Raw genomic sequence first — 57090 nt, 5'->3', positions numbered from 1 at the left:
TGGTGCTTTAGATTTTTCTTCATCATTTAATAAAAGAGCTCTTATTACTCCGTGAGGACAAACATAAGAACATTGGTTGCATTGAATGCACTTATCTATTTGCCACTCAGGTATCATTACAGCTATGCCTCTCTTTTCATAGGCAGTGGTACCTAAGGGGAAGGTTCCGTCCTCCATGCCGTTAAAGGCGCTTACAGGAAGCTCATCTCCCTCATGTCTTGCCATAGGCCTTTGTATGTTTTTTACAAAGTCAGGTTCTTGTTTTTCATGAGACTTATCTTCCTTTGCTTCTTTCCATTCTTCTGGAATGGAAACTTTGTGAAGAGCTTCAATACCTCTATCAATAGCAGTTTTATTCATTTCTACTATTTTTTGACCTTTTCTTCCATAGGTTTTTTCCACGGAATTTTTAAGATATTTCACTGCATTATCCACAGGAATTACATTGGCAAGCTTGAAGAAGGCAGACTGCATAATCATATTTATTCTTCCGCCTAAACCTATTTCCTGAGCTATATCTATGGCATCTATTATATAAAAGTTAATGTTATTTTCTGCTATGTACCTTTTTAAAGAAGCAGGAAGTTTTTCATCTAATTCTTTTTCTGACCAAGGGCAGTTTAGTACGAATGTTCCACCTTTTTTCAGCCCTTTCAGTAAATCGAAGTTATAGATAAAGGATTTGTTATGACAAGCCACATACTCCGAATCATAAACCAGGTATGGAGACTTTATAGGGCTTTTGCCAAAGCGTAGGTGAGAGATGGTACTGCCTCCAGATTTTTTGCTGTCATAGGAGAAATAAGCTTGAACATATAAGTCTGTATTATCTCCAATGATTTTTACTGCGGTTTTATTAGCGCCCACGGTTCCATCCGAACCTAGGCCCCAGAACTTGCATCTAATAGTTCCAGGAGGGTTGGTTTCAATGGCTTCTGTTTCAGGAAGAGAGGTGTGGGTTATATCATCTACTATGCCTATAGTAAATCTATTTTTAGGAGCAGCAGATTTTAAATTGTTAAATACCGCTAGTATTTGAGAAGGTCTGGTATCTTTAGAGCCAAGGCCGTATCTTCCGCCTACTATAAGAGGTTTGCTTTCATAGTTATAAAATAAATTGCACACATCTAAATAAAGGGGTTCGCCTAAAGAACCAGGCTCCTTTGTTCTATCCAAAACTGCTATTCTCTTCACGGTTTTAGGCAGTATATTGAAAAAATACTTAGGAGAAAAAGGTCTATATAAGTGTACTTTAATAACGCCAACCTTTTCGCCTTTATCCATGAGATAGTCAACAGTTTCATAAATGGTATCACAGACTGATCCCATGGCTATTATGATATCTTCAGCTTCTGGAGAGCCATAATAGTCAAAGGGGTGATAGGATCTTCCTGTAATTTTTTCTATATCTCTCATATAAGCTTCCACTATATCTGGAACTATATCATAGAATTTGTTAGAAGCTTCTCTCCCTTGAAAATATATGTCTGGATTTTGAGCAGTACCCTTTAAGGTAGGATGATCAGGGTTTAAAGCTCTGTTTCTAAACTCCTGTAATGCCTTATAATCCATGAGTTTTGCCACATCTTCATAATCTATAACTTCTATTTTTTGATATTCATGAGAGGTTCTAAAACCATCAAAAAAGTGAAGAAAAGGCACTCTTGATTTAATGGCAGAAAGATGAGCTATATTTGCTAAATCCATTACCTCTTGAACATTGGTAGAAGCTAAGAGAGCAAAGCCGGTTTGTCTTGCGGCCATCACATCTTGGTGATCTCCAAAGATGGATAGCGCATGGGTAGCTATAGCCCTAGCGCTTACATGAAATACTGCAGGAAGCAGTTCTCCAGCCATTTTGTACATATTAGGAATCATGAGAAGAAGCCCCTGAGAGGCGGTATAAGTAGTGGTTAAAGCACCAGCTGCTAAAGAACCGTGTACAGCACCGGCAGCACCAGCTTCAGACTGCATCTCTGCTACCTTTACCCTTTGATTAAAAATATTCTTCTTTCCATGAGCTGACCACTCATCCACGCCTTCAGCCATAGGAGTGGAAGGGGTGATAGGATAAATTGCCGCCACTTCCGTAAAAGCATAAGAAGCTTCTGCAGCGGCCTGGTTACCGTCCATGGTTTTTATTACCTTTACCATATAAACGTCCTCCTTTAAAAAATGCAAATTAAGTATTCCAACTTAGTATTTGCATTTATTTAAAGTAAATACCTATTTCCCTAGGATACTTTAATTTCTCCTGCTTTAGTAAGAGCTATCTTGGCAAGCACTGGACCAAATAGTTCATATATAACCGTTGCTGCTAGTATTATAGTTTTTAATTTTAAACCCACATTATTTCCTAAAGCAGTTTCTGCAATCATGGATAAACCAATAGCTACCCCCGCTTGTGGAATCAAAGCAAGTCCCAAATATTTTTGAACATTTCCTGGAGAGTTGGCTATTTTTGCACCAACATAAGCTCCCAATAATTTCCCTATAACTCTAAATACTACATACCCTATGCCTATAATACCTATACTGGTCATAACGGATAGGTTTAAATCTAATCCAGCTATGGTGAAGAAGGCTATAAATAAAGGGGGGGTAAATCTATCAGCTAGGTTAAAAGGCTTCTTATTTGTAGTAATGTTTACTAAAGTAGCTCCTAACATCATACAAGCTATTAAGGAAGAGAGATTGAAGTATTCTGATAATCCTAACACTAGAAATATAGTGCCTATAGTAATAACCAATAGCTGATCTTCCCCTGAGGCCTTTTTAGATAAAAGTGCTAGGACAAATCCCGCGGCTATACCTAATATTGCAGCACCAAAAATTTCTATGGAGGGTGCTAATATGGCTTCTTTAAAAAATGAGCCAGAAGAACCGTTCATGGATTGAGCAATAGCTAAGGATACACTAAAAGCTATAATTGCTACGGCATCATCCATAGCTACTACCTGAAGCAAGGTGTTAACTAAGGGTCCCTTTGCCTTGTATTGTCTTATAACCATAACTGTGGCTGCAGGAGCAGTGGCAGCAGCTATAGCTCCTAAAACTATGCTAAATTGAACGGATTGTTTAAATATAAAAATCATGGCTAAATCCACTAAAATTACGGCAAAAAGGGCTTCTAGTATAGTAATAATTATTACACCAAAGCCCGATTTTTTTACTTGATTAAGGCTAAATTCACTACCTATGCTGAAGGCTATAAAGCCTAAAGCTGACTTTGTTATTATGCTTAAACTGCTTATAGCTGTATGTGGTACAAGCTTTAAAACTGAAGGACCTATTAATATTCCACCTATAAGATATCCTGTAACATAGGGTAGTTTAAACTTGGAAACTATCTTTCCAAAAAATAATCCTGAAAATAATATAATTGCTACATAGTAAAGTAAATTAAATGACATTGTATCCTCCTATAATGTTTATTATCTGTGTATACCTTGTACAAAATCTATGGGGACAGTAAATACTATACCAACATCCGGTTTTGAAAGATCACCTACTACAGATTCAATAGCTTCTACAGCTAAAGTAACCTTACTATCCTCCAATACGGTAAAAATAGTTTTGTTATAGGGTCTGTTCTCATTAATAAGCATAGCAAGAGAACCAAATAAAGGCAGCTTATTTGGGTCTGAATTTGTTAGTACCCTTGCCATACCTTGAGAATCGATGACAGTAGCACCTTTTAAGCCTACTTCACTGAACTTTTCTAAGATGTCTTCTAAGGCATCTATTTTATTAAGAACCATTATTAGCATTTTCATATATTTATCCCTCCTAATATTTTAATCCACATATAATAGTAACATAAAGCATAAAAAATAAAAAATCACCGTAATACTTTTATTAAAGTAATGCGATGATCTTTTTGTTTTGTATACATTTTAAGGGCGAATATGCCACTTTAATACATTTAACCATTTATCTCTATCAGCTACAGTGAATCTGTAGGTCTCTCCCTCTAGGGTAGTGATTTTTATAGCATTAGAAAGAGGAATAGGTCTTAATACATTAAAAGTAGAAGCTTTTTCAAAGGATTTTATATCTCTAAGATTAAAGTTCAGATTATCTCTTTCAAAATCTAAACCTGGCCCAGCAAATATAAGCCTTCTATCGGTTAAAATAAGTTTTCCAGGCTGGTTGCTAAAAAAGCTACAGTTAAAGCATTTACCTTCTTTTATTATTTCTTCTCCCTCTAACAAGATTACATTCACTTAAAACACATCCTCCTATAGAATTAATTTGATGAAACTCCTTCTTAGAATTTAAAGCTTATATTTATATACGCATATATTTTAATCTTTGTTCTTATATAATACCATTATATTATGTAATTTTAACATGAGATTTTGTAAAAGTTATATAAAGGAATATTTTTACTTTATATCTACATACTGCTATAAGGTTTATTAATATTTATTACGGAAAATTAAAGATAAAAGTATCTCCTTACCATTTATTTTATGGTAAAATCAAAAGGAGGTGAATTTAAGATGAAAGAATTTTTAAATAAAAAAGGTTTAAGTTTACTAATGCTTTTGCTAGTATTTTTAATATCAGGGGCGTTATTTTCCGCCTGTTCTAAGTCAGAAACGTCAGTAGAAAGCTTTGAAGCTTATAAGGATAAATGGCAGAAAAAAGATTATGCAGCAATGTATAATATGCTGTCTTCAAAGACTAAGGAAAAGGTTAATGAAAAACAGTTTGTGGATAGATATACAGCTATATATAATGGAATAGAAGCAGCTAATATAAGCATAAATACAGCAGAATTAGATAAGTCTAAAGTGGAAAAAGGGGACACTGCTAAGATACCGTTTTCCATAACCATGGATACTTTAGCAGGTAGTGTAGAAATTAAGGATTATGAAATGATTTTGATTAAGGAAAAGGTTGATAAGAAAAGCCACTGGAGGGTGGAATGGAGCGAAAAGCTTATATTCCCTGAAATGACAGAAGGGGATAAAGTAAGGGCTGAAGCTCATAATGCCAAAAGAGGAGAAATATACGACAGAAATGGCAAACCTTTAGCTGTTAATGCTCCCATAGTATCTTTAGGAGTTCATCCTTCAAAATTTAACAACAATAAAGAAGCTAAGATAGCAGAACTTGCTAAGATATTAGATATAACTCCAAAATTTATAGAAGATAAACTAAAAGCAAATAAGGATCCTGAGATGTTTGTACCTATAGTAAATTTACTTACCAGTGCTCAAGATAAAATCACTGCAGCTATGAAAATTGAAGGGGTTATTCACGCAAAGCCCATAGCTAGGGTTTATCCAGGAGGGGAAGCTTTTGGATCTTTAATTGGAAATGTTGGGTCTATAACCCAGGAAGAATTGGAAAAGCTTAAAGGACAGGGCTATACTTCCACCAGCATCATAGGAAAAAGGGGATTAGAGCAGGTTTTAGATAAGAGGCTTAAGGGAGAAAACGGCGGGACTATCTATATATCTAAGCAAAAAGACGGAAAGGAAATGGAAAAGATAACTATAGCTAAAAAGGATTCTAAAGACGGAGAAAATGTTAAGCTCACCGTAGATTTTGACCTTCAACAAAAAATATACACAGAATTAAACAAAGAACCAGGATCGGCTTCAGCCTTAAACCCTAAAACTGGAGAGGTTTTAGCTTTAGTAAGTTCTCCTTCCTTTGATTCAAATCTATTTACAACTTATATTCCTGAAAGCGTAAAGGCTCAATGGGAAAAAAGTAATAATGCCGAATTTAATAATAGGTTTAAAATGTCCTATGCACCGGGTTCAACTTTTAAAATGATTACTGGAGCAATAGGCTTGGATAAAGGGGCTATAAAATTAGAAGATACCATAAATGTTCAAGGCAAGGAATGGCAGAAGGATTCATCCTGGGGGAAATATAAAGTAACTAGGGTAACAGATCCAGGAAAACCAGTAAACATAAAGGATGCCTTCATATATTCAGATAACATTTATTTTGCTCAAGCAGCTATTAACATAGGCAAGGATGATTTTGCCAAAGAAAGCAGTAAATTTGGATTAAACGAAGAACTTCCTTTTGTTTATCCTATGGCAAAGGCTCAGATATCTAACGATGGTAAAATAAAAAATGATATACAGTTAGCAGACAGCGGCTATGGCCAAGGAGAAGTGCTTATGACTCCTTTACATGTTTCCTTAGCTTACAGTGCTGTGGTTAATGATGGAAACATAATGACACCTATATTAGAAGCAGGAGAAAGCAAGGTGTGGAAAGAAAACGCTATTTCTAAAGATTCTGTTAAGCTTCTTCAAGAATATCTAAAGGCTGTAATTGAAAGCCCTTCAGGTACAGGAAGAGAAGCTCAAATACCAGGCAAAAGCCTGGCGGGAAAAACAGGAACAGCAGAGCTTAAAAAAAGCATGGAAGATACCAATGCAGAAGAAAATGGATGGTTTGTAGTCATGAATACAGACAATCCTAAAATAGTACTCACCATGATGATGGAAAACGTAAAAACCCGTGGTGGAAGCCACTATGTGGTGCCTAGAGCAAAAAGGGTTATGCAGGATTACTTGAAATAAACAAGCTAATGGCATCCATATGAGTTATAACATATTGTAGAATTTAAAATTGAGAATTGAGAATTTAAAATGAAGGAGAAAACTCTTAGCAGAGTTTCTCTAAACGTATAAAGATAAAGCAAAAACCGAGCCCTTAGCTCGGTTTTTTTAATTGTAAGTTTTTCTGATTCTTTTTCAGAAAAACTATCCTTCATTTTAAGTTCTAAATTTTAAATTCTCAATTACTCTAAAACCTCCAGAGGTTTTAGAGCAGGTCCTTCTATTATTTCTCCCCTATAGGAAAATCTTGAGCCGTGGCATGGGCAGTCCCAGGTTCTTTCGCCGCTGTTCCATTGAAGTTCACAGCCTAGGTGAGTGCAGGTGGTATCCACTATGTGGATTTTCCCCTCTTTGTCTTTATAGGCGCCAGCTCTCCTACCTTTATAGGAAATCACTTTTCCTTGGTCTAAATTAACATCATCTATACCTTCTAAAGGGGTTTCTAATTTACCTTTAATTAGGTTTTTAGCTACATCCGCATTTTGCACAAAGACATTTTTTAGGGAAGGATCCGCATTGAAGCGTGATGGGGTAAATAAGTCTACATAAGGGTTTTCTACGCCTATTATCATGTCCCTTAGTATTTTAGCTGCTGCGGTTCCATTGGTAATGCCCCACTTTCTATAACCTGTGGCCACATAGATATTTGGCAAGTCGGAGGCTATACGACCTATATAGGGTATTTTGTCTAAGGTGGTTAAATCTTGAGCAGACCACCTATATACTATGGAATTAATACCGAAGGTTTCCTTAGCAAATTCTCTTAACATCTCATAGTGCATTAGGGTATCTTCTCCTTGCCCTGTTTTATGATTTTCTCCACCTATGAGCAAAAGTTTTTTACCTTTATAAGGGGTAGAACGCAAGGATCTTCCTGGGTCTTCTGCATTAATATACATTCCCCCTGAAAAAATTTTTATGGCTTTTACTCCTAGTACATAGGAGCGCTCGGGGTACATTCTAGCAAAATAAAGACCCCTGCCATCATAGAAAGGAAAGTGAGTACAAATTACCACATTAGAAGCTTTGATTTTATTACCACATTCAGTGATAACTACTGGAATTTCTGAAGATTTAATATCCACTGCCTTAGTATCTTCATATATGTTGCATTGTTTTTCTATTAGGTAATTTATCATAAAATAAATATATTTTAGTGGATGAAATGCCCCTTGATTTTTAATTTTTATAGCGTGTTTTGCATCTACGGGTATAGGTATGGAATCTAAATATTCGCCTTCTATACCTAGTTTTTCATAAGCGATGAGTTCATTAATTAACTTCTTTTCATATTCTTCAGAATTTGTGTAAATATAAGCGTCTTCGGTAACATAGTCACAGGGAATATTATTATCTAGTATCATTTTATTTATAAACTGCAATGCATCATTATTTGCATTATAGTAATACTGAGCTTTTTCTTTTCCTAAATTAGTTATTAGCTCATCATAAATCAAGCTGTGTTGAACGGTTATCTTTGCAGTGGTATGGCCAGTAGTACCATTTAATATTTTACCAGCATCTAAAAGTGTAACCTTTAAACCTTCCTTGCATAGTAGATAAGCAGTGGTTACTCCTGTTATGCCTGCACCTACTACTACCACATCCGTAGAAATGTTTTCTGAAAGCTTTTTAAAGGAAGGGAAGGTAGTAGAATTTATCCAATAAGATTCTGGAAACTCAGGAAGGTTATTATTATTAAAATTATTGCTATTAACATCCGCCATTATATATTTCCTCCTAACCATATTTTAATAATAATTTTCCAATTAGTTATGATTAATATACACTATAATAATTATTCTATATTTATTGTTTTCAAAGCTTCAAAATAAAGTTTATAATATTAATGGTATAGTTATAAGTTAACAAGAAAAATTTGCAGATTTTTATTATTTTGTATTTGCTTTACCTCATACTTTGTGGTGAAATAATAATTAATATGCCTATGGAGGTGGATGTTATGGAAATTGGTAGTATAGATGTGGCTAAAGCTTCTGTGAAGCTGGCCATTTCATCTAGAGAAGAAGAAAAAGAGCTGGAGAAAAAATTTAAGGATATGGGAATACTCACTGTAGCTGTGGATGTAGGAGGTAATATAAACAATTCTATACCAAAAATCATCGAAAGAGCTTTAGTAGCATCTAAAAGATGCGGACTTATAAAGGATTGGCACGTTCATGATGGTGCTGTGGCAGGAGCTGCTAGAGAAGCCATAATGCAGATATCCAATAAAGCTAATGGGTTAAATGTGGGCGGAAAGATAGGTATAGCTAGATGCGGCGAGCACTTAAGCGTTTGTATATTTATGAGTATAGGACTTTTACACCTTAATGAAGTGGTAATAGGCATAGGACATAGATCTATACCAGATGTATACTAATTTTAAACACAGGATGTAATAATACAAGGTTGACAATAAAAATAAAAGAGGTTAAAATACAAATATTATAATTCCCAAGTCACAGGATTATGGGATGGTAGTTTTGCTTTAGAAGCATGGTAGAAAACAGTAGATTAGTAGGAAACAAGATTTTCAAAATTAAAAAAGTAAAATTGTAGAATGGTAGTATGGTAGGAGATAGCGAGATTATAGTGGCTTGAGATAGTTAATTTCAAGTATTATTATAATATTATTTGTGATGCATAGAGCTCTCCTATAGGGGAGTTTTTTTATTTTTAAATATATTAAACGTAGTTAAGGAGTGTGGTAGGAATGAATGTATTTATTAATATTTTGGAGCAGGGACTTATTTTTTCTATAGCGGCTTTGGGGGTGTATATAACCTATAAAATTTTGGACTTCCCGGATCTATCTGTAGATGGCACCTTTCCCTTAGGAGCAGCAGTTACAGCCGCTTGCATAATGAAGGGAATGAATCCTTTTATAGCTTGTATATTAGCTTTAGTAGCAGGAAGTATAGGAGGATTAATTACAGGAATACTTCATGTAAAGTTTAAGATAACCAATTTAATGTCTGGGATATTGGTAATGATAGCTTTATACTCCATAAACCTCAGAATTATGACTAAGGCTAACATACCTTTGTTCGGCAAAGAAACCATATTTTCCAATGCCTTGGAGCCTTTGATAATAATAACAATGTTCTTTGTCATAGTGAAAATTATTTTGGACTTATTCTTAAATACCAAGGTAGGTTTTCTATTAAAAGCTGTAGGTGACAATGAGCAGCTATTAACTTCTTTGGCAGTAAATAAGGACAAGGTTAAGATACTTGGACTTATGATATCCAATGGATTTGTAGCATTAGCAGGTTCTATTATGGCTCAGCAACAGGGCTTTGCAGATGTAGGAATGGGTACAGGTACCGTGGTTATGGGACTAGCAGCCGTGATTATGGGAGAGGCTATACTGGGAAGAGTTAAATTGTTTAAAGCTTCTACCATGGTGGTATTTGGTTCTATAATCTATAAAGCTGTAGTGGCATTAGCCCTTCAATTAGGACTAGCTCCTACGGACTTAAAGCTTATTACTGCAGTAATAGTGGTAATAGCTTTATCAGTAAATAGTAAAAGTATTAAATTTAATGTATTTAAAAAGGCAACATTGTCATAAAAATTTTCATAATAACTTGGAGGATAGTAGAATGGTAGGAAAAAGAATTTTAAGTATTATTTCATTAGTTACAGCAGGAGCTTTATTAACAGCATGTACAGCTTCTGGTTCAGGGAAGAATCTAAAGGATAAGAAGGTTATTAAAATAGGTATATCTCAACTTGTTGAACATCCAGCTTTGGACTCTGCTAGACAAGGATTTATAGATGCCTTAAAGGATAAAGGCTTTGAAGAGGGGAAAAATATTGAAATTAGTGTGCAAAATGCTCAAGGTGACATAGCTACGGCTCAAAGCATTTCTCAGAAATTTATATCCAGTAAACAGGATATGATTTTTGCCATAGCCACTCCCGCAGCTCAAGCAGCATATAACTCTACAAAGAAAATACCTATATTAGTAACTGCAGTTACGGATCCAGTAGGAGCAGGGCTTGCTAAAACTATGGATAAGCCTGATACCAATGTTACAGGAACTTCCGATAATATAACCATAGAAAAGCAATTTGAACTATTAAAAACTTTAATACCTCAGGGGAAAAAGGTAGGTATTTTATATAACACCAGTGAAAATAATTCAGAGGTACAGCTAAAGAAAGCTAAAGAAGCAGCACCTAAGTTTAACCTAGAAATTATAAGCCAAGGTATTACAAGCGTTAATGAAGCTTCTCAAGCTTTAAGTTCCCTTATAGGAAAAGTAGATGTTGTGTATATTCCTACAGATAATATGGTGGCTTCATCACTACCTCTTATTTCTGATATATGCTTTAAAAATAACATTCCTATAATTGGAGCGGAAAAGGCTCATGTGGAACAAGGCGCATTGGCTTCCAATGGTATTGATTATAAGAAGTTGGGATATGAAACAGGATTGAAAGCTATAGAAATAATTAATGGTAAAGCTCCTCAGGATATATCCATATCTGAACTTAAAGAAATGAGCTTGGTCATTAATACAGATGCAGCTAAGAAGCTAAATATAGTTATTCCTGAGGATATGCTCACTAAAGCTGAAAAGGTAACTGGAGGTGTGAAATAATGCTTAAAATAAATAGTCTTTCCAAGACCTTTAATAAAAGCACTGTAAATGAAAAATCCATATTTCACAACTTAAATCTAGAAGTGGGAAAGGGTGAATTTATTACCATAATAGGAAGTAATGGAGCAGGTAAATCTACTTTGCTGAATATTATCGCAGGTGCTTTAGAAAATGATAGAGGAAATATTATATTAGATAATAAAAATATAAATAATCTTCCAGAATATAAAAGAGCTGCGCTTATAGGAAGAGTGCTACAAGATCCTTCTAAGGGGGTAGCACCTTCCATGACCATATTAGAGAATATGTCCATGGCCTATAATAAAGGTAAAAGTTTTAATTTAACTCCCGGAATTTCTAAAAAAAATGTAAGTTTATTTAAAGAAATGCTGGTACCCCTAAACTTAGGGTTAGAAGATAAACTTAATGATAAAGTAGGAGTACTATCAGGGGGGCAAAGACAAGCTCTTTCACTTTTAATGGCTGTAATGAAAAAACCAAAGCTATTACTTTTGGACGAGCATACTGCAGCCTTGGACCCTAAAACCTCTGAAAGATTAAATGCTATAACAGAAAGCATAATAAATGAAAACAGTATAACAGCTCTTATGGTAACTCATAACATGAATCATGCCATATCCATGGGTAACAGACTCATTATGATGCATGAAGGAAAAATAATTTTAGATATAAAAGGGGAAAGCAAAAAACACATGACGGTAAAACGCTTATTAGAACATTTTGACTCCCTAGACATAGAAAACGGCCTTAGCGACAGAGCTCTATTGGCGTAAGCAGACATTGAAAATCTATGATTTGGCATGGTCGTTTACTTCTTCGATGCCCCCAAAGCGTCTTCCTCTTATTTTCAAAAGCTTTAGGGGTGGAGAAGAAGTTTCCTTTATGATAAAATGTCATAGTAAAACTAAAAATGGTTTTGCTATGACATTTTATTATATATTTTCATATGGAGGGGTTTAAAATTTCATTAAGAAGCTTTTTAAAGTTAGTAGAAATACGCACAAAGGTTGCCAGCATTATACCCTTTATACTGGGAACTTTATATGCTGTATACAGGTTTCAAACTTTTAACTTAGTAAATTTTGCTTTAATGCTTATCTCCTTGCTTTGCATAGATATGGCCACCACAGCTATAAATAACTATATGGACTATAAAAAAGCCATTAAGACCCAGGGGTTCAACTACGAAAGTCACAACGCTATAGTTGAGGATAACCTTGCAGAAAGAAAAGTACTTACGATGATTTTTATGTTGTTATCAATGGCTGTAGTCTTTGGATTTATTCTTTTTTTAAATACAAACTTTATAATACTTATTTTAGGGGGACTATCCTTTATAACGGGGGTGCTATATTCCTTTGGACCAGTGCCTATATCTAGAACTCCTTTAGGAGAGATATTTTCAGGATTTTTTATGGGGTTCGTAATATTATTCATCGCAATATATATACATGTGTTTCAAGGCAATATTATTACTCTTAAATATGTTGAAGGAATATTAAGCTTGAAATTAAATCTTAAAGAGATAATATATATAGGGTTAATCTCTATAACTACAGTTAATGGAATAGCTAACATAATGCTAGCTAATAACACCTGTGACATAGAAGATGATATAGAAAATAAGCGTTATACATTGCCTGTTTATATAGGAAGAGACAGGGCGCTTAAATTATTTAAAATTATTTATTACATTATATATCTAGATATAATAGTACTTTTACTGTTAAAAGTAGAACCTTGGATTTGTGCTTTCACTCTTCTTACCTTTATACCAGTAAATAAGAATATAAAGGTTTTTTACGAAAAGCAAACTAAGAAAGATACCTTTGTACTTGCTGTTAAGAACTTTGTGCTTATAAATGCAGTTCATATTATGACCTTGGGTATTGGAGTTTTATTTAGTACATAAAATGAATGATAAAAGTCATAAGAGATATTTTTTATATTTCTTATGACTTTTATTAACATGGTGTATATACCATTTTTATTCATGTGGTGGTAAAATATATTTAAGTATTGAGATTTTACGGGAGGTTAGAGCTATGTATGATGTGGCTGTTATAGGGGCAGGAGTAGTAGGTTGTGCTATTGCTAGAGAACTTTCAAAATATGACTTGAAGATATGTTTACTGGAGAAGGAAGATGATGTTTCTACTGGTGCTTCTAAGGCTAACAGTGGAATTGTCCATGGAGGATATGCTGCGAAACATGGAACTTTGAAAGGGGAGCTTTGTATAAAAGGCAATTCTATGTACAAAAAGCTCAATGAAGAATTGAATTTTGGTTATAGAAAAACCGGTGCACTGGTAATTGGGTTTAATGAAAAGGATGAAGAAGTTATTAAAGAGTTATATGAAAACGGTTTGGTAAATGGCTGCGATGAGCTGGAAATAATATATAAGGATAAAATAAGAGAAATTGAGCCTTATATAAATGAAGAAGTAACCGTAGCTTTATACGATAAAAGCGTAGGGGTTGCTTCCCCCTATGAAATGACCATAGCATTAGCTGAAAATGCCGTTACTAACGGAGTGGAGCTTAAACTTAACAGCGCTGTGACAGCTATAGATAAAAAAGAAAATCATTTTGTTATAAAAACAGAAAATGAAGAGGTACAAGCTAAATATGTTATTAATGCTGCAGGCCTGTACAGTGACCTTATAGCTAATATGATAGGTATTTATGATTTTAAGATTAACCCTAGAAGAGGTCAATACGTGCTTTTTGGAAAAGATCAAAGCTACTTAGTTAATACTGTTATATTCCAGGTTCCTACAGAAAAAGGAAAGGGAATCTTGGTAACCACCACTTATCATGGTAACTTTATGTTAGGGCCTAACGCTGAGGAGTTAGGAGATAGGGATGATGTGGGCACTACCATGGAAAGCTTGGAAGAGGTAATAGAAACCGCAAGGCTTTCTATAAAAGATTTCAATGTGAAAAAAGCTCTTACCACCTTTGCAGGAATTAGGGCTAGCAGTAGTACAGGAGATTTTATCATAGAAGAAAGCAAGGTAAAGGGTTTTATAAATGTAGCAGGTATAGAATCCCCTGGTTTAACTTCTTCTCCAGCCATAGCTGAAAAGGTAGCAGGTATTTTAGAAAATGCAGGGCTAGAACTTGTAAAAAAAGAAGGCTTTAATCCCTATAGAAAAGCAGTGATAGTAAGGAAAGGTGAAAATTTTCAAGGAAAGATAGATGATGAAGATCCTTCCAAGAATATAATCTGCAGATGTGAACAGGTTACTGAGTCAGAAATATTAGATGCTATTCACAGAGGAATACCTGTAACCAGCATAGATGCCGTTAAAAGACGTGTTAGAGCTGGTATGGGAACATGCCAAGGAAACTTCTGCAGACCAAGGGTGAAGGCCTTAATTGCTAGAGAAATGAACATGTCTTTAGAAGAAATTACCCAAAGAGGAAAGCAAGAGGAGTCAGCTCCTAACAGAGTAAGTATAAAGGATATAAGAAAAATAGATAAGTGATGATAAAGGGACTTTAACAGTCCCTTTATTAAATTGCTATTAGAAATGACTATAGAAGCTATCATATCTATTAATAATTCCGTTTGAATTAATGTAAAAGCAGGAGTAAAATAATTATTGTAAGACATCAAGGCCCCTTGGTCAAGCGGTTAAGACGCCACCCTCTCACGGTGGAATCAGGAGTTCGAGTCTCCTAGGGGCCACCAAATACTTGAAAGCACTATGTTTTAAGGATTTAAAGCATGGTGCTTTTTTCTGTTTTCCCACACTTTTCCCACACTAGAAATTTAAAAAAAATAATCTACCCAAATAAATCATTTAATAATGCAACTGATGAAACCTTATCCTCCGGTAACACATGAATATAAGTTTTTCGTGTTATTTCAGAGCTACTATGACCTAGTAGTTTAGAAACAACCTCAACATCTTGACCTTTTGCAAAAAGTTGAGTAGCAAAGGTATGTCTAAGAGCATGAAATTTTCTATGTGGTATTTTATTCTTTGATAATAGATTACTCCATGAGCGAGATACATTAGCTACGTTGAGAAGATTACCACTTGCTGTAGTAAAAACAAAATCATAATCTTGTTTAATATAAGAACTGCCGGCTTTCATTTTTGCTTTTTTCTGTTTTACTTCTACTTCTTTTAATATTGGGATTAGCTTCTCAGGAAATGAGACCTTTCTAATTGAGCTTTTAGTCTTAGGGGTTTGTACTATAGTCTTATAAACCCTAGATCCGTCAGATTCAATTATATGAGTTCTGCTTACTGTTCTTTTTACCGTTATTGTTAGATTTTTATAATTAATATCTGTCCAAGCCAAACCTAATAGCTCTCCTCGTCTCATGCCGGTACCCAGAGCGAGAAGTACAAGCCCTTTCAAACTATGCCCTTCAAGTGCTGCCTTTAGCTTTTCTATTTCTTCTGTTGTAAAATATTCTAGGGAATCTTCTTCATCTTCAAGTTTAACTTCTCCTGGAATAACTATTGATTTTCTTGATTTGCAAGGATTTTTTAGAATATAATTTTCTTCCACTGCATAATTAAAGAATTGACATAATAATTTATTGAGATAGTTAATGCTATATGATGAAGTACCGTTCTTATATAGTTTATTGTAATACCTTTGTATCAATATGGTTTTTAGGCCATTCAGTTTAAGTCCGTATATTTCACTATCTTTAATATATTTCCTGAAAACCCCTTCATACCTAGAAAATGTTGGAGGCTTTATATTTTTATCTACTCTAATGATTTCAAACAACCACATATGCATTAGTGGACCTAAAGCTACATCTTTAAAATCTACGTTAAGACCATTTTTTATACCGTTTAAATAATCATCCCTTTTGCCTTCTGCTTCTGTTTTGCACTTACCTAGAAATTCTTTTCTTATTGGCTTACCATTACCATCTTTACCGACTGTAGCTGTCACCCTAAAATAATCAATACCGTTTTTTGTATAGTTTGTTTTTCTAGCCATATCTTTTCTCCTTTCATATAAACTAGTGGAAACAAAGCTTTGTTTTACAATATTTTCTAATGGAAACAACGGAAACACTAAAAATCGTTCTGTTTCCAGTATTGTTTCCGGCATAAACCTAGTAATAACAAGGCTTATAGTGTTATTGGAAACAACGGAAACACAATTTATATATAAAGTATTATTTATATAATTAGGCATATACGTATATACCTATACATGCCTAAATACGTGTTTATATTATATATAAGAAATTCTGTTTCCGTGTTTCCGGTCAAAATAATTGTTCTAATGGTTTATATGGAATTTTAAAGTATTTAGAAATCTGCTCAAGAGTCATTCCTTCCAGCTCAACTCTATCAAACTTCAAGTTGGATAGTTTCAAAGCAAAATAATTGGCCTGCCTTTCTAGCTTACCTGTGTTTGATAAGGTATAAGGTGCGCTAAGTATATCAGGGTGCAACAATGCATGACCTAATTCATGCTTAAGTATGAACTGTTCTAAATTTGGATCCAGGTTGTTCCGGATAAAGATAACCTCATTCCCTTCTATATCTCTATAGTAATAAGCTTCTTTTTTATTAAGTAAAATATTCTCAGGATCCAGCTTTACTATTTTAATGCCTTCATCATTGCATATTTCATAAATGTTATTTGTACCATATCTATCAATTAATCCTAAAATAATATCATCAATCCATTTATACCCAAGCATAGTAACACCTACTTCTTATACTTAAATCCTAATAACTTCAGCTGTCTTAATAGTTCATTAGCGAACTCCACTATTTCTTCATCACTCATAGTCTTTGGGTCATATCCGCCATAAGCTGCTAAGGAAGGCTGCTTTATAAGAAAGGCCATAGCATCTTCTGGGTCATGGATTTTATCATCAGATCCATAAGTAACTGTGTTTTCTTCTACTCTAAAACCATCTTCAGAATTTAATGATATACCTTCATATATAGGTGGTTGTTGCCTGTAAAGAGCTTCTGCAAGAATAGAAGGCTCCATATTTAAAGTCCTAGCAATTTTTTGAATTTGATTATAGTCACCTTCATCAGGAATAATATCATCTAATTTTTCAAAAAATATCAAGGGTATTTTAGTCTCATCAGAGAGCTTTTCAAAATTCATATCTAACTCTTCTAATCTATCTTCAATTAATGCTTTTGCAGATTTTCTTGTTAAGTAATCTAAAGGTACTTCTAAAGCATCTGCTAATTTGGTTAAAAATTCTAAAGAAGGATTAGTCTTGTTACCCTTTTCAATATCGCTCAAATAACCAACTGATACAGATATTTTATTTGCTAATGCACTTAATGTTAGTTTTCTAGATTGTCGTAGTTTTCTAATGTTTTTTCCTATCATTGATAACACCCCTTAATAAGTTTCTCTATAAGTGAAATTATAATATTAAAAATTTTCTTTGTCAACGAAAATAAGAGAGAAATTAAGGAAAGTTTAGACAAATAAAGCTAAATTTCTCTCTTGGAGAAATATGAATGTTTACTCTGATAGAGAAAATGATATATAATTCTCTTACAGAGAAAAAAGGAGGTAAAAGAATTTGAATAAAATAAAATTCTTTCGACAAAAAAGTGGACTTACACTAAGACAATTGTCAGAAAAAGCCAATATTTCAATAGGGTACATTAGTGACTTAGAAAATAATAAAACTAAGAATCCAACCATGAAAACTTTAGAAAAATTATCAGAAGCTTTAGGAGTTTATTCAGTAACAGATCTTATTTCTGCGTCTGAAAAGGAGGATAAAGAGGATGGAACTAACGATTGATATCATAAAGGCTGCCATCACAGAAGCTATCAGAGAAACTAAGCCAAAAGCAACTTTAACTATAGCAGAATGTGTTGCGTACACCGGTATAGGAAGAGACAAGCTAATGGAATTAGCACATAGTCAGAACTCAGGTTTCCCGGCATTCAGAGTAGGAGCTAAATTTCTAGTTAATAGAGAGCTCCTAGATATGTGGCTAGAAAACATAACTAAAGAGAAAAGAGTTTTATAAAGCAAAAATCCAAATACCTTTCCATTATTCCAGTCTAACCAATTTATAAACGTTTATTCATTTCTTTTAAAATTCTTCTTTACCGCAATGGTAGATCAGTTGTCACAAAAGAGAAATAAAGTTGGATGTAGTTATAAAAACCTAAAGGAGGACGATCAATGACTAATTTAGTAAAGATCAAAAATCAAGATTTACAAGTGAAAGAATTTAATGGCCAAAGGATAATAACTTTCAAAGACATAGATAATCTTCATGAAAGAGTAGATGGGACTTCTAGAAAAAACTTTAGTAATAACAAAAAGCATTTTATCGATGGTTTAGATTACTTTGAAATTAAAAAGAGCGAGGTCGGAGAAGAATTTTCCTCAACCTTCGGATTTGATAAATTTGCACCTATTGGGTTTTTAATAACCGAAAGTGGGTATCTAATGCTAGTTAAGTCTCTTACAGATGATTTAGCTTGGCAGGTTCAAAGAGAACTTGTTAATAACTATTTTAGAGCTAAGGAAGCAAAGCCTTCATGCATAGAAGATCTAATAATAATGCAAGCACAAGCCTTAAAGGACCTAAGAGAACAGTTAAATCAAGCTAATAATAATGCTTTAGATGCTAAAGCAGGAGTTGAAAAAACTAAGCAAGAGATACAAAGCATGAGAGATGTGTACACACTTAATCCTAATTCATGGAGGAGTGATACTACTAAGCTTATTAATGCAATAGCTCAAAAACTAGGAGGCTTTGATCATATCAGAGATGTGAGAGAAGAGAGCTACAAGCTACTTGATGAAAGAGCTGGAGCTAGGTTAGGAATTAGACTCTCAAATATGAAAAAGAATGTATTAGCTGAAACAGGTAGCATTAGTAAAAGCAAAAAAGTAACTAAGCTTGATGTGATAGGTGTTGATAAGAGACTAATTGAAGTCTATTGCTTAATAGTAAAAGAGATGGCCATTAAATATGGTGCAGCATAATGAATAGGCATAAAGATAAAATAATTGACTGTGCTATCGGCCTACTTGGAAGCATGGCTGTATTTGGAACACTGCTTGCCATAGCTCTTACAACTTATTAAGGAGGTGATAGAGATGTTACCAGATAGTATGTATGATTATCGTCCGGAACAACCACAATCGATTGAGGTTGATAGATGTCTACAGTGTGGTAATGGGATTTTTACTGGTGAAGAGTACTACAACTTTAACGGTGAAGTAGTATGTGAAGAATGCCTAGACGAATACATAAGGCATTTTAAGAAAGAAGGTGAATAGCTTGGAGGAGCTTAGAGAAAAGTTGTATAAATTCATAGAGCTTTATGGTCCACTGGATCCAAAGACAGTTCATGTAAGCCAGCAACTAGATGTGTTAATAGTAAAAAGCATAAAAAAAGAGATGGCATAAGCCACCAATAAAAGTTTAATTAAATTACCTAACTCAAGTATAGCAGAAGAAAGCGAGGTTGTATAGTTGGAAGAAAAATATAGGAAGGCTTTAGAAGAAGTTTTAATAAATCTAAGGTCTATAGAAGGACCTAACCCTGGTGATGATTACATTGACGATTCTATCATGATTATCACTAAGGTTTTAAAGGAAGGGAAAAGCAATGATAGTGTCCAGGGTTAAGAGATTAAAAGAAGAAACAGTTAGTTTAGTAGAGCTTAAAGATTTAGAAGATGCAGTGATAACTACAATGGGTGAAGATGTTTGGAATGCCATTCAGTATTTTGCAGAAGAGAAAGCTTTGGAACTTGAAGAAGAAATTAAATATCTCAAAGAAGGTTCTAAATGTGATGATGGTCACCTTTATGCTCTTAGAGGTGGAATAAGAGATGAAATAGATGTTATTGAAAAGCTTATAACCAAAGTTAATGAAGCACAAAGGTTAGACAGAAGGTCACTCACTAAAGAGTTACAAGGTATTGTAAAAAGACTAGAAAACAATGAAGGCTATTTTTAAGGAGGGATAGTTTGAAGGTAGCATTAATAAAGTTTACAGGCTATTCAGAATACATGGAATACTCCTATTTCACCGATATTGAGAATTTGAAAGAAGGAGATCCAGTGGTAGTACCTACAAACAATTCATTTAGTGTAGGGATATTCTCTAGGTACACAGAGAATAAGCAACATGTTAAAAATGCTGAAAAGTGGATTGTGCAGAAGGTAGATGTAGAAGGCTATGAAGCCAAGATGTTTCTAGGAATATAAAGGGGGATATATAAATGCAAATAGCACAAGTCTGTTTTTTAAAAGACTTCAGCACAGAAGTTGAAGATAAAAGATATAGTTACTTCACTGACATTGAAGATTTAGACTGGGAAGACATAGTTGTTGTTGAAACAAGATATGGGGTGAAAACAGCTATATTTATGAATTATATAGAGTCAAATGAACCTGCAGCAAAGAAAGCCAGCGCATGGATAATACAAAGAGTTGATATTTCTGAGCTAGAGAATAAAAAAGCTAAACTAAGAAAGTTGCAAGATATTAAAAGCAAGCTACTAGCTAGGAAGGCAAAAGTTGAAGAAAGACAGATATTTGAGATTATGGCCAAAGCAGATCCTATTATGGCTGACTTGTTAAAAGAGTATGACAGTTTATTACTAGATAAATTAGAGTGGGAGGAAATATAAGTATGAAAATTACAGCAGAATTTAACAGTACCGAGGAGCTACTAAGCTTCATAAAAACTTTTGGAACTAATGGGGCTCAGATAGTTGAACCAAAGCAAGGAGAACCAACACCAGTAGAAACCCCGAAGGAGACCAAGAAAGAAAGTAAGAAGGAAGCAACTAAAGCCCCAAAAACATCTGAAGAACTACCTAAGGAAGAACCAAAGCAGGAAGAGCCTAATGAGCAAGCACCTTCCGCAGAGAAAGAAGAGCCGAAGGTAACCATGGAAATGGTAAGAGCAGTATTTACAAAGCTAATTAAAGCAGGTAAGCAAAAAGAGGCTAAGGATATTACCTCAAAATATGGTGCTAGCAAACTTCCTGACTTAAAAGAAGAACACTATGCTGCAGCACTAAAAGATGCGGAGGAATTATTATAATGGCCAAGCATGCAATACTAAGTGCTAGTGGGGCAAGTAGATGGCTTGCTTGTCCTCCTAGTGCAAGATTAGAGGAACAATTTGAAAACACATCCAGTGAGTTCGCTAGAGAAGGAACACTGGCACATGAGCTAGGAGAATTAGGGCTAAAGATTAATTTAGAACTTATATCTACAAGAAAATATAATTCAGAAGTTAAAAAGATACAAGCTAATGAGCTTTATACTGCAGACATGCCAGACTATGTAGACATTTATGTAGATACTTGTATGGAGAAAGTGGCAGAAGCTAAAGCAAAGACACCTGATGCATTATTCAAGATAGAACAAAGATTAGACTTCAGTGAATGGGTTCCGGAAGGGTTCGGTACCGGTGACTTTGTAATAATTGCAGATGGCACTATGGAGATATGTGACCTTAAGTATGGAAAGGGTGTTCCTGTAAGTGCCATAGGTAATAAACAAATGAGATTATATGCCTTAGGAGCTATAGCAGAGTTCTCATTTCTGTATGACATAGAAAAAGTAAAAATGACGATTATACAGCCAAGATTAGATTCTATATCTACTGATGAAATGTCAGTGGCAGAGTTAATAGGATGGGCAGAAGAAGTCTTAAGGCCTACTGCAGAATTAGCATTTAAAGGTGAAGGGGAATTCTGTGCCGGTGACCACTGTGGTTTCTGTAGAGCCAAAGCAGTATGTAAGGCTAGAGCAGAGAAGAACCTGGAACTAGTTAAATATGAATTCTCAGACCCTAATGTTTTAGATAATGCTGAAATATCTGATATCTTAGGTAAAGCTGACGAATTAGCTAAGTGGGCTAAAGATGTTCAGGAGTATGCTTTGGAACAAGCTCTGCAAGGTGAAGAGTATCCAGGCTGGAAAGTTGTTGAAGGTAGAAGCAATAGAAAATGGGCTGATGAAGATAAAGTAGGAGAGATACTTCTTGGCCAAGGTTTCCTAGAAAGCATTATCTACACTAAAAAACTAGATGGAATAACCAAGATAGAATCAGCAATAGGTAAGAAAGAAGTTACTAGGCTCTTAGGGGACTACATTATTAAGCCATCAGGTAAACCAACATTAGCACCTGAGAGTGATAAAAGAGAAGTTTATAATTCTCCAGAAGCAGATTTTAAATAGGATGTGATAATTTGAAAAATTATTATTGTGCAAAGTGTGGAAGTGTAGATTTATTTATAAAGGCACATGGACCACATACAGGCCTATACTGCGGAGACTGTGGCCAATGGATACAGTGGCTAAATAAAGCAGAAATACAATTAGCAGAGAGATTTATTAATTTAAATAATATAGATAGTGAAAGCGAGGAAAAATTAATTATGATAAAAGCGAAAAGAACAGGAACAAAGGTAACTACAGGAAAGGTTAGATTAAGCTATGCATACTTATTTGAGCCTCATGCGATAGAAGGAAATGAAGCTAAATACTCAGTTAGTGTAATTATACCTAAGACAGATACAGTAACACTCCAAGCTATCAAAGAAGCAGTTGCAGAAGCTAAGGAACAAGGCAAGGCAAAGTTTGGTGGTAAAGTACCTCCTAATTTAAAAACACCTTTAAGAGATGGGGATGAAGAAAGACCAGACGACGAGGCATATGCAAATTGTTACTTCCTTAATGCCAACAGTAAGAATAAGCCTGGGATAGTAGATCAGAATGTACAGCCTGTACTAGATGCTACAGAAGTTTATTCAGGATGCTATGCTAGATTAACTCTTAACTTCTATGCTTACAGTGCTTCAGGAAACAAAGGCATAGCAGCAGGATTAGGTAATGTACAAAAGTTAGAAGATGGAGAGCCACTAGGAGGATTTACTAGAGCTGAAGATGATTTTGATAGTGTAGGATCTGCAGAAGATGACTTCCTAGGTTAAGACATATAAGGGTGAACGAAATATTCACCCTTAATTAAACAATAGATTTGTAATTTGAATTATTGCGAAATAAGTATATGGAGGGAATGAGAATGTCCGAAAGCGTTTATTTTAAAGTTGATGGACAATGGTTTACGGATTTTATTAGAAATTTATACTATGCTGAAAATAAAACATATGAGGAATGTAAGCAAAAACTTTGTAAGAGCTTATGCTTAGCGGATTTATCAGAGGAAGAAAAAGAAGAGTTATCAGAAACAATAATATTTGGTGAAAAGAAGCTAGTTGGTATTAATGATTTTTATTTGGTAGATGATGTAGATTTCGATGTTTATAACTACAGCAGATTTTCAAGACCTAAAAATTTCATAGAGGGAGAAGGTATAATAGGAATTTTGACAAAGGATGGAATTTTTGTTGAATGCCAGTATGGTGGGCATTTTTCAACTATAAACTGGATAGATAATGGTAATCAAGAGTGTGCGGGGGCTTTTGTATTTTCAAGAGGAAATGAAAATAGTAATGAATCATCTTATGTTGAAAGTGATAATATTTTTCCTCCTAATAAACATCAGATTAAATGGTATCTAAACAATAAAAAATATTTAAACGACAGGCAAAGGCATCATTTTGAAAAATATATTAAATAGTACTCAATAAAAAGAAAATATAATTTTAAGAAAGTAGGTGGTATTTATTGATACTTTAAGTATAGACGTTGAAACCTATTGTGATTTAGACATAAGTAAAGTAGGTGCTTATAAGTACTGTGAACATCCTTCTTTTGAAATTATGCTATTTGCTTATGCTTTTGATGATGATCCGGTACAGATAGTAGATTTAGCAAATGGTGAAAAACTACCCAGCAATATATTTTATGCATTAACTGATCCTAATGTTTTAAAAACTGCATTTAATGCTAATTTTGAAAGAAATTCAATAAAGAATCAATACCCAGCCTTATGCCCACCGGAGCAATGGGAATGTACCATGGTAAAAGCTTTAACTATAGGATTGCCTGGCTCTCTTGATATGGTAGGTAAGGCACTTAATTTTGAAGAAGATAAGCAGAAGATGAAAGAAGGTAAAGCATTAATTCAATATTTCTGTAAACCTTGCAAACCTACTAAAACTAATGGTAAGAGAACTAGAAACCTTCCTGAACATGATCCGGAGAAGTGGGAGCTATTCAAAGAGTATTGTAAAAGAGACGTTGAAGTTGAAAGAGAAATTAGAAATAAATTAAGTAGATATGAAACATTAGATAAGGAACAAAGGCTTTGGCAATTAGACCAAAAGATAAATGATTTAGGTATTAACTTAGATATAGATCTAGCTTTAAAAGCTATAGAGTGTGACACAGTATACTCTAAAAGGTTAGAAAATGAAGCTAGAGAGATAACAGGACTAGATAATCCTAACAGTCCAGCACAGCTTAAAAAATGGCTTAGTGAACGTGTAGGATACGAAGTAACTTCTTTAACTAAGGATAGTATACCAGGATTAATTGAAGCCGCTAAAGATGATAGAGTTATACGAGTTTTAGAGTTAAGGCAACTTATGGCCAAGACCTCCATTAAGAAGTATGAGGCTATGAATGCTGCTAGGTGTGAAGATGGAAGGGTAAGAGGATTACTTCAGTTTTATGGAGCTAACAGGACTGGTAGATGGGCAGGAAGATTAGTTCAGGTACAGAATTTACCTCAGAATCATTTACCGGACTTAGATGAGGCTAGGACATTAATAAGGAATGGCAATTTTGATGAAGTAGAGTTTTTATTTGAAAGTATTCCAGATACATTATCACAGCTTATAAGAACAGCTTTTATACCATCAGAAGGCAATAGATTTATAGTAAGTGACTTCTCAGCTATAGAAGCTAGGGTGATAGCTTGGTTTGCAGGAGAACAATGGAGATTAGATGTTTTTAAGAATAATGGAGATATATATTGTGCTTCTGCATCACAAATGTTTAAAGTTCCGGTAGAAAAGCATGGTATTAATGGGCACCTAAGACAAAAAGGAAAGATAGCAGAGCTAGCCCTTGGTTATGGTGGAAGTGTTGGAGCCATAAAATCCATGGATAAGGCAGGAAGCATTCCTGAGGAAGAAATACAACCGCTTGTAAGGGATTGGAGAGCTGCAAGTCCTCATATAACAAAATTTTGGTGGGATGTAGATAAGGCCGCCAAAAAAGCTATTAGAGAAAGAACCACCGTTAACTTGCAATATGGACTTAAGTTTATATATGATCCAGGGGTTTTATTTATACAGCTACCTTCAGGAAGAAAGCTAAGTTATATAAGGCCTAAGATAGAACCACATGAGACATTTAGCGGTGACAAAATAACATATGAAGGTATGGAACAGACTTCAAAGCAATGGACAAGACAAGATACTTATGGGCCTAAACTTGTAGAGAATATTGTTCAGGCTACAGCAAGAGACTGCCTAGCAGAATCAATGATAAGACTTGACGAAGCAAGATATAACATAGTTATGCATGTACATGATGAAGTTGTTTTAGATGTACCTATAGGAGTAGGCTCTTTGGAAGAAGTAGGAGAGATTATGGGGCAACCTATAGAGTGGGCTCCAAGTCTTCCACTGAAGGCAGATGGTTATGAGTGTAATTATTATATGAAAGATTAATATAGCCGAGTCAACTCTTTTATCAGATGAGACTCGGCTAGAAAATACTATGTATAATAAGTACCCTATTATATATAAATATAGTTTTTATGTTACTTAAATAGTTTTTGAAATCATGTTAAAAAACTTAACGTACAGTCCACTTACAAAAACAAATATAAAAAATAATATTGTAATATAAGTTATTACATCCTTTTTAGAAGTATTCTTTGCTGGCACATTAGTTTTTAAAGATTTAATCATAGTCTTAATAGTAGAAGTTAGATATCCTATAAAAACTATGGCCATAGCAGCTAGTCCTAGAACTTGAAAAAGAAAGAATAGAAATTCATAAGGATACTTAAAGAGTATATTACCATACCCGGTTCCTTTTCTTATTAATTCTGCTACAATATCAAGACTGCTTGAATTATACAGTGGGTTATAGATAAAAATTATTCCTATAAATAAGGGAAACCATTTAATAGTTTGTATATATAGTGTCCAATTAGTAATTAGTTTATTTTTAGCTAGTATTAGTATACAAGTTACAGTAGCAGCAAAACTTAATATACCTAAGATAATAATCCAAAAGACAATTGATGAACGATTATCTAAGTAAAATTTACTAAGTATAAATCCTATGACAATAAAAAAGACAATAAAAATACCAAAGTCATTTGAACTACTATTGCTTATTGTACTGGTAGAATCATTGTTTTTATAGATTTTTATATCTTTATAAATATTTATATTTTTATCATGAGAATCATTATTAAAACTGATAGAGCTAGTATTATCAATACCTTTAGGTTTCTTTTTATTTGTTGTTATTTTATATATTTCCAACCCAAACAATATAAGTGAGGCTAACGACGATGCAGAACTAAGGGCCGTATTTAAGTCCATAATGTACCTCCTTTCTTAAATAGTATATAAATAATTCTAGTCTATATATGGAGAAATTACAATAATATTACACTAAGTTGTCGTAATGCAACAATACTTCCGAATATTAAGTTTTTTAAAATGGGGGTGATAAATTGAAAACGGAAATAAATAATGCTTCAATATATAAAATTAAATATGATGGATCCGTGGCACTTGCTACAGGTAAAAGTAGAAATGAAACTCACTGGAAAAATAGAAATATTCTATGGTCAGATTTAGTAGAAAAGCTTAAAAATACAACAAGGACACCTGAAACTTATGCAGAGTATATGAAACTCCCTAAGCCTGAGAGAGATAGAATAAAGGACGTTGGTGGTTTTGTAGGCGGAAGCATAAAGAATGGCCGTAGAAAATCAGAGAACATAGCTAATAGGACTTTAATAACCTTGGACTTAGATTATGTTACAGGAGATATATGGTCCAGTATAGAGCTGTTGTGGGGCTTTTCTATAGCAATGTATTCAACTCACACACATGCACCCGATAACCAAAGGTTAAGATTAGTGATTCCTTTAAGTAGGCCGGTGCTTCCGGATGAATATCAGGCAATATCGAGAATGCTTGCAGATGATTTAGGGATAGACCAGTTCGACGATACCACATATCAACCTCATAGGCTTATGTATTGGCCATCAACTAGTGCAGATGGTGATTATATATTCAAAGTACAAGATGGTACCTGGTTAAACCCTGATGATATTTTAAACAGATACTTAGATTGGAAAGATGTATCTTATTGGCCAGAGAGTAGCAGAGCAAGGGCGCATTTAGATAGTCAGCTTAAGAAGCAAGAAGATCCACTGGAGAAGAAAGGTATTATAGGTGCCTTCTGCAGGACCTATAGTATTTCAGAAGCAATAGCAGAGTTCTTAAGTGATATTTATGTGCCAGGAGCTGATAATACTAGATACACTTATGCATTGGGAAGTACTGCAGGTGGTGTAGTAACCTATGAAGATAAATTCAGCTATAGCCATCATGGTACGGATCCAACTAGCGGAATATTGTGTAATGCATTCGACCTAGTAAGAATACACAGATTTGGGCACCTGGATGAAAAAGCTAAGTTAGACACTCCAGTTAATAGGCTACCTTCTTTTACTAAGATGTCAGAGTTTGCAAGCTCAGACGAAAAGGTAATGCTAACACTAGGTAAAGAACGTATGGAAAGAGCCCAGGAGGATTTTGGAATAGTTGAGGAAGAACTAGACACTGAATGGGTAAAAAAGCTTATGTATACAGAGCAGGGGAAGGTTAAAAGTACAATAAGCAACTTTCTTCTAATAATAGAAAATGACCCAATGCTTAAAGGTAAGATAGCTTACAATGAGTTTTCTAATAGAGCTGTAGTTATTGGACAGCTTCCATGGAGAGCTAAAGATAATAAGTCGGATTGGAATGATACTGATGATAGTGGACTTAGGGAGTTTATTGAAAAGTATTATGGAATTAGCTCCACTGCAAAGTGTGCTGATGCATTAGCACTAGCCTTTGAAAACAACTCTTTTCATCCTATAAAGGATTATCTAGATAACCTTCTATGGGATGGTACTGAGAGAATAGACACTTTATTTATAGATTACCTAGGGGCAGAAGATAGCAGATATATAAGAATAGTAACAAGAAAAATAATAGTAGCTGCAGTAGCAAGAGTACTTAACCCTGGGTGCAAGTTTGATAACATGCCAGTGCTAAGTGGGCCTCAGGGAATAGGTAAAAGTACCATTATTAAAAAGCTTGGTAGGGAGTGGTACTCAGATAGTTTAACCACTGTATCCGGAAAGGAAGCTTATGAACAGCTGCAGGGTGTGTGGATACTAGAGATGGGAGAAATGATGGCCACAAAAAAGGCCGATATTGAAGCCACTAAGCACTTCCTAAGTAAAACGGAAGATATATACAGAGTAGCTTATGGCCGAAGGACAAGCAGATTCCCTAGGCAGTGCATATTCATAGGTACTACTAATGATAGGGAGTTCCTTAGGGATAAAACAGGTAATAGAAGATTCTGGCCAATAGATGTAGGTGTAATCCCACATACTAAAAGCGTATTTAAGGACCTAACAGAATATGAAATAGGACAAATATGGGCAGAAGCAGTAGACCTCTATAAAGCTGGAGAACCATTATATCTAAATTCAGAAGAAGAAAAAGAAGCTCAAAAGCAACAGGAAGACCACTCAGAAGAAAGTGCCAAGGCAGGATTAATAGAAGAGTATCTCAATAAATTATTACCTGTAAATTGGTATGAGCTAGGATTATCTGAAAGAAAAAATTACATTCAGGGAACAGAGTTTGGAGACACCATGGAAGGTACCCTAAAAAGAGATAAAACTTGCGTTATGGAAATATGGGTAGAGCTTTTTAATGGGGATCCTAAGCAACTCAATCCACTTCAAAGTAGAGAAATTAATGATATTCTTAAAGGCTTAAAGGGTTGGGAGAAAAATAACTCGCCTTTAAGTTTTGGAAAAATTTACGGAAAACAGAGGGCCTACACACGCAAATTAATATAGAAAATTTACAGGAAGAGCGGAAACAAAGTTTAAAAATCTGTTTCCGATATTGTTTCCGTTGTTTCCACTAGCAATTTTCAACCGGAAACAATGGAAACATAAAAAGTCGCTCTGTTTCCGGTTGTGTTTCCGGTTAAAACCTAGTAATGCCAATGGTTTAGACAGTGTCGGAAACAATGGAAACACAATTTATATATAAAGTATTATTTATATAATTAGGCATATACACGTATATACATATACACCTATATACGCCTAATATAAGGATTTTATTTTTTAATAGGATTTTTGTTTCCGTTGTTTCCACTTAAAAAAGAAGGTGATATTTTGCAAGAAAGTACAATTGAGAAAAGACTTAAAAAAGAAATTGAGCTGATTGGTGGTAAAGCTTTAAAGTTTGTTAGCCCTGGGATGTCAGGAGTGCCTGATAGGATTGTTCTTTTACCTCATGGAAAGTTAATATTTGTTGAACTTAAAGCACCAGGAGAAAAGCCAAGACCTATACAGAATAAAAGAATAAAAGAATTGAGAGCTTTAGGATTTAGAGTTGAAATAATAGATAGCATAGAAAAAGTATTAGAGTTTATGGAGGAGGTGGTTGTATGAAATTTATCCCCTGGAGTTATCAAGAGTATGCGATAAATCATGTTATAGACAATTCAGCAGCAGGTCTGTTCCTTGATATGGGGATGGGTTGAATATTAGTAAAACAGTTAGTACATTAACAGCTATAGATAATTTTATTTGGCTTGGAGAAATAAAAAAAGTTTTAGTTATAGCACCTTTAAGAGTGGCAGAAGATACATGGTCTACAGAAGTAGAGAAGTGGGACCATTTAAAACATTTAAGAATATCCAAAGTTTTAGGAACACCAAAGCAAAGAGAAAGGGCTATGAGTACAGAAGCTGATATTTATGTTACTAATAGAGAAAATGTAGAATGGCTAGTTAAGCAATACTTTGGTGCCTGGCCCTTTGACATGTGTGTCATAGATGAATTATCAAGCTTTAAATCTTCTAAGGCAATTAGGTTTAGAGCACTAAAGAAAGTAAGACCATACTTTAAAAGAATAGTAGGGCTTACTGGAACACCAGCACCTAATAGCTTAATAGATTTATGGCCGCAGATTTATTTGTTAGATGGCGGGCAAAGGTTAGGTAAAACTATTACTGGATACAGGGAAAGATATTTTAGTCCCGGAAGAAGGAATGGCTATGTAGTTTATAACTGGGAATTAAAAGATGGGGCAGAAAAAGCCATACATGAAAAGATTGGGGATATATGCATCTCCATGATGGCTAAAGATTATTTAGATGTTCCTGAAAGAATAGATAATAGAATAGAGGTACCTTTATCAGATAGCGCAAAGGCAGAGTACAAAAGGCTTGAGAAGGATCTAATTTTAGAATTAAATGGTGAAGATATAACAGCAGCTAATGCAGCAGTATTGACTAATAAATTATTACAGATGGCCAATGGTGCAATATATACAGAATCTAAGCAAGTAATAAATATACATGATGAAAAGATAAATAAACTTGAAGAAATAGTTGATATTTCCAATGGTAAACCAGTGTTAGTGTTTTATAACTTTAAACATGATTTTGATAGAATATCCAAGCTGTTAGATAAGCTTAAAGTTAAATATCAAACGTTGGATAATTCAGAAGATATTAAAGCCTGGAATAATGGAGAAATAGAAGTTGCGTTATTGCATCCAGCTTCAGCAGGACACGGTTTAAATCTTCAGTACGGCGGAAACATCATAGTTTGGTTTGGGCTTACATGGAGTTTAGAATTATATCAACAGGCTAATGCAAGACTTCACAGACAAGGGCAAAAGGAGAATGTTATAATACATCACCTAGTTGCTAAAGGTACCGTGGATGAAGATGTTATGAATGCCTTGGCCAATAAAGAAGTAAATCAAAATATGCTTTTAGAAGCTGTGAAAGCTAGGTTAAAAGGTGGTATAGATGGATAACAAAGAAAATTTTATGAAATACGTAAAACAGAGAATCAAAAAGATAGAGTTTAATAAGAAAAAACGTGAGAATGAAGCTTTCGATTACCACATTAAAAGTGTTCAAAGAGCTAGTAACAGGAGGCGATAAGATGCTTAAGTTTATAATAGGTCTATTCCTGGGAGGTACCCTCGGGTGCTTATTTACGGCATTACTAATAGGAGCCAAACGAGGTGAATAACATATGATAGAGAAAAAAACTTTAGAAGAAACTAAAACAATAAGTTATGAAGAAGCTATTAAAATTGGTATTAGAGAAGGTATAAATTATATAAAGGAGCAAGAGTATTATAAGACTAAAAAGAGATACGATAGAAGATTAAGGAACACTAGGCTATTATTAAAGCATTATAGAGGCTTAAAAGCACATAATAAAATAGCTAATAATATAATAGATAAAATCTATGATGAGAATGCAATAGATGTGTTAGATGATATCGAAGCAGTGAATGACGAGGAACAGTATGTCCAGGCTTTGAGTAGGACAAAGATAAGAACTTTAGTTATAGTTGGACATATTAATAAAGCTATTAAGTACTATGAATCTATATGTGAGAGTGAAGGCAGAGTTAAAGAGAGAAGATACAAGATAATAAAGTATATGTATATAGATCCATCTAAGGATGATATAACACCTACCTATGAGCAAGTGGCAGAGCACTTTGATTTGAGTGTAAAGACGGTAGGAAGGGATGTAAGAGAAGCAGTGGAGGATTTAAGTATTTTATTTTTTGGAATTGATGGAATAAAGCTTTAAAATGTCCTTTTCAAAATGCATACAAACCCAGTAATATAGTCAAAGTATATGAAATTTATGTTTCAAAAGTTGTCCTTTTATATGGGATTGAGATGCATTTTATACTATAGTATAATGGCATTGTGAAAAATTATATACTAAAGCTTTTGTAGGTGTTATTTTAGGTAAATAGCTAACCTATATTGGTTTTTGATTCAGGAGAACCTAGTATTTAGGTTCTCTTTTTATATTTGGTTACGAGTTAGGTGTGTAAAGTTAACCCAAAAAATCAAATATAAGGAGTGTAACAATGGTAAAAACATTAAGTCTATTTAGTGGAAAAGGAGCTTTTGAAAGAGCAGCAAGTAATAAAAAAATTAGATATGAAATTGTAAACTATTGTGAGATAGATAAGTATGCGAGTTATGCATATTCAATTTTACATGATGTAGAAGAAAGTAAAAATTTATGGGATGTATGTAAAGTAAATGGATCTAATTTTAAGAATATAGATTTAGTAACATATGGTTTTCCATGCCAAGATATTAGTTTAGCAGGAGAAAGAAAGGGAATTATTAAGGGAGAAACTAGAAGTGGTTTACTCTTTGAAGCATTACGAATCATTGAAGAAGGTAAGCCTAAAGTGGCTATAGCTGAAAATGTGAAAAACCTAGTAAGCAAAATGTTTATAGGTGATTTTAATAGATTAATAGATGAGCTAGACAAGTTAGGTTATAACTCATATTGGAAAGTTTTAAATGGAATTAACTATGGATCAGCACATTCTAGGGAAAGAGTTTTTGTTGTAAGCATCAGAAAAGATATAGATAACAAAACTTTTAAGTTTAAAGATCCAATACCGGGTTTAATACCTTTAAACAGTATTACTGAAAAAGTTGTAGATGAAAAATATTATTGCAAAGATAATCAGTATATTAAAAAATTCTTAGATAATGTACAAAGAAGAATATGTGATTTTTCAAGTCCTAGCAAACATGGTTTAATCAGAGTTGGGGAAATAGAAAGTCCAACATTGAGAGATATGAATAAAAGAGTTTTTAGTGAATTAGGTGCAAGTCCAACTTTAGTTACTGGATCTGATAGTGTGCCTAAAATAGTGCAATGTAGGGTAAGGCGATTTACACCTCTAGAAACTTGGCGGCTACAAGGTTGGAATGATGAAGATTACTGGAAAGTAAGAAAAGCTTTTGAGAAACGATTTTATAACAATAAAAATATGACAGATACTCAAATGTACAAAATGGCTGGCAATAGTATAGATGTTAAAGTTGCAGAGAGCATATTAGAGAGTTTAAAAGGTATAATTTATTAGATTAAAAAAATCATAAACAAGATATAGTAAGGAGGTGGCATTATGGCCAAGTTAACACCAAAACAGAAGATATTTGTTGATGAATACCTAGTGGACCTTAATGCCACTAGAGCTTATAAAGTTGCTTATCCTAGTTGCAAGAAGGAAGAAACTATTAACGCTGCAGCTAGTAGAATGTTAAGAAATGTTAAGGTTAAAGATTATATTGATAAGCGGATGAAGGATAGGGAAAAAAGGACAGAAATAAAACAAGATGATGTGATTAGAGAGATTGCAAGTATAGCTAATGATGATATTAAAAATTATCTTTCATTCAAAACTGAGAAAGTGTTTGTAGGATATGATGTTAATGGCTTACCAGTGCAAGATTATAGAACTATAGTTAATATGAAAGATAGTGATGAAATTGATACAAAAAACATATCAGAGATAAGCATAGGCAAGGATGGGCAATTTAAGTTTAAATTGTATTGTAGAGATAATGCTCTTATTCAATTAGGTAAACACTTAGGCATGTTTAAAGATAAAGTAGAAGTTACAGGAAATATGAAAGTTAATAATCCATATGAAGGTTTAACTACTGAGCAGTTATTAAGACTGGCCCAATTGAGTGATGATGATGGATAAAAAGCAAATAGCATTAGATGCAAAGATAGAACTTGCAAGACGTGAGTTCTTTTTTTATTGCAATCTAAAAGCACCGGACTTCTATAAGCCTGATAGAAAATATCTAGTTGAGCTTTGTAATGAGTTCCAGGAGTTTCTTTCTTCAGATGAACAGGTAATGATAGTTAATGAACCGCCTAGGCATGGAAAGAGTAGAACAGCTGGATTACTTGTAGAGTGGGTTTTAGGAAGAGACCAAACACAAAAGGTTATGACAGGATCCTACAATGAAACCTTATCTACTATGTTTTCTAAGAATGTTAGGAATAGCATTCAAGAAGAAAAAGCAGATAAGTATAAGCCAGTATTTAGTGATGTATTCCCTGGTGTAGCAATTAAACGTGGTGATGGAGCCATGAACCTATGGTCCTTAGAAGGTGGATATAATAACTACTTGGCTACTTCTCCCACAGGAACAGCAACAGGCTTTGGTTGTAGCCTTATGATTATAGATGACTTAATAAAGAATGCGGAAGAAGCTTATAACGAGAATGTTCTACAAAAGCACTGGGATTGGTTTACTAATACAATGCTTTCACGTTTAGAAGAAGGTGGAAAGATAATTATTATAATGACCAGGTGGGCAACTGGAGATTTGGCTGGTAGAGCTCTAGAGTATTATAAAGAACAAGGAATAAAAGTTAGACATATATCCATGAAGGCTTTAGTTGACAAAGAGAAAAAAGAAATGCTTTGCCCTGAGGTATTAAGCTATAGAAGCTATATGAACAAAGTAAAGGCCATGGGTTCTGATATTGCCAGTGCTAACTACCAACAGGAGCCTATAGACGTTAAAGGAAAGTTATACAGTAGCTTTAAGACTTACACGGACATACCTAGAGATAGCAGGGGTAATCCACTATTTACTAAAATTAAAGCTTATATAGATACTGCAGATGAAGGCGCAGATTACCTATGCGTAATAATCTATGGAATATATAACAATGAAGCTTATATACTAGATGTTTATTACACAAAGGATCCAATGGAGATTACGGAAGAAGAGACAGCAAAACGTCTTTATGAAAATGAAGTTAATATAGCTGATATAGAAAGTAATAATGGTGGACGGGGATTTGCTAGAAGTGTAGAGAGGATATTAAAAGAAAAGTTTGGTAGTAATAAAACTAAAATTAAATGGTTCCATCAAAGTAAAAACAAGATAGCTAGAATACTTTCCAATGCTACCTGGGTTATGGATCATATCTATTATCCAGTGAACTGGAGAGATAAGTGGCCTGAATATTATAATGCTATGGTGAAATATCAAAGAGAAGGTAAGAATGCTCATGATGATGGCCCAGATGCTACGACAGGGGTAGCGGAGAATATAAACAAGTCTAGCGGCATGTCAGTATTAAAGTAAGGAGGGATTAATGTGCCTGGAATAATAAATTCACTGTTAGGGAAGATAGTACCTAGTGCCCCATCAATGGCACAGGAGCAGATCATAGATAACTATATTAAAGATTTTGAAAACAGTCAGAAAAGAAGAGATATGCTCATTGGTGAGAAGTATTATGATAATGAAAATGATATTAAACAAAGGAAAATGTATAAATATATTGATGGTCAAAAGGTAGAAGATACAGAAAGACCAAATAATAAACTATCTCATGGATATTCTAATCTTTTAGTTGATGAAAAGGTAAGCTATTTATTAGGTACAAGTCCCAAAATTACTGCAGATGATGAAGAATTTCAAAAAAAGCTTATAGAGATATTAGATTATAAATTTGATGATAAGCTTCAAGAAATAGGCGTAGAGGCAAGTAACAAGGGGATAGCATGGCTACAACCATATATAAACTCAAAGGGAGAAATAAAGTTTAGGAAACATGAAAGTGAACAAATAATTCCTATATACAAGGATAGCACTAAAGAAGAGCTTGAAGCGCTTATAAGATTTTACTATGTGGAAACCTATGAAGGTATCAAAAAAACAGATGTTAAGAAGGTGGAATATTGGACAAAGGATACAGTATCTTACTATACAAATTATAAGGGAAGTCTTATTCCTGATATAGAAGCACCAGGAGAAGGAGATCCTATAGGACACTTCTTAGTTAATGGTGCATATCAAAGTTGGGGTAAGGTACCATTTATACCTTTTAGAAATAATAGCAGAGAAAAGAATGACTTAACATACTTCAAAGATCTTGTAGATGATTATGATAAAAATACCTCCGATACATCTAATACATTGGATGATATTGCGAGGTTTATTTTTGTACTTAAGAACTATGGTGGTACTGATTTAGCTGAATTTCTTAATGATTTAAAGCTATATAAAGTTGTTAAGGTTGATGATGATGGTGGAGTAGATAAGTTATCGCCGGATGTGAATGTGGATGCGGTGGAAAAGCATTTAGACAGATTAAAGAAAGATATATATACATTTGGTAAAGGTGTTGATAAGGATACAGATAGATTTGGGAACTCTCCTTCAGGAGTTGCTCTCAAGTTTTTGTATGCAGCATTAGATTTAAAATCAGATCAGATGGAGAGAAAATTTAAAAATGCTTTTGATGAATTGTTTTGGTTCATAGCTGAATATTTAAAGATAGTTAATAAGGTCACATATGATTATAAAACAGCTAAAGTAACTTTTGTTAGAAATATGCTAATAAATACATCTGACACAATCAAGAATGTTAATGAATCTCAAGGAATTGTATCAAAGAAGACATTGTTAGAGAATCACCCATTTGTTGAAGATGTAACGGAAGAACTCTTAAGGCTAGAGGAAGAAGAGAAAGTTAATCTACCTTTCAAAGATAAGATACCTACGGAAGATGGTGGGGTAAATGAAGAGTAGTGAGTACTGGGAAAAGAGAATAGCTAATGGCACATGGACCACCTATAATAACTTAGAAGAAAAGAACAGAGCCTTATTAGAAATGTACCAGGAAGCAAGTTTAAATATTTCCGATGAACTATATAGAGTTTCAGAGAAAATGAAAACCTCAACACCAACCTTAAGTGATATGCATAAGTTTGACAGACTTACTAAGTTGCAAAAGAACATTGAAAGTATAATAGGTGAACTTGGAGAAAATGTTGAAAAGTTTTATATAGACAATGCTACACAAGGATTTAAAGAAGTTTATAAAAATGTAAGAGTAGCATTAGGTGAGACAGATTTCAATGAACCACCTAAAAAACTTATGGAGCAGTTCTTAAGGAAGCAATGGGAAGGAAGTAATTTCTCCACTAGACTATGGAAGAATACACAGGTATTAGTTACTAATTTAAATGATGTGGTAACCAATGGACTTATACAAGGTAAAACAGTTACTGAAATGGCAATCCAACTAAATAATAGGATGAATAAGGAATTTAATATATGCCATAGATTAGTAAGAAGTGAAACCATGCATTATTTAAATGAAAGTGCTAAAAGTGCTTATAAAGATGCTGGATGCGAAAAGATACAGTTATGGGCAGCCATTGATGAAAGGACTTGCCCAGTATGTGGAGTAAAGCATGGTAATAAGTATAGTTTGAGAGATGCTCCAGTATTACCATTACACGCTAATTGTAGATGTACTTATATTCCGATTATAGATGATGATGTTGCAAATAATAGTCATGCTATCGCTAAAGAAGATGTTAAGAAAGAATGGCAAAGAAGAAGTATTCCAGATGAACAAATAAAAGATAAAATGAAGAAAAATTATGAAACAGATATGAAACAATACAAAAAATATAAAGAAGTCTTAGGAGAAGAACTACCTAAATCCTTTGATAAGTTCCAGGGATTAAAGTATAATAATAGTGAGGAATGGGGAAAGGTTAAAGATAAATTCTCCGAAGTATTTGTTACAAAAGATTTTGATAGTATACCATCATTTCATGAAAATTGCAGTAATTTATTAACTAGAAAGTGGTATAAATGGCATGATGAAAATATACCAAATTTGATTGATACATCTAAAACAATACAAGAACAAGCAAGACAGGCTCATGAGTTAAGAAATACTTATAGAATACAAGCACGTGACCTCATGAAGGACCAGGAAGAAAGAAAAAATCTAGATACGAAACATCCTAATCCATCATTTGAAGAATTGATAGAACACAAAAAGTTAAAATATGGGCTATCCAACGAGGAAGCTTATGTGGATATAATAAGAAGTAGCCAAACAACAAATAAGAAATATGATAAAATTGCTGGAATAAAGGAGGAGTAACTTGTGAGAATATATAAAACTCAAAATCAAAAAGATAAACTGTTTTTCACTAATTACAAAAGGCTTGATGAAGAGATAGTTTTCAATGAAATAGTAGATATATTAAAAAGTAACCCCTCTGTTAGTATAGGCAATAAAATAGTAGGACCATCAGAGGACATATATAGCTGCAATATATTGAAAGAAGAATTTGAATTAGTACTTGATATAGATTATGGTGGTTACATTCAAAGTAATTCAGAAAAAGCTTTAAATCTTTTAGAGAATATATTAAATTAGTTAGCACTTACTAAATAAAAAATAGTAGGTGCTTTTATTATGTTTAAAATCAAGGAGGGGTGAAGGTGGATATTATATTATCTATACTGATTATAGTGTTTTTATTGACTGGTATATATGTAAACTACACTACTTACAAAAGGAACAAAGAAGATACTAAGCTATTATCTGAAATGAGGGAAGCAGTATCGAAAATCAATGAAAAAGAAAATGCATGTAAAGATGGCATATGTCAAATTAGTAAGAAGGAATAGAATTGGAAAATAAAAAGATAAATATTGCTTAAGTATAAAAAATAGCTGTTCATGAAGTGCCAGTTCAGGAACAGCATGTAATCTTAACTATTGATTCTAAGCAAATTGCTAAAGTTGTTATTGATGAATTAAGAGACAACAAAAGCAATTCAATATAACTCTTAATCCAATCTAAGTACATCCAGTTCATCAAGAATTAACATTGTAACATAAGATGCAATATTAACTGCAATTTGGATTGTAGTATCTGGTTGATTTTCTAAGAGTTTACTATTGGCGTTACAAACTTTTTCTGCGGTTTCAGAGATAAGTTCAGCAAGTTCAGTCTTGGTAATTGATCTAGGCATATGTATACCCCCTTTCAACAAAATTTTACCATATTTGAGAGTAGATATACAAACTATTGTTATTTAAGTCTTAGGAATAAGGCTTTTTTATTTTGCCTTTTTAGCTTTATTACAGGCGTAAAAGAATAAATAAGCAACTATATTTGTGAAGCAAAACACGTATAAAAGCGTAAATATAGGAGGGATAACATGGAGGAATTATTAAAAAAATTAGGTTACACAGATGAACAAATACAGAAGATTATAGGAGGGATGAAAGAAAATAAGATTTTTACTACTACAGAAGAGAAGATAGAAGAGAGATACAACAAACTTAAAGAGCAGAAAGCAGCTCTAGATGAACAAATAAATACAGCTAATGCTACGATCGAGGATCTAAAGAAAAATAATACTGATAATAATACTCTTCAAACTAAAGTAAAAGAGTATGAAGACAAAGTATCAGATTATGAAAAGAAAATATCTGATATGCAGTTTAATTATGCAGTAGATGGGGCCCTTAAAGGGGCAAATGTTAAAAATATAAAAGCAGTAAAGGCTCTTTTAAATATGGAGAATGTAAAGCTTGATGGTGAAAACATAATAGGACTTTCAGATCAGGTAGAAGCACTTAAGAAGAGTGATACATATTTATTTGAGACAACTGTTTCTGGAAATGAACCTAGGGATGGAAAAAATAATCCAACCCCACAAGAAGCTACAGATTTAAGAAGTGCATTAGCACAAAAATATCAATAAAAAAAGGAAAGGTGATATAAATGGCAATTACATTAGCAGAAGCAAAAGTATCAATGGCAGATAAAGTAGACCAGATGGTTATAGATGAATTTAGGAGAAACTCTCTATTACTAGATAAATTAATATTCGATGATGCGGTTTCCCCTGGAACAGGAGGGAGTACCCTTACTTATGGGTATACTAGGTTAAAAACTCCAGCACAAGCAGGGTTTAGAGCAATAAACTCTGAATATACTCCTCAGGAAGCAAAGAGAGAGAAACATTCTGTAGATCTTAAAATATTCGGAGGAGCTTTTGAACTAGACAGAATAGTAGCAAATACTTCAGGCGCAGTAGATGAAGTGGATTTCCAACTTAAAGAAAAGATTAAGGCCGCATCTAATTTATTCCACTACACTGTTATTAATGGAGATAGTGCCGTGGATTCAAAGGCTTTTGATGGATTAGATAAAGCTTTAGCTGGATCAAGTACAGAGATTAACAAAGATAAAATCATTGATCTTTCAACCTCCGGAGCTGTGGATACAAACTATAAAGATTTTATTGATATATTAGATGAGTTTCTATCTGAATTAGATGGAGTTCCTAATATGTTAATGGGAAATGCTAAGCTCATGGCCAAGATAAGAGCTTGTGCAAGAAGAGCTGGGTATTTAACTCAATCAGAGGATGCTTTTGGTAGAAAAGTTGAATCATATGGAGGGATTATACCATTAGTGGATTTAGGATACTATGTAGATGATACTACTGGTACAATACCTACTGTTAAAATTCAAAAAAGAACTATCGCAAGCACCGAAACTGATGGGCTTACAGATTTATTTGCTACAAACATAAGCCTAGGTGGTTTCCACGGTGTTACTGTTAAAGGTGATAAAATTATAAAAACCTATCTACCAGATTTAAACGCACCAGGAGCAGTGAAAAAAGGTGAAGTTGAAATGGTTGCTGCAGTTGCGCTGAAAAACTCTAGATCAGCAGGAGTATTAAGAAATATAAAAATTAAATAGTTAGGAGAGATATTTATGGCTAAATATAAAATACTAGCTCCAAATAAAGAATACACTGGCCTTAGTGCCGGTGTTTCTTTTATTAATGGAGAAGCTGAAACAGAAAATGAATGGCTAGTAGATTGGTTTAGAAATAAAGGATATGAAGTCACTAAAGAGGAGCAAAGAATAGAAGAGTTAACAGTAAAAGAACTTAAGGAGTTAGCAAAGGATAAAGGAATAGAAGGCTACTCTGATATGAAGAAAGATGAGTTGATAAAAGTTCTGGAAGGTGTTGAGGATGTTAAACAAGATTAAAATAGCTCTTCAAATGTCTATAGCAGACACTTCAAAAGATGATTTGTTAAATCTTATGGTAGAAGATGTACAGGAGTTTATTTTAAATTATTGTAATATAAAAGAACTACCAGGAAGGGCTGAAAGCCTAATAAGAAGAATTGTAGTTATTAGATATAATACTTTAGGCTCAGAGGGGTTAAGCTCTGAAAGCTATAGTGGAATATCTCAAAGTTTTATAGATGGTCTTCCTAAAGATATAAAGCAGGAGCTTGGGGCTATAAGGAAGGTGAAGTTTTAATGCCTAGCATTAATAGAGATATGTATCCTATAATATTAGAAACTAAGGTTAAAATCAGAACACCTTCAGGAGCTACTAAAGAAACCTGGGATAAAGCAATTACTATTGCCGTTGCTATATATGATATAGATGATAGAATAAACACACAGAGCGCTAAATTCAACGATTCTAGCCATACTGGGCTCACTAGATATAAAGACATCAAAGAAGGTATAAACAGGATTAGGAAAGGCGATACAGTATATAATATACTATCTGCTAAGACTAAAGGGAGATTAACTCAACTTTATTTAAAAGTAGCTGATACTAATGTCTAGTGAAGATAATAGAAACTTTGTGAAAAGCCTTGAGGAAGCTACTTATAAACAGATTACGGAGGTATTGAAAAATACTGAAAAAGGCTGTATTTTCTTAGAAGGTGAAGCTAAGAAGAATTGTCCAGTTGACCAAGGGCCTCTAAGAGCTGCTATGTTTCATGATGTTAGCTTGACACCAACAGAGATAATTGGAACTGTAGCTAATAGTATGGAAATTGCTCCTTATGTACACCAGGGTACAGGTGTTTATGCAGTTAATGGAGATGGGAGAAAAACACCTTGGAAGTATGAGGCTAAAAGTGGAAAGTATAAAGGGTGGCATACTACAGTAGGGCAAAGACCTAAACCATTTTTAGAGTATTCTAAGATATTTAATAAAGATAAAATAAACAAAATTTTAGGGGGTGATAAGTAGTGGAAATAGATATTAAAAATTATATAGAAGACAGTATAGTTAAGTTAAAAGATAGATTGTTTCCTATATTCACTACTGATATTAAAAAGCCTTCTGTAGTTTATAATTTTACTCCTATAAGTGGGGGACATATTAAAGAATCTCAATTAGAATTAAAGGTTATATGGTCCGACTATGACCAGGTAAAAGAAATAGAAACAGAAATAAATAAAATAATGGATACGGAAGAAGATAAGTCCTTTATTGCTTATGGAAACACTTATTTTAAGAGTTCTGTAGGTGGTGGAGGGCTTTTATTTAGGGATGATTTACAGATGTATGAGAATACATTAATTTTTATAATAAAATGGAGGTGTAAAAATGGCTAATGATGAAATATTATTAGGCGCTGGTGAAGTTTACATGTATGAATTTACTGGGGAGGCTATTCCAGAAAATACAGTAATAGAAAGTGAAACTCATAATGTAGGACATACTTCTGGTGGCGCAAGTGTAGACTACAAGCCGGAAAAATATGACGTTAAAAATAGTTATGGTAAGACAGTAAAATCTTTTATAACTAAAGAGGATATAACCTTTAAGACAGGCCTATTGACCTGGGTAATGGAAAGAATATCACTTCTTTCTACTGCTAAATTCACAACTGATAAAGTTAAAAAGGTTAGAAAGTTAACATTTGGTGGTGGAGGAAGTCTTAAAAATGTACTTGTAAGATTTGTTCACACTAAAGACAACGGCAAAAAAATCAGATTTACCATGATAGGGCAGGGTGGAAATGGTTTTACCATGGAATTTGGAGAAAAGGAAGTAGTTGTAGATTCTGAAATAACTGCTATAGAGTATATTAAAGGATTCCTGGCAGAATTTGAAGAAGAATTGACAGATGAAGAAGTAGCAGCATTAGGAGCATAGAAAATAATATTTTAAGAGCCTTTAGAAATAAAGGCTCTTTTATTTTGGAGGGAAAGCAATGTTAATAGATTTAGATAAATATATAAATAGGACAATAGACTTTAAGATAAACGGAAAAATGGTTAAGGTACAAGAGTTAACCCCATCACTATTTAAAAAGGTATCTGAGTATGAAATGACAGAAGATCCTAAAGAGATATACTCTAAACAAGTTGATTTAGTTGTTGAAATGTTAAACAGAAATACTAGTTCAGTAAGTTTTACAGTTGAAGAAATAGAGAAATTACCTCAATCAGTAGTAAATAAAATTTATATTTCTATAGTGAGTTTTACAAAAGAACCTTTAAATGACCCAAACTAAGAGTTCCCATTCCAGATGAGCCATACGGAAATGCTGTTTTAGATAAGTACTTTCCTATGGAGGAATGGGAACATTTATTTTCGCTTAGTACAAGTGAAGTTAAAAACATTAGCAGTTATTCAGGGTTAAATTTCAATGAAGTTTTAAATTTAGGTATGAGTGAGTATTTGCTCTATAAAAAAGAGGCATGGATATACAATTTAAAACAATCAGAAGAAGGCAGAGAATTTCTTAAGACCTTATGGAGATTACAGCAAACTAAAGCAGATACAAAAGCAATAAGAACATTTGAAGAAAGGAGGAGGTAGTTTGGCAGGTGGAATTCAATTAGCACCACTTTTAACACAAATGAAGGTTGATATTAAAACTTTCAAAAATGATATGGACAAGGTAAAAGTTGAAGCTGTTGGTAGAGCTAAAGAAGTTTCAAAAGAAATGGCAAATGCAGCTAAAGTCGGAGAGAAGATGAGTGAAATTGGCGGAAATCTGACCAAGACTATTACTCTTCCTATAATTGGTGCTGGGACTGCGGCAGCTAAGTTTTCTATGGACTTTGAAGATTCTATAGCTAAGGTGAGTACAATTTCAGAAGAAAGCGAAGTATCTATAGGAGATTTAAGAAAAGGTATTTTAAAGCTTTCTGATGATACTGGAATAGCTTCAGCCGAAATAGCTAACAACGTATATGATGCAATATCAGCAGGACAAAAGACAGGGGATGCCATAAATTTTGTCACTAATTCTACTAAGCTCGCTAAAGCAGGATTTGCTGAAGCTAGTGATTCTCTAGATTTGCTTACTACTATAATGAATGGGTATAAGCTAAAAGCTGAGGATGTAGGAAAAGTATCTGACTTATTAATACAAGTTCAGAATAAAGGTAAGGTAACTGTTGGAGAATTATCTTCCAGTATGGGTAAAATTATAAAAACTGCTGATGTAAGTGGTGTTAAACTTAACCAAGTCGGGGCTGGATACGCTCTAATGACTGCTAATGGTATTAAAGCTGCAGAAACAACAACATATATGAGTTCTATGTTTACCGAATTAAGTAAAAGTGGAACAAAAGCAAGTGATAGTCTAAAAGAAGCAGCAGGTAAAAGTTTTAAAGAACTTATGGATAGTGGTATGAGCCTTGGGGATGTATTAGTAACGCTTGATGATTATGCAAAAAAGAGTGGTTTATCTATGGCAGATATGTTCGGGAGTGCGGAGGCGGGAAAGGCAGCTCTTATATTAGCAGACAATGCTGGAAAAGACTTTAATGAAATGCTTAAAGATATGAACAACAGTACAGGAGCTACAGAGGAAGCATTTAAAAAGGTAAGCGGTACCACTGGAAATGAGTTTAAAAAAGCATTAAATGACATTAAAAACTTAGGTATTGAAATGGGAGACATATTAATGCCGGTTGTTAGAGACGTTATAGCAGGTATAAGGGGTGTTGCAGAAAGATTCAAAAGATTAAGCCCAGAAATGAAGGAAACTATAGTTAAGACTGCTCTATTCGCTGCTACAATGGGACCAGTTTTAAGTGTAACAGGAAACGCAATAACTACATTTACCAAATTAAAACCACTAGTAAGTGGAATAGGTACTGTATTTGGAAGCGGTACTCCTTTAGTTGGTAATTTTCTTGGTAAGTTAGGGTTAACCAAAGCTGTAGGAGCAACTGCAACAACGGCATTAAGTGGTGTTGGAACTGCAGCAGGTACAGCAGCAGGTGCCAGTGGGGTGGCTGGATTAGCAGGGAGCTTAGGTACAGCGGCATTGGCAGCCGCTCCATTTGTAGCAGCAGGAGCTGCGATAGTAGGCACAGGCTACTTAATTCATAAGGAAATGTCAAAGGAAGTTATTCCAACAGTTGATTTATTTGCAGATAAAGTTGGGATAGCTAGCGCAGGAGTAGAAGATTCATACGGAGGAATGGTTCAAACAGTTCAAACGGAAACTGTTAAAATAAGTGATGCAACTGAAAAAGCTGTGGGGGCTTATATGAAGATGGATGATGAAACCACTAAAGCTTTATATGAAATGAGGGTAAAGAATGCAGTTGTAACAGATGCTATAGCAAATGATATGATAAGTAAGTTTAATAATATGGGTGAAACAATTAAAACTGGAAATAGTAAAAACTTTAGTGAGATGAATACCAATTTAACTCAATTTTTTAATGAGAGCAATTTTCTTACATCTCAAAAAGAACAAGAAATATTAAACACTATAACCCAAAAACATAATGAGCGACAAACTATTATAGATGAGAAAATGAAGAGAATATCAGAAATCTATATGAATGCTAAAAACAATAACAGAGCTATAAATGAAGCAGAACAAAATGAAATAAATAGTATTCAGTCTAGTATGAGAGATGTAGCTATTAATACTTTAAGTGAAACTGAACAGGAAGCAGCAGTTATTCGAGAGAGAATGAAAGATTATCAAGGAAGACTAACCGCCGAAATGGCCAGTCAAATGATAACCAAAGCTAATGAAACTAGAGATAAGGAAATTGGTGCAGCTAATGCAAAATATGATGGAATAATTAAACAAGCAGAAAGATTAAAGACTGCTGGAGATATAACTGAAGAGCAATATAATAATATGAAAGAAGCGGCTAGAGTTGCTAAAGAAGAGCAAATAAAGAAAGCTAATGAAGGTTGCGAAGGTATTAAAAATGAGATTAAAAATGCTACTCCAGGAATTGAGAAGGAAGTAGAAATTCAAACAGGAAAAATTAAAACTTGGTACAATAAGGCTTGGGATTCCATTTCAGGATTTTTTAATTGGCTATTTAGTTCAAATGAAAGGGCAAATAAGGAGGCTGAAGGTTTAAATGCTAGTAGTCCAAAATATGATGGTTCAAAATACAATGGACTTTCTTATGTACCTTTTGATGGATATGTAGCTAAATTACACAAAGGAGAAAGAGTTCTTACTGCAGATGAAAATAGGAATTATATCCAAGGGTCTAATAGTGCAAGAGGTGTAAATGTAACTAATAATTTCTATGGCAGAGTTGATTCTCCTTATGAGGTTTCTAAAGCTAGTAAAAAAGCCATGAGAGATTTATCTTTTGCTTAGGAGGCGGTATTTATATTTACAAGAATTGAATTAATTAATAAAGAGAATAAGTTAAGTATTACTATAGAGAGTTTTATTAAGGGTACAGGCGTACTCTTAACCGCTTTTGAAGATGGACAGATACAAGGAGAATTTAGCAAGTTTAAAGGTGTAAACCAACATGGGCAAAGTATAAATTCTACTTCCTTAAGTGAAAGACCTATTGATATTGAGGGAATTATATTAGCTGATACTAGAGAACAAATAGAGGTGCTTAAGAAACAATTAGTGAGAATTTTAAATCCATTACAGGATGTGTTGCTAAAGTACAACGAAGATTATGTAAATAAAGAGATAATTGTAAGAGCTGAAGAAATACCCAAATTCTCTACAGACTATAAGACCAATAATGAAAATGGGTTAGGTTTTAAGTGTTCATTTAATGCTGCATATCCATTCTGGCAAGACCAGGAGGAAAATGTAACTAATATAGAAACATGGGAAGGTGGACTGGAATTTGAATTAGAAATACCTTTCACCGGAATTGAATTCGCTAAAAAAGGCCCTAATGAATTAGTGTTTATAAACTATGGAGATGTAGAAAGTCCACTTGAAATATTTTTCAATGGTTCAGCGCTAAACCCTATAATAACTTTAAATGGTGATAAATTTATTAAGTTAAACAAGCAAATATTAGATACTGAAATTCTTTATATCTCTACAGCCTACGGAAGTAAAAAAGTTGAAATTATAAAAAGTGATGGTATTAGAGAAAATGCTTATAATTATATAGATATTAAGAGTACTTTATCGTTGTTTAATTTAGAGGTTGGAAGCAATACGCTTAGTTACAGTACAGAGGGAGACTTTATTCCTCAATCGGTTATTATTAAATATAAAAATAAATATTTAAGCCTATAGGAGGTGAGGCAATGGCAGAGTTCGGAGGTTTTTTTAATAGTATTAGTGGTGATAGAAAATATAAAGCAGAGGATTTTGCAAACTATTTTAAAACATTTATTACTACTGGAGTTAATCCGGCACCAGGAAGCCTTAAGGTATTAAAAAAATCTAATAACCAAGTGGAGATTAGTGAAGGATCCGGATGCATTAATGGATACTTATATTTAAATACAACTACATTATCTAAGACTGTAGCAGTAGGCACAACTAGGCAAGATAGGATTGTATTAAAGCTAGATTTAATAAATAGAGCATTAAGTATATATGTTAAGCAAGGGGTAACAAGTGGACCCCCTGCACTACAGAGGGATACATCTGTACACGAATTAAGCCTAGCTAAAATAATAGTGAGTGGTTCTGATTTTTCTATTGTAGATGAAAGGCCAGATACTTCTATATGTGGATATATGAGTTTTACAGGTAAGGCAGACACACAGGAAATGTGGAATAAGTTCAATGGAGAGTGGAACAGTCTAAAGACTCTATGGCAGGATTGGTTTACTAATATGCAAGGACAAAGTATTAGAGGAATTTATATCCAAGGAACAACTCCGACAACAGCAAAGGTGGGAGATCTATGGATATAAATACTATTAAAATAATAAATAGTAACTTTGATTTTTTAGGGGATATAGAAGATTATATCTCTTTTTACTTTGTAAGGAATTTCACTAAAGCTAAGGAGTTTCAAATAGTTGCTCCTATAAAATATATAGACATTCTTAAAAATGAAAATATAATTTTTATAACTCCTAAAAAAGTTGGAATTATAGAAGAAGTTGAGGTAGATGAAAGTAAGAAAATAATAACCGCTAAAGGCAGAGATTTAAAATCTATTATAGGCATAAGAATTACAGTGCCACCTGCAGGAAAGGCTTATGATGAAATAAAGGCTACCGCTGAAGAGGTTATTAAACATTATGTAATAGATAACTGCGTTACTCCAGTAGATGTAAAAAGAAAAATTGAGCAATTACAATTAGCTCCTGATAAAAAGAGAGGCCCAATAATAGCATGGCAATCTAGGTTTAAATATTTAGACTTTGAATTAGAACAAATGTGTACTGTTGCAGGAATAGGATGGGAAGTTTATTTAGATTTATATAGCAAAAAATTTATTTTTGATGTAGTTGAGGGAATAGACAGGACTAAGGATTATAATAGCAGGGTTATTTTTAGTGAGGAGTTTGACAATATAACAAATTCCACTCATATAAACAATTCTCTAAGTTATAAAACAATGGGATACGTAGCAGGACAAGGAGAGGGAGAAGATAGATCAGTTCAGGAAGTATTTAAAACTGCAGATATTGGACTATCTAGAAGAGAATTATTTATAGATGCAAGAGATATAGAAAACGAGAATAACTTAGAAGATAGAGCTAAGGCTAAACTAGCAGAATATGATTATATTACTAGCAATGAAAGTACTGCAATTAATTCAAACTTTATATATGAGAAGGATTGGGACTTAGGAGATATAATAATTCTAAAAAATAGTACAGGAGAATCTTATCAAAGAGTTGCAGAAATTACAGAGGTGTATGAAGGACATAGAAAAATAGATATTGTTCTTGGTAGTGTAATTCCTTTGCCTACTGAAAAAATAAATAACCAAATAAATAGCATTCCTAATAGTACTGGTTCGGGTAAAATGTGGCGACCTTTTATAGATAGTAATGGCAATTTAACATGGACGTTAAACTCTTCTTTAGATATACCTGCAGTACAAAACATAAAAGGACCCCAAGGTAATACGGGATCAACTGGACCGCAAGGAGTACAAGGTACACCTGGAATAGGGTTAAACTTTTTATGGAATGGCACCCAATTAGGAGTAAAAAGAGAGGATGAAGTTTCATATAAGTATGTAGAGTTAAAGGGTACCCAAGGCATACAAGGAAAATCACTTGAATTTAGCTGGAACGGTACCAAATTAGGTATAAGAGTGGAAGGCCAAACAACTTATACTTATGTGGATCTTAAAGGAGAAAAAGGAGACCAAGGCATACAAGGCATGCAAGGACCTCAAGGGTTACCTGGCAAAGATGGAAAAGACGGTACACAAATAATTAAATCAGCTACACAACCTACAGGGATTCCTATAGGCACAGTGTGGATATAAGGAGGAGATAAGATGGCACAAACAATAAAAAGACCTTTTAGAAGTTTTAACGGAACTGATTGGGATAAGCATTATTTTGAAACCAGCGAAGATATGCTTGTTAATGCAACACAAAGCCTAGCTGAAATTGGATATAGAAAACTACCAGGGGGACTTATATTACAATGGGGGTGGTATGTGCTACCCGAAACAAATATTAATGGACTTACAGGATATACAGCAACACTGCCCATATCATTTCCAAATAAGCCTTTGAACCTTAGTGCTACAATATCTCACTTCGGGGATACTCATAACATAGCAAAAGAAATTGAAATAGCTGCCAATGCAGTAACTAAATCGCAAATTGGGCTTAGGTGGGTGCAAAATGGTACACCCCCAGCTGGGCAGATATCCATAAATTGGATTGCGATAGGAAACTAATAGGATACTAGGAGGTGTAAATAATATGTATATATTTAACGACAACGGATATGTGGGTTTTAAAGATAAGGAAATAAACACTATACTAGAAACAGATACTGAAATTTCTGATGAACTATATAATAAATATTTTGAGCTACAAGCTCAAGGTAAGCAATTTAAGATAAAAAATATTAATGGTATAACGTTTGAAGAAATATTTGAGGAATATATTCCAGAACCAGTTCCTCAGGAACCTTCTGAGGTTGACAAGCTTAAAGCAGAGAATGAAACTATGAAACAAAGTATAGCAGAGCTTACTGTATTAGTTACCAGCATGATGGGAGGAGGTGTATAGTATGAATTTTACTAAGAATAGCGGACTAGTTAAGGTTTGGGTATCTTTAGTTTTAGGCGGTACCTACAAGCTTGAAGAAGTACCTAGGCTGTTCAACTTAAAAGAAGTAGTAACAGAAGTAGTAAAAGAAACTACAACAATATAATTAAACTAAAAGGCAAGATAGAGCACCTATAGGGTGTTTTTATTTTGCCTTAAATTTTGTTAATTAGGTAGGTGGGTTATGGCAGATGAAAAAGATATAAAAATTGATAATTTAGAAAAGCAGATATTAGAACTAAAGGAATCAAAAAAAGATTTTGAACAGAGATTGTTAATACTGGAGAGGACATCTGCAGTATCTAGTGAACAGATTAAAATGATCTTTAATATCTTAAACGAGATTAAGGAGAGCATAGGGGATATTGCAAGTAAATTAGATCATATTGAAAAAGAACCAAGCAAAGAAGCTAAGCATTATAAAGTAGCCTTAGTATCTTCTACTATTACTGGTATTGTAGGAATTATTTTAGGTTTAATATTTAAAAAATAAGGATGGTGTTAATTATGGAATTAATTAAATTTGTACCCGAACAACTAATGATATTGGTGGCTGCTTTATATGTTGTGGGAATGTTTTTGAAGAATAGTCCTAAAGTACTAGATTGGAGCATACCATGGGTTTTACTTGTAGTTGGTGTTGGAGGATCTATAGCATTGCAACAAGGGGTTACAGCACTAGCAGTATTCCAGGGAATAGTATCAACTGGAGTAGCTGTCTTAACTAATCAGCTTATTAAGCAAACTAAAAATAGGGAGGATGAATAATAATGAAAATAGCATATAGAGCAGGCCATAACCCACAAGCTCCAGGAGCGGTTGGTATACTAAATGAAATAGTGGTTAATAGGGAGGTTCTCCCTCATTTTGGGGCTTATTTAATGTCTTTAGGATATGAAGCTTTAGATGTTACTCCTCCAAAAGGAATGAGTAAGAGTGATGATCTAGCTTATGGAGTTAATAAAGCAAATGCCTGGGGCGCAGATTTATTCATATCACTTCATGTTAACAAGGCTTATGAGAAGTATATAGGGGCAATAGGTTCCGAGGTATGTGCACATAATAGCAATAATTCATATGCTATAAATGTAGCTAAAGCACTATATGATTTAGGCTTTACTGATGATGAAGGAAAACAGAGAAGGAAGTCAACAAATGGATTGAACATAAACCCTTCACTATATGAATTAAAGCATACTAAAATGCCAGCTATGATAGTAGAGATGTTCTTTTTAGAAGCAACTAAAGATGTGGAACTATATAAAAAAATAGGGCCACAAATAATAGCAAAAGTCATAGCAGAGGGCATAGAAGGTAAAAAGGTTCAAAGTGCTCCTGCTCCAGATCCAGCACCAAAACCTTCTGTAATTTATGAGGCACACGTGCAAGATATAGGGTGGCAAGGCAAGAGAAAAAATGGGGAAACTGCAGGGACAACCGGGCAAAGCAAAAGACTTGAGGCTTTAACAATAAAACTAGAAAATACAAGTGCCAAATTAGAAATGCAAGGACATATAGAAGGTAAGGGATGGACATCTATAAGAACAGACGGAGAAGTGGTAGGAACAATGGGAGAATCTCTAAGATTAGAAGCTATAGCAATTAAAGGAATTGGTGTTACTGTAACCTATAGAGTGCATGTGCAAGATATAGGATGGACAAATTGGGTAAGAGATAGAGAAGTAGCTGGAACCACTGGACAAGGTAGAAGAATAGAAGCTATAGAAATTAAATTAGTATAATATTTATTAAGGTAGTCCTCGGGGCTACCCTTTATTTTTTTTGCATAAAAAAGCCCCCATACTAGGGAGCTAAGCCAAAGGAGATTCTATAAATAGAACAAACCATAAACATTTTAAATTCTTGCCATTTTTACACATCTTATACATGTAACATTATATATAGTTTTGTCGAAAAACTTGAACAAATAAATGTGTAGTTTACAATTATAATTGTAAATATACATACAGGGGGTAAGTATTATGAAAAAGATTTTATCAGTAATGCTAGTAATAAGTTTAATCTTGGTATTAGTAGCTTGTGGGAATAAAAATAACCAAGCGCCGGCGAATAATCCACCAACCAAAGAAACTAAAGGAGAAGCTCCTAATGAAACAAAAAAAGATACTTCTAATAAAACGGAGAAGCAAGCAACCACAATAGATTTTGGTACAGCAGGAAAAAGTGGGGAATGGGAATTCAAAATATTAGAAGCTAAAGATGTAGAAACTATTACAGCATTGAGAGAGAATTTTAAAAGTGAAGGGAATAAATTCATACAGATAAAGGTATCTGCTAAGAATTTAGGGAAAGCACCCAAAGAAGTAGGAACAAAGTTCGCGCTATATGACTTTAATAGCAAGAGTGGATATGACGTACATTCTGATAGCATGATACCTTTAAATATAGAAAATGAAAAGAACGGATTTGTAGGAGTATATGACAATATAAACCCTAATTTAACTAAGAATATATATGTAACGTTTGAAGTACCTAATGATCTTTCACTAGATAATGTAATTCTAATTAATCCTAGTGATTCATCCGTAGGGTATTATTTAAAATAAAAATAACCCTGGATTATTCCAGGGCTTTTTTTATAAATCATACCTCGCATTCTTCCCACATTTTTCCCACATAAGTTTCAGATGGTGCTAGTTTGTAATAGAATGTTATAGGGAATGAATGGCTTAATCTCAATAGTTGAGGGCAGTTTTAGTTTTTTACAGTTAGAATTGATTGGAATCAGGAGTTCGAGTCTCCTAGGGGTCACCAAATACATTATAAAGTGCAATATCAACGAATTGAAATAAAGTTTTTTATATAAAACCGCTTTTATAAACAAATTTTATACTATAATTTTATATTATATTTAGAATATCTGCAGCTCTAAATAATGAGTAAAATATCCAGTTGTTTTATACAACTGGATTAAATAATTTACAGATCATTAAATTAGGTTCAAAGTATATGATGTATTGTTCAAGCATACAGTAAACACCATACTGCTTTTTATAATCTTCTATACACTCTTTAAGATATTGCTCTGTAACACCTAAAAATTCAGCAATTTCATAAGATGTTTGTGCCTTATATTCAAATGCACTAATCAATCCAAACAAACTAACCGCCCTTTTATAGCCATACCTTCGAGCCACAAGTTCTTGTTTTCGATTTTCTATTTTAGTTTGATCAGTAATATCTCCTACAGTTTTTAGAAAGTGGCCTATTTCTTCATGTAAAACGCAATATTTCTCTGCATCAGTTATTAGATCTTTACTAATGGCAATTCTATTACCTTTACATAACCCATCAAAAGCTTTCAGCTTTCTTTCACGAACAATGATTTGTAAGTTATCAGCTTCTTTTAATAACTCCTCATACATCATGCAATCACCTCTAATTTACCAATTATCATCATCCATAATGTCTAAATCATGTTTAATGTCATCTTTGGATGCTTTATTTTTAGCATGTGCAGCAACTGGAGATAGATAGTCTTTTTCTATATATTTATCTATATATGTCAGTTCCTCAACTCTTTTAATTGCTGTAACCTTCCCTATAGTATTTAATCTGCTAAAACTATTTAATAAAGCAGTCTGCTCTTCAGTAAGACGCCTATAAGAATTAACAACTGATGGTTCCATAGGAACATCATGACCCATAAGCCAAGCCTCACTAACACCTAATGCTCTAGCTATTAAAAAAATATTTTTTTGTTTTGGTTCATACATACCGGATAGATATTGACTTATTGAAGATTTACCTATTTTTGTTTTTTCAACTATATCAGCCTGCTTTATATCTTTTATTTCCATAGCCAGTTTCATTCTTTCAGAAAAAGTTGTGCACATCATAATCACCTCTTATATACATATTATAACAAAAGTTCAGAAAACACAACGAAAATATTAGATAATTATAACAAAAGTTCAGAAAACTAAAATAACATATTGCAATTCAATTTTTAGTGTGCTAATATAAAATTAGTTCAGAAAACTGAACAAGGTTAAAAGGAGGTAAAGATATGGCTTTTGACTATAGCAAATTACATGGGAAAATAAGAGAAAAGTGTAAAACCCAAGCTGAGTTTGCAAAAAGAATGGGTATGTCAAGAACAACATTAAGTGCAAAGCTTAATAATAATAGTGAATTTACTCAGCAAGAAATTAATAAAGCGACGGAACTATTGAACTTGCAGCAAATTGAAATACCTATATATTTTTTTGCAATCAAAGTTCAGAAAACTGAACAAAAGTAAGGAGAGAACATACAGTGAAGAAATATATTCTAAATAAATTTATTTCATAAATTAGAGCGTTTAATAAGACTCAATTAGAAGGTGCTTTAAAGATAACTGATAAAGACACCAAGTTTAACAAAATAAGTTTTAGAAAAAAGACAAGCTATTTTGAAATGGTTGATATAGCAGAAAAAGCAGCAACAATTATAAAAAATATAATTAGGAGGATATGCCCACATGAAAGATTTAGAAAAGTTAATTAATGAAAGATCCAATTCAAGCATATCACTGGAGGAATATTAATGAAATTAGATTTTGGAGATTATAGAATAACAACAGATGAAAGACATTTTGTAATCCAGCAAAAGAGGATTATTGAGGAAGGCAAACTTACAAAGAAAGAAAACGTGGGTAAGGAAAGATGGGTAGATATAGCTTATTGTCCAAGCCTTAAATTTTCCCTTAAATTCCTTTATACAAAGACGTTATTAGACAATGATGATCTAATGCTCATAATGAAGAAACTCCACGTTATAGAAAACAAAATCGCAGAATTTTTAAAAGTACTGAAACAGGAGTCGGAATATGTTGATAAAAAAATGTGTGATTGCATGAAGGCTAGAGAGATGCGGTTTGAAAAATTAGAAGGAGAAATGAAATCTCTTAAAGATATGAAGGATGAACTACAAGTTCACAATTTAAGGTTTATATCAATTGGTGACAGTAAGTTTTATGTGGAAAGCAGTTTAAGAAAAACTTTAGAAGATAATTTAGTATCATGTATAAATGAAAGACTTGAACAAATTCAAAAAGAAATGGAGTACCACAAGTAAAACCTGAGACTCCAAGAGAGGAATTACTAAATTTAGAAATGACCAAGAACTTTTAGGAATATATAGTTGGAAATTATAGATCAAAAAGTAGGTGATATAAATGAATTCATATAAAAAGCTTGAAGCTATGCTTTATAATTATAAAAATACATTGGCAGAAATTAAAAATATAAAAATTGAGATAGAGGATGTAGAGCAAAGTTACAGCGGAATAAGTTCAATTTGTTATGATAATATGCCAAAGGCTAATACCATATCAAGTTCAGTGGAAAGAGAAATAGAACACAAGGAAAAAAGAATTGAATATCTAACTAATTTGTTAGTTAAAAAAGAGAATGAAATAAAAAGAATAGATAATGCTATTGAAGTTTTAACAGATAGTGAACGTAATTTAATAGAGTCATGTTATTTCAATAAGGTTAGAGTGAAAGACGCTGCAATTAAATTATATGTTACTGAACAGACCATATGCAGAAACAAGTCAACAATTATAAACAAATTAATACCATTAATATATATTGAATAAAATAGTAATTAAATGTTCATAACATTTAAACACACTAATAAAATAAGCTGTTATTATATTATCATAAGGAGTGCCTGAAAGGGTGCTCTTTTTATTTTACTGTATAAATTCCAAAGGAGGTGTATGAATGTCTAACAATATGCTTACAACTAAAGAAAGTGGATTAGGAAGATTGCTTATAAAGGGGGGATGAGTTAGGGCTCAATAACAGATGGTATTGTAAGAAAAATGAAAGGGATTGTAGGAGGTAAAAGCGGATGAGTGATATTTTTATAGATAGCAAAAATAATATAGTTAAAATAAACGGTGATATAATATCTAGTCATGCTTTTCTACAAGTTAAATTTGAAAAGGGAAGGTGGAGCTATATTATATCAGAAGAAGATCCTTTTACTAATATAGTTAGGTGTAACTATGATAATCGATAGTATTAGAAATTATATAATGAAATGTCCTTATTTGGATACCTTTGACAATGCAATTAGAGTAAATGTAAATTATTTAGATGCTAATGCAGATAACTATTCTATAGAAGAGGTTCCAATAGAACCTATTTTAAAGAAATATGTTAATGGAGATAGTGTAAGACAATATGCTTTTATATTTACAAGCAGAGAACCTTACTCAGCAGATGTTCTGCAAAATATAGACAATAGTGGATTTTATGAAAAATTCGCTGGTTGGATTGAAAGTAATAATAATAATGGAATATTTCCATTGTTAGAAAATGGTTTAGAACCATTAGAAATTAAAGTAAAAAGTACAGGCTATGCTTTTTCCAATACGGAAAATACTGCACAGTTCAAAATACAATTAATATTAAAATATTTTAAAAGGAAAGGTGATATAAATGTCAGTTAGAAAGAGAAAAATACAAGCAAATTATTTAAAGATATCAGATTCATTTGAATTATTAGGTACAGGATTTACAGAGTTAAATGAGAGTCCAGCAGCGCAAACAGCTTCAAAAAGATATATAAATCAGTCTAGTGCAAGCCAGAGTATTATTGGTTATGAATGGACTACAAGCTTTAATGCAGATCAGATAGTTTCCGAAAAGGCTATAGAATTTATAAGAAATATTGGAGA

Annotated in this window: 70 protein-coding genes, 1 tRNA gene and 1 pseudogene (2 of these 72 cut by a window edge); 60 read left to right on the top strand and 12 right to left on the bottom strand. The window is 33.5% G+C overall.

Features of this window, described 5'->3' with window-relative positions; genetic code table 11:
• The 4 genes from nifJ to BUA82_RS05935 all read right to left on the bottom strand — a co-directional run.
• Positions 1–2154 carry the 5' portion of a pyruvate:ferredoxin (flavodoxin) oxidoreductase gene (gene nifJ / locus BUA82_RS05950; RefSeq protein ID WP_073005622.1) on the bottom strand. 1383 nt of this gene lie to the left of the window's left edge, so 2154 of the gene's 3537 nt are visible here — the first part of the coding sequence; the start codon lies at positions 2152–2154; the stop codon falls past the left edge of the window.
• 80 nt (positions 2155–2234) lie between these two features.
• Positions 2235–3413 carry a cation:proton antiporter gene (locus BUA82_RS05945; protein WP_073005620.1) on the bottom strand — a complete coding sequence of 393 codons (1179 nt, stop codon included), beginning with the start codon at positions 3411–3413 and terminating at the stop codon, positions 2235–2237.
• Between the two features lie 21 nt (positions 3414–3434).
• Complete coding sequence (locus tag BUA82_RS05940) at positions 3435–3776, bottom strand: hypothetical protein (RefSeq protein WP_073005618.1); 342 nt, start codon at positions 3774–3776, stop codon at positions 3435–3437.
• A 120-nt stretch (positions 3777–3896) separates the two neighbouring features.
• Entirely contained in the window at positions 3897–4226 is a 330-nt protein-coding gene (locus BUA82_RS05935) for a GRAM domain-containing protein (RefSeq protein ID WP_073005616.1), read from the bottom strand.
• 279 nt (positions 4227–4505) lie between these two features.
• Here BUA82_RS05935 and BUA82_RS05930 point away from each other — a divergent pair, with 279 nt between their 5' ends.
• Positions 4506–6557, top strand: a complete 2052-nt coding sequence (locus BUA82_RS05930) for a penicillin-binding transpeptidase domain-containing protein (RefSeq protein ID WP_073005614.1) — start codon at positions 4506–4508, stop codon at positions 6555–6557.
• A gap of 221 nt (positions 6558–6778) precedes the next feature.
• On the opposite strand, the gene BUA82_RS05925 is transcribed toward BUA82_RS05930, so the two are convergent.
• Positions 6779–8323 (bottom strand): FAD-dependent oxidoreductase, encoded by a 1545-nt coding sequence (locus BUA82_RS05925; RefSeq protein WP_073005612.1) that lies wholly within the window; start codon positions 8321–8323, stop codon positions 6779–6781.
• A 236-nt stretch (positions 8324–8559) separates the two neighbouring features.
• Here BUA82_RS05925 and BUA82_RS05920 point away from each other — a divergent pair, with 236 nt between their 5' ends.
• The 7 genes from BUA82_RS05920 to BUA82_RS05890 all read left to right on the top strand — a co-directional run bounded on the left by BUA82_RS05920 (position 8560) and on the right by BUA82_RS05890 (position 14927).
• A complete protein-coding gene (locus BUA82_RS05920) occupies positions 8560–8979 on the top strand; it encodes a HutP family protein (protein ID WP_073005610.1) in 420 nt (139 codons plus the stop codon).
• 333 nt (positions 8980–9312) lie between these two features.
• Positions 9313–10173, top strand: a complete 861-nt coding sequence (locus BUA82_RS05915; RefSeq protein WP_073005608.1) for an ABC transporter permease — start codon at positions 9313–9315, stop codon at positions 10171–10173.
• Between the two features lie 31 nt (positions 10174–10204).
• Positions 10205–11209, top strand: coding sequence for an ABC transporter substrate-binding protein (locus tag BUA82_RS05910; protein ID WP_073005606.1), 1005 nt, complete (start codon positions 10205–10207; stop codon positions 11207–11209).
• A complete protein-coding gene (locus tag BUA82_RS05905) occupies positions 11209–12003 on the top strand; it encodes an ABC transporter ATP-binding protein (protein ID WP_073005604.1) in 795 nt (264 codons plus the stop codon). The genes BUA82_RS05910 and BUA82_RS05905 overlap by 1 nt, the downstream gene beginning before the upstream one ends.
• A gap of 173 nt (positions 12004–12176) precedes the next feature.
• Positions 12177–13142, top strand: coding sequence for a 1,4-dihydroxy-2-naphthoate polyprenyltransferase (gene menA / locus BUA82_RS05900; RefSeq protein ID WP_242948928.1), 966 nt, complete (start codon positions 12177–12179; stop codon positions 13140–13142).
• Positions 13143–13275: 133 nt separating this feature from the next.
• Positions 13276–14721 (top strand): NAD(P)/FAD-dependent oxidoreductase, encoded by a 1446-nt coding sequence (locus BUA82_RS05895; protein ID WP_073005601.1) that lies wholly within the window; start codon positions 13276–13278, stop codon positions 14719–14721.
• A gap of 131 nt (positions 14722–14852) precedes the next feature.
• Positions 14853–14927, top strand: a tRNA-Glu gene (locus tag BUA82_RS05890).
• Positions 14928–15022: 95 nt separating this feature from the next.
• Here BUA82_RS05890 and BUA82_RS05885 read toward each other — a convergent pair.
• From BUA82_RS05885 to BUA82_RS05875, 3 genes are all read right to left on the bottom strand, one after another.
• Positions 15023–16207, bottom strand: a complete 1185-nt coding sequence (locus BUA82_RS05885; protein WP_073006214.1) for a tyrosine-type recombinase/integrase — start codon at positions 16205–16207, stop codon at positions 15023–15025.
• Between the two features lie 274 nt (positions 16208–16481).
• Positions 16482–16922 (bottom strand): ImmA/IrrE family metallo-endopeptidase, encoded by a 441-nt coding sequence (locus BUA82_RS05880; protein WP_073005599.1) that lies wholly within the window; start codon positions 16920–16922, stop codon positions 16482–16484.
• Positions 16923–16930: 8 nt separating this feature from the next.
• Positions 16931–17578, bottom strand: a complete 648-nt coding sequence (locus BUA82_RS05875) for a helix-turn-helix domain-containing protein (protein ID WP_073005598.1) — start codon at positions 17576–17578, stop codon at positions 16931–16933.
• A gap of 199 nt (positions 17579–17777) precedes the next feature.
• On the opposite strand from BUA82_RS05875, the gene BUA82_RS05870 reads away from it, so the two are divergent.
• From BUA82_RS05870 to BUA82_RS05810, 14 genes are all read left to right on the top strand, one after another.
• Entirely contained in the window at positions 17778–18005 is a 228-nt protein-coding gene (locus BUA82_RS05870; protein WP_073005597.1) for a helix-turn-helix domain-containing protein, read from the top strand.
• A complete protein-coding gene (locus BUA82_RS05865) occupies positions 17989–18237 on the top strand; it encodes an excisionase family DNA-binding protein (protein ID WP_073005596.1) in 249 nt (82 codons plus the stop codon). Before BUA82_RS05870 ends, BUA82_RS05865 begins: the two co-directional genes overlap by 17 nt.
• Before the next feature lie 158 nt (positions 18238–18395).
• Positions 18396–19208 carry an ORF6N domain-containing protein gene (locus BUA82_RS05860; RefSeq protein WP_073005595.1) on the top strand — a complete coding sequence of 271 codons (813 nt, stop codon included), beginning with the start codon at positions 18396–18398 and terminating at the stop codon, positions 19206–19208.
• Between the two features lie 114 nt (positions 19209–19322).
• Entirely contained in the window at positions 19323–19505 is a 183-nt protein-coding gene (locus BUA82_RS05855; RefSeq protein ID WP_073005594.1) for a hypothetical protein, read from the top strand.
• Between the two features lies 1 nt (position 19506).
• A complete protein-coding gene (locus BUA82_RS05850; protein WP_073005593.1) occupies positions 19507–19635 on the top strand; it encodes an aspartyl-phosphate phosphatase Spo0E family protein in 129 nt (42 codons plus the stop codon).
• A 66-nt stretch (positions 19636–19701) separates the two neighbouring features.
• Positions 19702–19857 carry a hypothetical protein gene (locus BUA82_RS20645; RefSeq protein ID WP_178140698.1) on the top strand — a complete coding sequence of 52 codons (156 nt, stop codon included), beginning with the start codon at positions 19702–19704 and terminating at the stop codon, positions 19855–19857.
• Complete coding sequence (locus tag BUA82_RS05845; protein ID WP_073005592.1) at positions 19838–20191, top strand: hypothetical protein; 354 nt, start codon at positions 19838–19840, stop codon at positions 20189–20191. Before BUA82_RS20645 ends, BUA82_RS05845 begins: the two co-directional genes overlap by 20 nt.
• A gap of 11 nt (positions 20192–20202) precedes the next feature.
• On the top strand, positions 20203–20442 hold the full coding sequence (locus BUA82_RS05840; protein WP_242948927.1) for a hypothetical protein: 240 nt from the start codon (positions 20203–20205) through the stop codon (positions 20440–20442).
• A gap of 14 nt (positions 20443–20456) precedes the next feature.
• Positions 20457–20867 (top strand): hypothetical protein, encoded by a 411-nt coding sequence (locus BUA82_RS05835; RefSeq protein ID WP_073005591.1) that lies wholly within the window; start codon positions 20457–20459, stop codon positions 20865–20867.
• A gap of 2 nt (positions 20868–20869) precedes the next feature.
• On the top strand, positions 20870–21286 hold the full coding sequence (locus BUA82_RS05830; protein ID WP_073005590.1) for a hypothetical protein: 417 nt from the start codon (positions 20870–20872) through the stop codon (positions 21284–21286).
• Positions 21286–22431, top strand: a complete 1146-nt coding sequence (locus tag BUA82_RS05825; RefSeq protein ID WP_073005588.1) for a DUF2800 domain-containing protein — start codon at positions 21286–21288, stop codon at positions 22429–22431. The genes BUA82_RS05830 and BUA82_RS05825 overlap by 1 nt, the downstream gene beginning before the upstream one ends.
• 200 nt (positions 22432–22631) lie before the next feature.
• Positions 22632–23186, top strand: a complete 555-nt coding sequence (locus BUA82_RS05820) for a DUF2815 family protein (RefSeq protein ID WP_073006209.1) — start codon at positions 22632–22634, stop codon at positions 23184–23186.
• A gap of 92 nt (positions 23187–23278) precedes the next feature.
• Entirely contained in the window at positions 23279–23836 is a 558-nt protein-coding gene (locus BUA82_RS05815) for a hypothetical protein (protein WP_073005586.1), read from the top strand.
• Positions 23837–23882: 46 nt separating this feature from the next.
• Complete coding sequence (locus BUA82_RS05810; protein ID WP_073006206.1) at positions 23883–25838, top strand: DNA polymerase; 1956 nt, start codon at positions 23883–23885, stop codon at positions 25836–25838.
• Between the two features lie 96 nt (positions 25839–25934).
• Here BUA82_RS05810 and BUA82_RS05805 read toward each other — a convergent pair whose 3' ends face one another.
• Positions 25935–26726: a hypothetical protein gene (locus BUA82_RS05805; RefSeq protein ID WP_073005584.1), complete on the bottom strand. Its 792-nt coding sequence runs from the start codon at positions 26724–26726 to the stop codon at positions 25935–25937.
• A gap of 134 nt (positions 26727–26860) precedes the next feature.
• On the opposite strand from BUA82_RS05805, the gene BUA82_RS05800 reads away from it, so the two are divergent.
• From BUA82_RS05800 to BUA82_RS05750, 11 genes and pseudogenes are all read left to right on the top strand, one after another.
• Positions 26861–29284 carry a virulence-associated E family protein gene (locus BUA82_RS05800; protein ID WP_242948926.1) on the top strand — a complete coding sequence of 808 codons (2424 nt, stop codon included), beginning with the start codon at positions 26861–26863 and terminating at the stop codon, positions 29282–29284.
• Between the two features lie 327 nt (positions 29285–29611).
• Entirely contained in the window at positions 29612–29890 is a 279-nt protein-coding gene (locus BUA82_RS05795) for a VRR-NUC domain-containing protein (RefSeq protein WP_073006202.1), read from the top strand.
• Positions 29887–31268 (top strand): annotated as a pseudogene (locus tag BUA82_RS05790) (SNF2-related protein). The gene BUA82_RS05795 and the pseudogene BUA82_RS05790 overlap by 4 nt, the downstream one beginning before the upstream one ends.
• Positions 31269–31492: 224 nt before the next feature.
• Positions 31493–32065, top strand: a complete 573-nt coding sequence (locus BUA82_RS05785; protein ID WP_073005582.1) for a hypothetical protein — start codon at positions 31493–31495, stop codon at positions 32063–32065.
• Positions 32066–32354: 289 nt separating this feature from the next.
• Entirely contained in the window at positions 32355–33377 is a 1023-nt protein-coding gene (locus tag BUA82_RS05780; RefSeq protein ID WP_073005580.1) for a DNA cytosine methyltransferase, read from the top strand.
• Positions 33378–33419: 42 nt separating this feature from the next.
• The gene (locus tag BUA82_RS05775; RefSeq protein ID WP_073005578.1) at positions 33420–34004 is read left to right on the top strand and encodes a terminase small subunit; all 585 of its coding nucleotides are present in this window, start codon (positions 33420–33422) and stop codon (positions 34002–34004) included.
• Entirely contained in the window at positions 33997–35409 is a 1413-nt protein-coding gene (gene terL, locus BUA82_RS05770; RefSeq protein ID WP_073005576.1) for a phage terminase large subunit, read from the top strand. Before BUA82_RS05775 ends, terL begins: the two co-directional genes overlap by 8 nt.
• Positions 35410–35421: 12 nt before the next feature.
• Positions 35422–36861 (top strand): phage portal protein, encoded by a 1440-nt coding sequence (locus tag BUA82_RS05765; RefSeq protein WP_083599806.1) that lies wholly within the window; start codon positions 35422–35424, stop codon positions 36859–36861.
• Complete coding sequence (locus BUA82_RS20945) at positions 36851–38236, top strand: minor capsid protein (protein WP_073005574.1); 1386 nt, start codon at positions 36851–36853, stop codon at positions 38234–38236. Before BUA82_RS05765 ends, BUA82_RS20945 begins: the two co-directional genes overlap by 11 nt.
• Before the next feature lie 3 nt (positions 38237–38239).
• Positions 38240–38515, top strand: a complete 276-nt coding sequence (locus tag BUA82_RS05755) for a hypothetical protein (RefSeq protein WP_073005572.1) — start codon at positions 38240–38242, stop codon at positions 38513–38515.
• A gap of 59 nt (positions 38516–38574) precedes the next feature.
• On the top strand, positions 38575–38769 hold the full coding sequence (locus tag BUA82_RS05750) for a DUF485 domain-containing protein (protein WP_143148580.1): 195 nt from the start codon (positions 38575–38577) through the stop codon (positions 38767–38769).
• 161 nt (positions 38770–38930) lie between these two features.
• On the opposite strand, the gene BUA82_RS05745 is transcribed toward BUA82_RS05750, so the two are convergent.
• Positions 38931–39116, bottom strand: coding sequence for a hypothetical protein (locus BUA82_RS05745; protein WP_073005568.1), 186 nt, complete (start codon positions 39114–39116; stop codon positions 38931–38933).
• Positions 39117–39305: 189 nt separating this feature from the next.
• Between BUA82_RS05745 and BUA82_RS05740 the strand changes: the two genes are divergently transcribed.
• From BUA82_RS05740 to BUA82_RS05645, 21 genes are all read left to right on the top strand, one after another.
• Complete coding sequence (locus tag BUA82_RS05740) at positions 39306–39854, top strand: phage scaffolding protein (RefSeq protein ID WP_073005565.1); 549 nt, start codon at positions 39306–39308, stop codon at positions 39852–39854.
• Between the two features lie 20 nt (positions 39855–39874).
• Positions 39875–40864 (top strand): major capsid protein, encoded by a 990-nt coding sequence (locus BUA82_RS05735; protein ID WP_073005563.1) that lies wholly within the window; start codon positions 39875–39877, stop codon positions 40862–40864.
• A 15-nt stretch (positions 40865–40879) separates the two neighbouring features.
• Complete coding sequence (locus BUA82_RS05730) at positions 40880–41161, top strand: Rho termination factor N-terminal domain-containing protein (RefSeq protein WP_073005561.1); 282 nt, start codon at positions 40880–40882, stop codon at positions 41159–41161.
• Entirely contained in the window at positions 41145–41441 is a 297-nt protein-coding gene (locus BUA82_RS05725; protein WP_073005559.1) for a phage head-tail connector protein, read from the top strand. Before BUA82_RS05730 ends, BUA82_RS05725 begins: the two co-directional genes overlap by 17 nt.
• Entirely contained in the window at positions 41441–41758 is a 318-nt protein-coding gene (locus BUA82_RS05720) for a phage head completion protein (protein ID WP_073005556.1), read from the top strand. The genes BUA82_RS05725 and BUA82_RS05720 overlap by 1 nt, the downstream gene beginning before the upstream one ends.
• Positions 41751–42173, top strand: coding sequence for a hypothetical protein (locus tag BUA82_RS05715; protein ID WP_073005554.1), 423 nt, complete (start codon positions 41751–41753; stop codon positions 42171–42173). Before BUA82_RS05720 ends, BUA82_RS05715 begins: the two co-directional genes overlap by 8 nt.
• The gene (locus BUA82_RS05710; protein ID WP_073005552.1) at positions 42173–42541 is read left to right on the top strand and encodes a hypothetical protein; all 369 of its coding nucleotides are present in this window, start codon (positions 42173–42175) and stop codon (positions 42539–42541) included. The genes BUA82_RS05715 and BUA82_RS05710 overlap by 1 nt, the downstream gene beginning before the upstream one ends.
• Positions 42534–43085 carry a hypothetical protein gene (locus BUA82_RS05705; RefSeq protein ID WP_073005550.1) on the top strand — a complete coding sequence of 184 codons (552 nt, stop codon included), beginning with the start codon at positions 42534–42536 and terminating at the stop codon, positions 43083–43085. Before BUA82_RS05710 ends, BUA82_RS05705 begins: the two co-directional genes overlap by 8 nt.
• Before the next feature lie 58 nt (positions 43086–43143).
• Positions 43144–43446, top strand: coding sequence for a hypothetical protein (locus BUA82_RS05700; RefSeq protein ID WP_073005548.1), 303 nt, complete (start codon positions 43144–43146; stop codon positions 43444–43446).
• Between the two features lie 56 nt (positions 43447–43502).
• Positions 43503–43754 (top strand): hypothetical protein, encoded by a 252-nt coding sequence (locus tag BUA82_RS05695; protein WP_073005546.1) that lies wholly within the window; start codon positions 43503–43505, stop codon positions 43752–43754.
• Position 43755: 1 nt separating this feature from the next.
• Positions 43756–46530 (top strand): phage tail tape measure protein, encoded by a 2775-nt coding sequence (locus BUA82_RS05690; protein ID WP_073005544.1) that lies wholly within the window; start codon positions 43756–43758, stop codon positions 46528–46530.
• 12 nt (positions 46531–46542) lie between these two features.
• Positions 46543–47430 carry a phage tail domain-containing protein gene (locus BUA82_RS05685; RefSeq protein WP_083599805.1) on the top strand — a complete coding sequence of 296 codons (888 nt, stop codon included), beginning with the start codon at positions 46543–46545 and terminating at the stop codon, positions 47428–47430.
• A gap of 11 nt (positions 47431–47441) precedes the next feature.
• On the top strand, positions 47442–48059 hold the full coding sequence (locus tag BUA82_RS05680; RefSeq protein ID WP_073005540.1) for a hypothetical protein: 618 nt from the start codon (positions 47442–47444) through the stop codon (positions 48057–48059).
• Positions 48050–49597 (top strand): siphovirus ReqiPepy6 Gp37-like family protein, encoded by a 1548-nt coding sequence (locus tag BUA82_RS05675; RefSeq protein ID WP_073005538.1) that lies wholly within the window; start codon positions 48050–48052, stop codon positions 49595–49597. Before BUA82_RS05680 ends, BUA82_RS05675 begins: the two co-directional genes overlap by 10 nt.
• Positions 49598–49609: 12 nt before the next feature.
• A complete protein-coding gene (locus BUA82_RS05670; RefSeq protein ID WP_073005536.1) occupies positions 49610–50020 on the top strand; it encodes a gp53-like domain-containing protein in 411 nt (136 codons plus the stop codon).
• A 25-nt stretch (positions 50021–50045) separates the two neighbouring features.
• The gene (locus tag BUA82_RS05665) at positions 50046–50357 is read left to right on the top strand and encodes a hypothetical protein (protein WP_073005535.1); all 312 of its coding nucleotides are present in this window, start codon (positions 50046–50048) and stop codon (positions 50355–50357) included.
• Between the two features lies 1 nt (position 50358).
• A complete protein-coding gene (locus tag BUA82_RS20640; protein ID WP_178140697.1) occupies positions 50359–50502 on the top strand; it encodes a hypothetical protein in 144 nt (47 codons plus the stop codon).
• A 78-nt stretch (positions 50503–50580) separates the two neighbouring features.
• Entirely contained in the window at positions 50581–50889 is a 309-nt protein-coding gene (locus tag BUA82_RS05660) for a hypothetical protein (protein WP_073005533.1), read from the top strand.
• Positions 50890–50903: 14 nt separating this feature from the next.
• On the top strand, positions 50904–51164 hold the full coding sequence (locus tag BUA82_RS05655) for a phage holin family protein (RefSeq protein ID WP_073005531.1): 261 nt from the start codon (positions 50904–50906) through the stop codon (positions 51162–51164).
• A gap of 2 nt (positions 51165–51166) precedes the next feature.
• Complete coding sequence (locus BUA82_RS05650) at positions 51167–52138, top strand: N-acetylmuramoyl-L-alanine amidase (RefSeq protein ID WP_073005529.1); 972 nt, start codon at positions 51167–51169, stop codon at positions 52136–52138.
• 240 nt (positions 52139–52378) lie between these two features.
• Positions 52379–52963 (top strand): LptM family lipoprotein, encoded by a 585-nt coding sequence (locus BUA82_RS05645; protein ID WP_073005527.1) that lies wholly within the window; start codon positions 52379–52381, stop codon positions 52961–52963.
• A 351-nt stretch (positions 52964–53314) separates the two neighbouring features.
• Here the strand turns inward: BUA82_RS05645 and BUA82_RS05640 are convergent, their stop codons facing one another.
• Together BUA82_RS05640 and BUA82_RS05635 are read right to left on the bottom strand one after the other, a co-directional pair.
• The gene (locus BUA82_RS05640; protein ID WP_073005525.1) at positions 53315–53785 is read right to left on the bottom strand and encodes a hypothetical protein; all 471 of its coding nucleotides are present in this window, start codon (positions 53783–53785) and stop codon (positions 53315–53317) included.
• A gap of 15 nt (positions 53786–53800) precedes the next feature.
• A complete protein-coding gene (locus BUA82_RS05635; protein ID WP_083599804.1) occupies positions 53801–54256 on the bottom strand; it encodes a helix-turn-helix domain-containing protein in 456 nt (151 codons plus the stop codon).
• 170 nt (positions 54257–54426) lie between these two features.
• On the opposite strand from BUA82_RS05635, the gene BUA82_RS05630 reads away from it, so the two are divergent.
• From BUA82_RS05630 to BUA82_RS05610, 6 genes are all read left to right on the top strand, one after another.
• On the top strand, positions 54427–54660 hold the full coding sequence (locus tag BUA82_RS05630) for a DUF739 family protein (RefSeq protein ID WP_073005521.1): 234 nt from the start codon (positions 54427–54429) through the stop codon (positions 54658–54660).
• A 284-nt stretch (positions 54661–54944) separates the two neighbouring features.
• A complete protein-coding gene (locus BUA82_RS20635) occupies positions 54945–55475 on the top strand; it encodes a hypothetical protein (RefSeq protein ID WP_073005520.1) in 531 nt (176 codons plus the stop codon).
• Positions 55476–55575: 100 nt separating this feature from the next.
• Complete coding sequence (locus BUA82_RS05620; protein ID WP_143148579.1) at positions 55576–56001, top strand: sigma-70 family RNA polymerase sigma factor; 426 nt, start codon at positions 55576–55578, stop codon at positions 55999–56001.
• A gap of 257 nt (positions 56002–56258) precedes the next feature.
• Positions 56259–56429: a hypothetical protein gene (locus tag BUA82_RS20630; protein WP_178140696.1), complete on the top strand. Its 171-nt coding sequence runs from the start codon at positions 56259–56261 to the stop codon at positions 56427–56429.
• Entirely contained in the window at positions 56416–56862 is a 447-nt protein-coding gene (locus BUA82_RS05615) for a chloramphenicol resistance protein (protein WP_073005518.1), read from the top strand. Before BUA82_RS20630 ends, BUA82_RS05615 begins: the two co-directional genes overlap by 14 nt.
• Positions 56852–57090 carry the beginning of a hypothetical protein gene (locus tag BUA82_RS05610; RefSeq protein ID WP_073005516.1) on the top strand. Its footprint extends 244 nt past the window's final position, so 239 of the gene's 483 nt are visible here — the first part of the coding sequence; its start codon is at positions 56852–56854; the stop codon falls past the right edge of the window. Before BUA82_RS05615 ends, BUA82_RS05610 begins: the two co-directional genes overlap by 11 nt.

The sequence above is a fragment of the Clostridium amylolyticum genome, from assembly GCF_900142075.1.
Taxonomy (GTDB): Bacteria; Bacillota; Clostridia; order Clostridiales; family Clostridiaceae; genus Clostridium_AA; species Clostridium_AA amylolyticum.
This window is presented reverse-complemented; position numbering and strand designations above follow the sequence as displayed.

Excerpts from the sequence above, each read along its gene's own strand:
- BUA82_RS05815 (WP_073005586.1), top strand. The coding sequence starts at position 23,279 with ATGTCCGAAAGCGTTTATTTTAAAGTTGATGGACAATGGTTTACGGAT.
- BUA82_RS05665 (WP_073005535.1), top strand. The coding sequence starts at position 50,046 with ATGTATATATTTAACGACAACGGATATGTGGGTTTTAAAGATAAGGAA.
- BUA82_RS05845 (WP_073005592.1), top strand. The coding sequence starts at position 19,838 with ATGATAGTGTCCAGGGTTAAGAGATTAAAAGAAGAAACAGTTAGTTTA.
- BUA82_RS05620 (WP_143148579.1), top strand. The coding sequence starts at position 55,576 with ATGAATTCATATAAAAAGCTTGAAGCTATGCTTTATAATTATAAAAAT.
- BUA82_RS05785 (WP_073005582.1), top strand. The coding sequence starts at position 31,493 with ATGATAGAGAAAAAAACTTTAGAAGAAACTAAAACAATAAGTTATGAA.
- BUA82_RS05720 (WP_073005556.1), top strand. The coding sequence starts at position 41,441 with ATGCCTAGCATTAATAGAGATATGTATCCTATAATATTAGAAACTAAG.
- terL (WP_073005576.1), top strand. The coding sequence starts at position 33,997 with ATGGATAAAAAGCAAATAGCATTAGATGCAAAGATAGAACTTGCAAGA.
- BUA82_RS05645 (WP_073005527.1), top strand. The coding sequence starts at position 52,379 with ATGAAAAAGATTTTATCAGTAATGCTAGTAATAAGTTTAATCTTGGTA.
- BUA82_RS05700 (WP_073005548.1), top strand. The coding sequence starts at position 43,144 with ATGTTAATAGATTTAGATAAATATATAAATAGGACAATAGACTTTAAG.
- BUA82_RS05875 (WP_073005598.1), bottom strand. The coding sequence starts at position 17,578 with ATGATAGGAAAAAACATTAGAAAACTACGACAATCTAGAAAACTAACA.
- BUA82_RS05675 (WP_073005538.1), top strand. The coding sequence starts at position 48,050 with ATGGATATAAATACTATTAAAATAATAAATAGTAACTTTGATTTTTTA.
- BUA82_RS05855 (WP_073005594.1), top strand. The coding sequence starts at position 19,323 with ATGTTACCAGATAGTATGTATGATTATCGTCCGGAACAACCACAATCG.
- BUA82_RS05775 (WP_073005578.1), top strand. The coding sequence starts at position 33,420 with ATGGCCAAGTTAACACCAAAACAGAAGATATTTGTTGATGAATACCTA.
- BUA82_RS05830 (WP_073005590.1), top strand. The coding sequence starts at position 20,870 with ATGAAAATTACAGCAGAATTTAACAGTACCGAGGAGCTACTAAGCTTC.
- BUA82_RS05895 (WP_073005601.1), top strand. The coding sequence starts at position 13,276 with ATGTATGATGTGGCTGTTATAGGGGCAGGAGTAGTAGGTTGTGCTATT.
- BUA82_RS05660 (WP_073005533.1), top strand. The coding sequence starts at position 50,581 with ATGGCAGATGAAAAAGATATAAAAATTGATAATTTAGAAAAGCAGATA.
- BUA82_RS05885 (WP_073006214.1), bottom strand. The coding sequence starts at position 16,207 with ATGGCTAGAAAAACAAACTATACAAAAAACGGTATTGATTATTTTAGG.
- BUA82_RS05730 (WP_073005561.1), top strand. The coding sequence starts at position 40,880 with ATGGCTAAATATAAAATACTAGCTCCAAATAAAGAATACACTGGCCTT.
- BUA82_RS20640 (WP_178140697.1), top strand. The coding sequence starts at position 50,359 with ATGAATTTTACTAAGAATAGCGGACTAGTTAAGGTTTGGGTATCTTTA.
- BUA82_RS20945 (WP_073005574.1), top strand. The coding sequence starts at position 36,851 with ATGAAGAGTAGTGAGTACTGGGAAAAGAGAATAGCTAATGGCACATGG.
- BUA82_RS05740 (WP_073005565.1), top strand. The coding sequence starts at position 39,306 with ATGGAGGAATTATTAAAAAAATTAGGTTACACAGATGAACAAATACAG.
- BUA82_RS20630 (WP_178140696.1), top strand. The coding sequence starts at position 56,259 with ATGAGTGATATTTTTATAGATAGCAAAAATAATATAGTTAAAATAAAC.
- BUA82_RS05650 (WP_073005529.1), top strand. The coding sequence starts at position 51,167 with ATGAAAATAGCATATAGAGCAGGCCATAACCCACAAGCTCCAGGAGCG.
- BUA82_RS05680 (WP_073005540.1), top strand. The coding sequence starts at position 47,442 with ATGGCAGAGTTCGGAGGTTTTTTTAATAGTATTAGTGGTGATAGAAAA.
- BUA82_RS05910 (WP_073005606.1), top strand. The coding sequence starts at position 10,205 with ATGGTAGGAAAAAGAATTTTAAGTATTATTTCATTAGTTACAGCAGGA.
- BUA82_RS05835 (WP_073005591.1), top strand. The coding sequence starts at position 20,457 with ATGCAAATAGCACAAGTCTGTTTTTTAAAAGACTTCAGCACAGAAGTT.
- BUA82_RS05715 (WP_073005554.1), top strand. The coding sequence starts at position 41,751 with ATGTCTAGTGAAGATAATAGAAACTTTGTGAAAAGCCTTGAGGAAGCT.
- BUA82_RS05695 (WP_073005546.1), top strand. The coding sequence starts at position 43,503 with ATGGAGGAATGGGAACATTTATTTTCGCTTAGTACAAGTGAAGTTAAA.
- BUA82_RS05940 (WP_073005618.1), bottom strand. The coding sequence starts at position 3,776 with ATGAAAATGCTAATAATGGTTCTTAATAAAATAGATGCCTTAGAAGAC.
- BUA82_RS05930 (WP_073005614.1), top strand. The coding sequence starts at position 4,506 with ATGAAAGAATTTTTAAATAAAAAAGGTTTAAGTTTACTAATGCTTTTG.
- BUA82_RS05880 (WP_073005599.1), bottom strand. The coding sequence starts at position 16,922 with ATGCTTGGGTATAAATGGATTGATGATATTATTTTAGGATTAATTGAT.
- BUA82_RS05945 (WP_073005620.1), bottom strand. The coding sequence starts at position 3,413 with ATGTCATTTAATTTACTTTACTATGTAGCAATTATATTATTTTCAGGA.
- BUA82_RS05820 (WP_073006209.1), top strand. The coding sequence starts at position 22,632 with ATGATAAAAGCGAAAAGAACAGGAACAAAGGTAACTACAGGAAAGGTT.
- BUA82_RS05640 (WP_073005525.1), bottom strand. The coding sequence starts at position 53,785 with ATGATGTATGAGGAGTTATTAAAAGAAGCTGATAACTTACAAATCATT.
- BUA82_RS05670 (WP_073005536.1), top strand. The coding sequence starts at position 49,610 with ATGGCACAAACAATAAAAAGACCTTTTAGAAGTTTTAACGGAACTGAT.
- BUA82_RS20635 (WP_073005520.1), top strand. The coding sequence starts at position 54,945 with ATGAAATTAGATTTTGGAGATTATAGAATAACAACAGATGAAAGACAT.
- BUA82_RS05805 (WP_073005584.1), bottom strand. The coding sequence starts at position 26,726 with ATGGACTTAAATACGGCCCTTAGTTCTGCATCGTCGTTAGCCTCACTT.
- BUA82_RS05635 (WP_083599804.1), bottom strand. The coding sequence starts at position 54,256 with ATGATGTGCACAACTTTTTCTGAAAGAATGAAACTGGCTATGGAAATA.
- BUA82_RS05865 (WP_073005596.1), top strand. The coding sequence starts at position 17,989 with ATGGAACTAACGATTGATATCATAAAGGCTGCCATCACAGAAGCTATC.
- BUA82_RS05705 (WP_073005550.1), top strand. The coding sequence starts at position 42,534 with ATGGCTAATGATGAAATATTATTAGGCGCTGGTGAAGTTTACATGTAT.
- BUA82_RS05745 (WP_073005568.1), bottom strand. The coding sequence starts at position 39,116 with ATGCCTAGATCAATTACCAAGACTGAACTTGCTGAACTTATCTCTGAA.
- BUA82_RS05615 (WP_073005518.1), top strand. The coding sequence starts at position 56,416 with ATGATAATCGATAGTATTAGAAATTATATAATGAAATGTCCTTATTTG.
- BUA82_RS05630 (WP_073005521.1), top strand. The coding sequence starts at position 54,427 with ATGGCTTTTGACTATAGCAAATTACATGGGAAAATAAGAGAAAAGTGT.
- BUA82_RS05825 (WP_073005588.1), top strand. The coding sequence starts at position 21,286 with ATGGCCAAGCATGCAATACTAAGTGCTAGTGGGGCAAGTAGATGGCTT.
- BUA82_RS05920 (WP_073005610.1), top strand. The coding sequence starts at position 8,560 with ATGGAAATTGGTAGTATAGATGTGGCTAAAGCTTCTGTGAAGCTGGCC.
- BUA82_RS05725 (WP_073005559.1), top strand. The coding sequence starts at position 41,145 with ATGTTAAACAAGATTAAAATAGCTCTTCAAATGTCTATAGCAGACACT.
- BUA82_RS05735 (WP_073005563.1), top strand. The coding sequence starts at position 39,875 with ATGGCAATTACATTAGCAGAAGCAAAAGTATCAATGGCAGATAAAGTA.
- BUA82_RS05655 (WP_073005531.1), top strand. The coding sequence starts at position 50,904 with ATGGAATTAATTAAATTTGTACCCGAACAACTAATGATATTGGTGGCT.
- BUA82_RS05860 (WP_073005595.1), top strand. The coding sequence starts at position 18,396 with ATGACTAATTTAGTAAAGATCAAAAATCAAGATTTACAAGTGAAAGAA.
- BUA82_RS05925 (WP_073005612.1), bottom strand. The coding sequence starts at position 8,323 with ATGGCGGATGTTAATAGCAATAATTTTAATAATAATAACCTTCCTGAG.
- BUA82_RS05905 (WP_073005604.1), top strand. The coding sequence starts at position 11,209 with ATGCTTAAAATAAATAGTCTTTCCAAGACCTTTAATAAAAGCACTGTA.
- BUA82_RS05915 (WP_073005608.1), top strand. The coding sequence starts at position 9,313 with ATGAATGTATTTATTAATATTTTGGAGCAGGGACTTATTTTTTCTATA.
- BUA82_RS05780 (WP_073005580.1), top strand. The coding sequence starts at position 32,355 with ATGGTAAAAACATTAAGTCTATTTAGTGGAAAAGGAGCTTTTGAAAGA.
- menA (WP_242948928.1), top strand. The coding sequence starts at position 12,177 with ATGGAGGGGTTTAAAATTTCATTAAGAAGCTTTTTAAAGTTAGTAGAA.